Consider the following 54,867-nt stretch of genomic DNA (forward strand, 5'->3'; position numbering starts at 1 on the left):
AATCGGGAAAACAGACCGGAAACAAACGCAAAAGAACCTGATAGAATATTACTTTATTGGAAAATTTAAACAGGCTCGTAGCCAATCCGACTGAGGTGAAAAACGCAGTAGTACTGCGTCAGCCGATGAAGTATATATCCGTAAGTGGATGCAGATATATTCAATCGCGAATGCAGTATATATTCAATCGCGGTTGCAGTATATATTCATTTTTCAGGGGTATTGGCTGTTTGCGGAGCTCATTTTATTTTTATCCGTTTATCATATTCAGAAACTCATCTTCACTTAGGATAGGTATGCTTAGTGCACGGGCTTTTTCCAGCTTGCTGGGACCCATGTTTTCGCCGGCAAGGATGAAACTGGTCTTTTTCGAGATACTGCCCACGTTCTTCCCTCCGTGCTTCTCTATCATCTCCTTATATTCATCGCGCGAATGACGGGCGAATACGCCGCTGATGACAATCGACTTTCCCTGTAGCTTATCGGTATGCCCTGCAAGGTCTTCTTCATCGGCTTCCAGCTTCAGCCCAGCCGTACGCAGGCGTTCGATAAGGTTGCGGTTTTTCTCGTCGGCAAAATAACGCAGTATGCTGCCAGCTATCTTCTCGCCGATTTCGTCTACGTGAATCAGGTCGTCAAGCGTAGCTGTAGCCAATGCCTCGATGGAACGGAAAGCACGTGCCACTTTCTTTGCAACTGTTTCACCTACAAAACGGATGCCTAATGCAAAAAGCACCCTTTCGTAAGTCACTTCGCGCGAACGGGCAATACCTTGAATGATGTTCTCTGCCGACTTTTCGCCCATGCGTTCTAGCCGTACGAGGTCTTCTGCCTTCAGCGTGTAGAGGTCTGCTACATCGTGTATCAGTCCTTCCTGGTAGAATTGGTCGACGGTTTCAGGTCCCAAACCTTCGATGTTCATCGCACGGCGGCTGATAAAATGCTCGATCTTCCCTTTTATCTGCGGCGGACAGGAACTTTCGTTGGTGCAGTAATAGGCTGCCTCGTCTTCGTAACGCACCAACGGGCTTCCACATTCGGGACAATGGGTGATGAAGGTTACTTTCTCGCTTCCTTCGGGACGGGATGCCACGTCTACACCTGTTATTTTCGGAATGATTTCGCCTCCCTTTTCTACATAGACGTTATCGCCAATATGCAAATCAAGTGAGGCAATGATGTCGGCGTTGTGCAACGAAGCGCGTTTGACTACCGTTCCTGCCAATTGCACGGGTTCCAAATTAGCGACAGGCGTTACGGCTCCCGTGCGCCCTACCTGATAAGTGACTTTCAGCAATCGGGTCAAAGCACGTTCTGCCTGAAACTTGTAGGCGATAGCCCAACGCGGCGATTTGGCTGTATAGCCCAAATTGCGTTGCTGGCGCAAAGAATTTACCTTTAACACAATGCCGTCGGTAGCCACGGGCAGATTCTTCCGTTCTACATCCCAATAATTGATGAAGTCGAATATCTCCTGCAGGGTCTTCACCTTGCGTGTCACGTGCGAAACCTTGAAGCCCCATCGGGCAGCCTCTTGCAGGTTTTCATAGTGTCCGTCGTGAGGCAGGTTTTCGCCCAACATATAATAAAGGTAAGAGTCAAGCTTGCGGGCTGCTACTTCGGCAGAGTTCTGCAACTTCAGCGTGCCCGAAGCCGCATTTCTCGGATTGGCAAACAAAGGCTCTTCACGTAGTTCGCGTTCGTGGTTCAGTTCCTCGAACACCTTCCAGGGCATCAGCACTTCGCCGCGCATTTCGAATTGGCGGGGATAGCCGTCGCCGTGCAGCACCAGCGGAATAGCCCGAATGGTCTTCACATTATCGGTCACGTCATCGCCTCGCACACCGTCTCCACGTGTCACGGCACGTACCAGCTTGCCGTCTTCATAAGTCAACGAAATGGAAGTGCCGTCGTATTTCAGTTCGCAGCAGATCTCAAAATCTTCGTTCAGTGCTTTGGCAATACGCTCGTAAAACTCCGTCACTTCGGCTTGCGAATAGGTGTTTCCTAACGAAAGCATCGGATAACGGTGCTCTACCTGGACAAAGTTCTTATTGATGTCGCTACCTACCCGTACCGAAGGGGAATTAGGGTCGTAATGCTCCGGATGACGGGCTTCGAGGTCTTGCAGTTCGCGCATCAGGTGGTCGAACTCCTGGTCGGAGATGACGGGCGCATTCTCTACATAATATTTATAGTTGTGAAGGTGCAATTCTTCACGCAACTGGTCGATTCTTTCTGTTTCTGTCATGTTCATTTCGGATGTTTCTTGCAAAAATAGCAAAAATGTGCCAGTGTGCGGTACGGGAACAACGGAAACTTCGTACTTTTGCAAAAAAAATAACAAGGAAACATGCGAATAGACATTATTACCGTTTTGCCCGAAATGATTGAGGGCTTTTTCAACTGCTCCATCATGAGCCGGGCACAAAAGAAAGGCATCGCTGAATTTCATATCCATAATTTACGTGACTACACCTTCGACCGCTACCGAAAAGTAGACGATTATCCTTTCGGCGGATGTGCAGGAATGGTGATGAAGATAGAGCCGATAGACCGTTGCATTTCGGCCCTGAAAGCCGAGCGCAACTATGACGAAGTGATTTTCACAAGCCCTGACGGCGAGCAGTTCGACCAGAAAATGGCGAACACCTTGTCGATGACTCAAAACCTGATTATCTTGTGCGGGCATTTCAAAGGCATCGATTACCGCATCCGCGAACATTTTATTACGAAGGAAATCAGTATCGGCGATTACGTACTAACTGGAGGCGAACTGGCGGCAGCCGTCATATCTGATGCCATCGTACGGGTTATCCCTGGTGTGATATCCGACGAGCAATCGGCACTGTCCGATTCATTTCAAGATAATTTACTGGCTCCACCAGTCTATACCCGTCCCGCAGAATACAAAGGATGGAAGGTACCCGATGTTCTGCTTTCGGGGCACGAAGCAAAGATACGTGAATGGGAGTTTCAACAATCTTTAGAGCGTACCAAACGGTTGCGTCCGGACTTGCTGAAGTAAGATATTTCTTTACATTTATTTCAAATCTACATATTCACGAAAAAAGGCCACAGATTTATTTTTTCCTCTCTCTTGACAAAAAAGTAAAAAAATCTGTGGCCAATTATTTTATTTGCATTTTCAGTATGCCATTCGCATATGTAAATTATTTTTAATATTCCAACGCGCCGATGATGTCACGAACTGAAGCAAATCCATGGCGGTCGAGATAGTCGTTGATACCTTCCGCTACTTTTACGGTTATAGCCGGATCAATGAAGTTGGCCGTACCTATCTGTACGGCGGTTGCTCCAGCAAGCAGGAACTCCACGGCATCGCGGGCATTCATAATTCCACCTAACCCAATGACAGGTATCTTCACGGCTTTTGCTACTTGCCATACCATGCGCAAGGCGATAGGCTTCACTGCTGCTCCACTCATCCCTCCAGTGATAGTGGATAAGACCGGTTTACGCTTTTCGGCATCTATTGCCATTCCCAGCAGCGTGTTGATGAGTGATACACTGTCTGCTCCGGCAGTTTCCACTGCACGCGCTATTTCTGTGATGTCGGTCACATTGGGCGACAGTTTCACGATCAATGTCTTGTGATAAGCTTTTCGCACTGCAGATACAACCTCGGCGGCTCCATGAGCTGTTACTCCGAAAGCCATCCCACCTTGCTTGACATTCGGGCATGAGATGTTCAGCTCAATAGCCGGGATGCAGTCCAGGCCGTCGATAATGCTTGCTGTTTCCACATAATCCTCTATTTGCGATCCAGACACGTTCACAATCATATTGGTACGGATGTCTTTGATTTGTGGGTAGATATGTTCTGCAAAATAATGCACCCCTTTGTTTTGTAGTCCCACAGCATTCAGCATGCCCATCGGTGTTTCCGCCATACGCGGATAAGGATTTCCTTCACGGTGATGAAGTGTCGTCCCCTTCACGATAATTCCTCCAATTTTCCCCAAATCCACAAAGTCTTGGAATTCAAGTCCGTAACCGAATGTTCCCGATGCAGTCATCACCGGATTCGATAAAGCCAGTTTTCCTATGTTTACACTTAAATCTGCCATAATAGTTTCTTTATATTAAATACAGGACCTTCTTTACATACACACACATGACCATCCCGGGTGTTTTCCACACAGCAAAGGCAAGCCCCCACACCGCATGCCATCGTGTTCTCTAGCGACACTTCACACGCTATGCCCTGCTGATTGGCGTATTTGGCCACGGCCATCATCATTGGTTTAGGACCACATGTGCAGATTAGATCGAACGTATTGTCTCTCAGTACACTGTGCATCGTAACATACCCTTTCTCTCCCATACTTCCGTCTTCGGTAGTAGTATGGACATCGCCCAATGCCTCGAACAAGTCCAGTTGCAACAAGTCATTCTTCGAGCGTGCTCCCAACAAGAATGTAGGTTTCAAGCCTTTCTTCAACAAAGTCTCGCCTAAATAAAGCAAAGGAGCCGTGCCTACACCTCCACCTATCAGCAACACCTTAGTAGCAGTGTCTTCTGGGACTGTAAAACCGTTTCCTAACGGCATGACCACATTAACTGTGTCCCCAGGATTCACGGTAGCCAATTTACGTGTACCATCACCAACCAGCTGAATCAAGAACCAGACCTCATTTTTCTGGCGGTCTACGTAATTAATAGAAATAGGACGACGCAGGAATGTCGTGTTCGAACCGTCTACCCGTATTTCGGCGAACTGCCCCGGAAGCATTTCAGGCAACGGCTCAGCCTGGGTCAACTTGAGTAATACATAGTTTGCATGCAAACGTATGTTTTCTGTAACAGTCAAATCAAGAATGTATTTCTTCATAAAATAAATTGAGGTAAATTCGTTTCACAGTACAAAGATAACGAATTTACCTCAATCTATAGAGAAAACTCCATCGCTTTTGCCCATCCACTTCCACAGATAATCAAGATTTCTCTGGCCTGAATACCTGATATGTTCCATTATCAAAGAAAATACGTATTTCAACTATTTTCGGATGAGGTTTTTCTATATATTTAATTTCTTCTTTTACAGTGTTTTGCATACCATTTCCTGGAGTGGAAGACGCGTTTTCCTTGCGAAAATCAAAACGAACCGGATATCCGCTTGCATTTTCTGGATTCTCATTGCTGTACAGACGGCTATTTCCATCTGTGGTACCTTCTTCAACGACTTTCATTTCACCTTCACCATAAAGCAACCAATTCAAGTTAATAGAAGGATAAGCCTTGTGAATGCGCATGACCACTTCCAGGCTAGGTTTATTCCGCTCTGTCAATATGTGCGACAGAGAAGATGTCGATATGCCTATTTTTTCAGCAAATTCGGCATTGGTTAACAACTCCTCTTGTATGATTTGTAAAATACGGTCTTTCATTATAATTATTTGTGTATATAATCTTAATGATTACAAATGTAATGCTTTTTATTTTCATTTGCAAATTTACATATGGAAAAACAAATAACAAAATTACATAACCATGAATTACATTTGTAATCACATCTAATGTTTACATCTGTAAACCATCAATTTCAAGTTCTTTTTAACTTTAACAAATTCATATAAACTACTAGGATACAGATTATTATACTATAATTTTGATTGTTTACACTTCGATAGTATAGAAATGTAAACAGTTATTTAATGCCATATAAAATATTATTTCATTAATTCTTCATAGATTGTTGGGTTTTAGCCTATTATTCTGTGTATAAACACATTGTATAAATTATCATGTACATTTATAAAAGTACACAATATAACCATAAGACTATGTATTTACATTTGTACTACAGTCTAAACAAATATACATATCGATTCATGGCATTTACAAATACAAATGTATTTTAGGTTTATCGGAGCAAAAATGTAGAAATGTATATGTCTGAATGTAAAAAAGCCCGAATCTATTCTTTAAGATTCATCAGAATAATGATGTGCAAAATAAAGATATATTCATAGCCATTTCAGTTATCTTCATAGCTTGTAAAAGCTATCTGGAGTGGCTTATGAATATATCTTCGTCTGGTAGGCAATATTGGTTGAGAAAAGAATGGCAAAATCACACAAGCCACGGAAGCAAATCAACTTTTCATCTTTCCGGAAATGTGTTTCTTTAGAAATTGGATGCAGGGATTAATTTTGCACAAATACCCCGATGTTGAAGATATTCTCTTCTCAAGATCGGATAACCCTCTCCGTTACCGAGGATACATCTGCATAATTTTACAGATACGTTTGCCCTTGGACCGTGGGTATTGTGACTTTGCCTTGATTGACTTCAGCCGGACTGCAATCAATGAAGAATTTGATAAATCAGTTCACGCAACAATTCCCCGTCGGAAACCGAAGCGTTGTTCACACCTTTCGAACGAACATCGCATTGACGGATGCATTCGATAATCTTCATTACTTTTACTCCCGAATAGTGTTTCATGGCAGCCAGGTAATCGCGTGCTTGCCACGGGGATCGCAGGCTAAGTTGAGCGGCCACTCCCTCTTCATTTTTTTGGGGAGCATAGTATGCCAACATCAGGTTGGCAAAGAAATTAAACAATACAGCCAGCGTAACCTGCAACGGATTGTGTTTTGGATTTTCTTCAAAATATTTTACTATTCGATTCGCTTTGAATACGTCTTTTACGATTAATGCATTCCGCAATTCGAAATTATTAAAGTCCTTACTGATGCCGATATTCTGTTCTATCTGTTCGGGTGTAATCCGCCGTTGTCCCTTGGGAAGCGTGATAATTAATTTTTCCAACTCGCCTGCCATTCGGTTCAAATCCGTCCCTACAAATTCTGCCATCATTTCTGAGGCTTTTGGCTCAATTTCCACTTGACGGCGTTTTAAATAAGATGCGATAAACCCTGGAAGTTGAGTGTCTTTCAGCTTCCGGGATTCGAACAGCACACCTACCTTTTCCAGTTCTGCTGTCAGCTTTTTTCTACGATCTAATGCGCCGTGTTTATAGCAAAATACCAGAATGGTAGAAAGCATCGGCTTTTGCAGATAATACGTCAACTCGTCCAAGTTCTTTAAGTTTTGTGCTTCGCGAACTACAACCACCTGGTATTTCGACATCATCGGATACCTTCTTGCCGCGTTAATAACAGAAGCTATATCTGTGTCTGTTCCATATACTACGGTCTGGTTAAACTCTTTCTCCGACTCTGTTAAAACGTATTGCATGATGTATTCGGATATGCGGTCGATATAGTAATCCTCTTCTCCCATCAGGAAATACACGGGAGCATAGTTTTTATTTTTCAGGTTGCGGGCTATTTCTTCGTAAGTTATTTCTTTTGCCATACTTTTTTGTAACTTTGTATGATAAATTATTCACGCTATTCATACAAAGATATAAAATGTTGGAATTAAACTTACCTCCTTATCCGTTTAAAATTGCTAACAAAGACGGGAAAAAATTCATATTCGATGTGTTACGCAAGAAATATGTTACCCTTACACCCGAAGAATGGGTGCGGCAGCATTTCACTCACTATTTGCTGGAGCACAAAGGTTATCCTTGGGGATTGCTGGCTAATGAAATCCAATTGAATCTGAACGGAATGAAAAGGCGGTGCGATACGGTGCTTTATAACCGCAATCTGACCGCCCGGATGATTATAGAATATAAAGCCCCAAATGTGGAAATCACGCAAGCTGTATTCGACCAAATTACGCGTTATAATATGGTGCTGAAAGTAGAATATCTGATTGTGAGCAATGGAATCCACCATTATTGTTGCCACATTGATTATGCAACGCACTCTTATACATTCTTGCCCACCGTACCGGCGTATGAGGAACTATGAATGAAAAGAATCGCCCCAACGGACAAAGCTCAAGATGTCTTTGCTCGCTGGGGCGACCCATATATTTTGCAGGTAAAAATCATTTCACTTTTGTTTCCAAGTGTCTTTCAGGCATTACTCCTGCCAGTTCCGGGTCAATCATGATGCGTCCACAATATTCACACACAATGATTTTCTTTCGCATACGGATGTCCAATTGTTTTTGAGGCGGAATCTTATTAAAGCATCCCCCACATGCATCACGCTGCACATAAGTAATTCCCAATCCGTTTCGAGAGTTTTTACGAATGCGCTTGAATGCCTGAAGCAAACGCGGTTCGATAGTTGCTTCCAACGCTTTTGCCTTGTCGCGGAGTTTTTCCTCTTCCTGTTTAGTCTCAGAAATGATTTCATCCAATTCATTTTTCTTCATCTCCAAGTCTTTCTTTCTTTCTTCCAGGGTATGTGTGTTCTTTTCTATTTCCTCTTGTTTTGATTCGATAGAAGAGGTATACTCTCTGATGCGTTTTTCACACAATTCCACTTCCAAGGTTTGGAATTCGATTTCCTTTGTCAGCACATCATATTCACGATTATTACGCACATTGTCTTGTTGTGCTTTGTATTTATCGATTGAAGCCTTGGCTGTTTCAATTTCAATACGCTTGGTAGCAACGTTCGATTTCAATTCTTCTATTTCACCTTTAATCTTTTCGATGCGGGTGCTTAAGCCTGTCACTTCATCTTCCAAGTCTTGTACTTCCAACGGAAGTTCACCTCTTAAAGTCTTGATTTTGTCAATTTCAGACAACATGGTCTGCAATTGGTACAAAGCTTTCAGTTTTTCCTCCACACTCAGTTCACTAGGATCTTTTTTTACTTCTTTCGCCATAATGCTTTATAAATATTTAATCGGATTTGTATTGATTCGGGTCATACGAAGTTCCAATGATGGGAATTTTTTCTCTAATAAAGAACAAATCAATTCTTTAGTGTATTGTTCGCTTTCGTAATGGCCTATTTCTGCAATCAAAATACTATTCTCATAATAAAAATAATCGTGATACTTCACTTCGCCTGTTATAAACACATCAGCCTGACTGGCTATAGCACGTGGCAGCAGAAATGCTCCCGCTCCTCCACACAAAGCTACATTTCGGATTAACCTTCCTGTCAGCCGCGAATGTTTCACGCAGCCTGCTTCAAAAATCTGCTTGACGCGACGCAGGAAGTCACCTTCTGTTTCCGGTTCTTCCAAGACACCTATGATGCCTGCCCCTGCCTGGTTCCATTTGTTTTGCACCGGATAAAAATCAAATGCCGGTTCTTCATAAGGATGGGCTGCCAATAAAGCTTTGGTTACTACATCCCGCTTATACACCGGAAGAATGGTTTCTATCCGCATCTCTTCTTCGTGATGTAATTCACCTATTTTACCACAATAAGGATGTGTACCGTTTCCAGCCCGGAATGTCCCGATTCCTTCTATATTATAACTACAAGCATCATAGTTGCCTATACAACCGCAACCAGCTCCAAACAGAGCATCACGTACTTGGTTGACGTGTTTCATCGGTACGAATGTCACCAGCTTCAATAATGCGTTTTCTCTAGGCTCTAATACACGCACTTGCCTCAATCCTATTTTTTCTGCAATCTTATAATTTACTCCCAACAAAGCATTGTCCAAATTGGTATGCATCGAATAAATTACAATATCGTTCTTAATAGCCTTAATAACGCATCGCTCCACATAGTCTTTACCCGTAACCGACTTGAATCCTTTAAAGATAAGCGGATGGTGTGATACTATCAAATTATATCCCAAAGCTATTGCTTCGTCCACCACAGCTTCAGTCACGTCCAAACACAACAAAGCCCCTGTAACCTCCGCGTCTGTCAATCCGATTTGCAAACCGGCATTATCAAAACCGTCTTGCAAAGGCAGAGGCGCGAACATCTCAAGGGCATTCAAAACTTCCTTAATCTTCATGTCTCAAAAAAAATCGTACAAAAATAATAAAAAACTGTGATATATTAAAAAGTAAACCGCTTAGATTTACATAACATTAACGCATAAGCGAAATTGGAATATAAAAGACGGGTGTGTGGAAGCTGTACATGCTTTCTCAACAGATGAAACTGACGGACTGTTTGCCTGCCGATTATTTGCCTGGATTATCGGGAAGGATTAAATATGTCCGCCAACAGCCAATATATACCCCTGAAAAATGAATATATACTGCATCCGCGGTTGAATATATACTGCATCTGCGATTGAATATATACTGCATCTGCGATTGAATATATACTGCATCTGCGGTTGCATATATACTGCATCTGCGGTTGAATATATACTGCATTCGCCTATGGATATAACTTCATCGGCAAACGCAGTATTACTGCGTTTTCAACTCGGTCAGATTCGCTAAAGGACATTCATAAAAATATCAAGGAGAATCAGAAACTTACGTTGATTCTCCTTGATATTCAAAGCACCTGTTTAGAACTGTTTTTGATTAAAGCTCTTTATCTTATCCGAAATTGTCGTACATAATAGAAGATGAATCCACTCCCAAGCTATCCAACATGTTGACGACAGCTTTCGACATCGGACCCGGACCGCACATATAGTACTCAATGTCTTCGGGTGCCTCGTGATTCTTCAAGTAAGTTTCATACATCACCTGATGCACGAAGCCCGGAGTATATTTCACGCCTGCGGCATCGGCTGCAGGGTCAGGACGGTCAAGCGCCAAATGGAAATGGAAGTTCGAGAAATCTTTTTCCAATTGCAGGAAATCTTGCAAATAGAACACTTCATTCAATGCACGGGCGCCATAGAAATAATGCATTTCACGGTCGCGCGTATTCAATGTACGGGTCATGTGCATAATTTGTGCACGCAACGGAGCCATACCGGCACCACCTCCTACCCAAATCATTTCTTTCTTCGAATCGAATATCGGGTGGAAATCACCGTAAGGACCGCTCATCAGCACCTTGTCACCCGGCTTCAGCGTAAAGATATAAGAAGATGCGATACCCGGATTCACGTCCATAAAACCACTGCGGTCGGGCTTGAACGGAGGCGTGGCAATACGGACCGTCAACATGAATACATCACCCTCTGCCGGATAGTTCGCCATTGAATAAGCACGAATGGTAGGCTCCGTATTTACACACTTCAACGAGAACATATTGAACTTCTTCCATGCAGGCAAATATTCATCACCGATCAATGACTTGTCAATATCCTTGTCGTAATCCATCGTAAATGCCGGAATCTTAATCTGTGCATACGAACCGGGGATAAAGTCCATGTGCGCGCCGGCAGGCAATTGCACCTTGAATTCCTTGATGAACGTTGCCACATTCTTGTTCGAAATAACGGTACATTCGTATTCCTTCACACCCAAGACCGATTCAGGCACTTTGATAGCCATATCGCCTTTCACTTTCACCTGACATCCCAAACGCCAATGGTCTTTCTGCTGCTTACGGCTGAAATGCCCTACTTCCGAAGGAAGGATTTCTCCCCCGCCTTCCAAAACCTGGCACTTGCATTGTCCGCAAGACCCTTTCCCGCCACAAGCCGATGACAAGAATATATTGTTTACAGCCAAGGTGTTCAGCAATGTCGAACCAGACTCCACTTCCAACTGGTTTTCTCCGTTAATGGTCAGTTTTACCTTACCCGAAGTTACCAAGAACTTTTTCGCCACCAACAAAATGATGACCAACACCAGAATAGTCACCAGGAATACTCCAATGCTTGCTAATATAAAATTCATGTCCATTGTCTTATTCCTTTCCTTATTAGATGTTCAAACCTGAGAAACACATAAATGCCATAGCCATCAAGCCTACTGTAATGAAAGTTATGCCCAAGCCCTTCAACGGAGCAGGCACATTGGAGTAAGCCATCTTCTCACGAATGGCAGCCAGGCCCACAATAGCCAGCAGCCAGCCTATACCCGACCCCAAGGCGTATGAAACAGAATCCCATACATTGCCGATAAATTTCGGGTCAGACTCTCCCAAGCCAATGCGTTGCTGCATAAACAAAGACGCACCCATAATCGCACAATTCACGGCAATCAAAGGCAAGAAGATACCCAATGAAGCATACAATGAAGGGCTGAAACGCTCTACAACCATTTCTACCAACTGGGTGATGGCAGCAATAACGGCAATAAAGAGGATGAAGCTCAAAAAACTTAAATCAATGCCCAAGATACCGTCTGCCGCAAGCACTTTGGTCTGAAGCAGATAGTTGACCGGTAAAGTCACAACCAATACGAACGTAACGGCAATACCTAACCCGAGGGCAGTTTTTACATTCTTCGACACAGCCAGATACGAACACATACCCAGAAAGAATGCAAAAATCATATTGTCCACAAAGATTGAACGGACCAATAAACTTATAAAATGTTCCATAATCATTACCTTTCCTTATTATTCCTTTTCTTGTAATTCGGGATGTTTCGCACGCTGATACCATATCAGGCAAGCCACAATAATCAATGCCATAGGCGGCATCAACATCAAGCCGTTGTTCACATATCCCGCCTCCTTAATGGCATCGTAATTCAATATATTGTAGCCTAACAACGTACCTGAGCCTAAAAGTTCACGGATAAACGCCACGATAATCAAAATCTTGGCATAGCCTAAGCCATTGCCCAGACCGTCCAGACAAGATTCCCACGGGCCGTTTGCCATCGCAAACGCTTCAAGACGTCCCATCAAGATACAATTCGTAATAATCAGACCTACGTAAACGGATAATTGCACACTGACATCGTATGCAAATGCCTTCAACACTTCGCTCACGATTGTCACCAAAGCGGCAACCACTACCAGCTGGACAATGATACGGATACGGTTCGGAATCGTTTTGCGAATCAATGAAATGACAACGTTGGAAAATGCCGTAATAATCGTTACGGAAAGCCCCATTACGATAGCCGGTTCCAACTTAGAGGTTACGGCGAGTGCAGAACAGATACCCAATACCTGAACCGTTACCGGGTTGTTCATGCTTATCGGAGTAGAAAACACCTCTTTATTCTTAGCTGAAAATAAACTTCCCATGATATTCGTCCTCCTTATTTAGTAGTTAAAAAATTGGTATAATGGCCCATGCAGCTCTTTAACATCTGGCCTACCGCTACCGAAGTGATTGTACCGCCTGAGATTCCATCCACCTGGAATTCCGGCTTCTCAACCTTCCCGTTCTTCACGACATCCAGACCAACCACAGAACCATCCATGACTTTCTTGTCTTTAAACTCGTTTTGGAAATGCTCGGTAGCGATTTCCGCACCCAAGCCCGGAGTCTCCGAAGCATGAGAGAAATAAGTGCCATACACGGTATTCTTGTCTTCGTTCAGCGCCACATATCCCCAGATGGCACCCCAAAGACCGGCACCGTAAACAGGAATAACATACTTTGTTTCCCCGTCCACTTCACAGACAAAGAGATGAGCTTCTCCTTTTTCTTTATATGCTTTCTCATATCCGGTGACAAAAGCGCCTTCATACGGTTTCAGCGAACCGTCTTCAGCCACCAGCATATCTTCCTTCACCACCTCGGCAAACTTGGCTTCGGGATTCTGCACATCGCGAATGCCCAGTGAAGAAAGAATCTGTTTCTTCGTATCCAACTCAACGTTCTTTCCTTGCAGTTCGCGCAAAGAAGAGTTGACGAAAGCCAGCAAAAACGCTACGATAATAACCAATACCGAAGCATAAATGATAGTATATGAATTACTATTGGTATTCATTGTTCTTCCGTTTTTTTAATTGTTAGACATTGCACGTTTGGCACGGCGTGAGATATTGTTCTGCACGACAACATAGTCAATCAGCGGTGCAAAAATATTCATCAACAGGATAGCCAGCATCATACCTTCGGGATAACCCGGATTAAGCACACGGATAATGATAGCCATCGCACCTATCAGGAAACCGTAAACGAACTTGCCGTTTTCGGTACGCGAAGAGGTAACCGGATCGGTAGCCATAAACACAGCACCAAAACAGAAGCCTCCCAAACACAAATGTTCGTACCAAGGCATGTGGGCAATGGCGGTATCCGGTCCCCACGTATTGAATACCCAACCCATAAGTGCACCACCTACGAATACGGACAGCATCGTTTTCCAGCTTGCCACTCCCGACCATAGCAGGATAACGGCACCAATGGCGATGGCAATCACGCTAGTCTCGCCGATAGAGCCAGGAATCAGACCGGTCACCATATCCCACGAGAAAGCAGGGCACTCGGCAACCTTAGCCACGCCTAACGGAGTAGCCGCCGTCAACCCATCCACAGTCTTACCCAGACCGAAGATGCTATCACCCGAAACCCATACGGTGTCGCCCGACATCTTGGTAGGATATGCAAAGAAAAGAAAGGCACGGGTTATCAAAGCCGGATTGAAAACATTCATGCCTGTCCCTCCAAACACTTCTTTACAGAATATGACCGAGAATGCTGTAGCGATAGCAAGCATCCACAACGGACAATCTACCGGAACAATCATGGGAATCAGCATACCTGTCACTAGAAATCCTTCCTGGATTTCTTCTTTTTTCCATTGGGCAACAATGAATTCAATGCCTAGTCCCACTACATAGGAAACAATAATCTTGGGCAACACGGCCAGAAAACCATAACCGAACATTTCGATGAAACTTCCTTCAGCACCGGTAGCATGAAAATGCTGATACCCTACATTGTACATACCGAACAACAATGCCGGCATCAGAGCAATGACCACGAACGACATGATACGTTTGCTATCTATCGCATCGTGAATGTGCGTTCCCGTCTTCGATGTGGCATTCGGGACAAACAAAAATGTCTCGAAACCTTCGAATACAGAACGAAAAGCATGGTATTTGCCTCCCTCTTCAAAGTTTGGCTTTATCTTATCCAGATAATTTCTTAATGCGTTCATATTAAAGTTTATTAGTTTATTAGTTTTTGAGTTTGTTAGTTTGTTTGTTTGTAAGTTTGTTGGTTTGTCCATCGCTGCCTGCAAATCAGCTACAACTTAAAAAACTTAAGAACTTAAAAACTCAAAAAGCCATATCAATTAACACATTTCCTTACGAAGCATATCCAATCCTTCGCGGACAATACGCTGAAGCTCCATCTTTGATGAGCAGACAAATTCACAAAGAGCAAAGTCTTCGGGGGCGACCTCGTATATGCCCAGTTCTTCCATGCGATCGATATCGCCCGCGATAATTGCCTTTATCAAGTATTCGGGCAGAATATCCATCGGAAGGACTTTGTCATACTCGTTAGACATGATCATGTGACGTTCTCCACCTTTCACACGGGCATCCAGAACATACTCTTTCTTTTTGCCCATCAGCCAGTTGAAATACGAATGGCTGGTACTATAATCATTCAGACGAGGCATTATCCAGCCCAACATTTCGTGCACGTCATTACCTTCCGGTATCACGGTGAGCTGCGAATGAAAGGCTCCTAAAAATCCGTTTACAGGAATTTTCTTCCCGGTCAAGACGTTGCCACTGATACAACGCACTTCCCTCTCCTTATTAATATTACCGGCAAGCACATCGGTCAGCATCGCTCCTACCTTCAATTTGCAATATGCCGGCTTCTTCACTTCCGAACCCGTGATAGCAACGGTACGGGTCAAATCCACCCTGCCCGTATTCATCAGGCGGCCGATAAAGATAACCGCTTGCGGATCAACCGTCCATACGGTCTCGCCCTTATTTACCGGAGCGATGTGATTGATTTGCACACCGACATTACCTGCCGGATGCGGGCCTTCGAATACGGTCAATGTAACGCCTTTCGCTTGAGTCAATGCCTTAGCCTGCTGGCTTGCGCTGATGCTGAGATACACGCCGGCTATCTTAGCCAAAGCATCCAGCCCGGTTTGGAAATTCGCCTCCTCTCCTTTCAACGCGAACTCAAAGTCTGGTGCCAACGGATTCGAATCGAAAGCCGATACGAAAATCGCCCGTGGTGCAATTGTCGGGTCGGCAATTACATCATACGGGCGTTGGCGGATGAATGCAAACAAACCTGCATTCAGCAACAGTTCTTTTACGGCAGTTCCATCCATACGGGTTACATCTTGTTTCCCGAATTCTTCATAGTCTTGTTCTGCGGCTGCTTCTACTGTGATACTCATCACTTTACGGCGTGCGCCGCGTTCCACACTCGTTACTACGCCACTTACGGGCGAAACAAATTTCATCTCTGGGTGATTCTTGTCAATAAACAAGGGCCCTCCAGCCATTACATACTCCTGTTCTTTCACCACCACTTTCGGGATGACTCCCGTAAAATCATCAGGACACAATGCATAAAATCCCGGTTCTTTCACGCTCATCAGTTCCGTAGCAGCTTTTCCTTTCAGGTTTATGTTTAAGCCTTTACGTAATTTGATTAGATTAGCCATATATCAGGTATAAAATGAATATTCTAAGTTCGCGACAAATTTACACAATAATAGGGCAACGAAGAAAGTTTGCTTGCCCGATTACAGAAATATTTCCTTATTCAAGCAAGCAAACAACGTCTTATCACGAATAAACCGCTATTTTGTAATGTAAAGAATACAAAATCAGTATTCTTCGGCAAACATCGGGTCCCATGCCGGAAGAAGGACAGGCTTTTGTTTCAAGATGTCCAGTACACTTTCCGGCACGTATTTCTTTTCTACTACCAGCCGGAACATATATTCGTCAAACCATTCATCAGTCATGATAAGATGTCCGTGATAACCGGCTTCTGCGCCCCAACTGTTTTCGACCATCCATTTCTTCGGTTTGCCGTTGGCATCGAGGTCTACCGCCATCAGGGTCATGGCATGGCTTGAACCACTTGCAAAAGTCTGGATACGCTGTTTTTTATTCATTCCGAATGAGGTGCCCATCAAAGAAGCATAATCGTAATTGTTCAAGTCGAGTGTACCGCGCTTGCTGTCAAGAAATTTTGCCACATCACACGAGAAATACATCATCGTACTATCCTTAATCGAACGGACAGCCATTTCCTTGATGTCTTCTATCGGCAGATTCACATACGTCCAGTTACGCCCATCGTAAGTATGACGGTCGTAATCGATTTCATAACACTTGTAAAACTCGCGGCTCGGGTCATTCATCAACATTACATAATTACCCGTCAAGTCATTACCTAAAAAAGTTTGATAGAAAGAGAGTGGTGTATATTCCTTGGTTTCACCATTTATTGTCCAGGTGAAACGTTCTACTGGTTCCCCGAAAGCCAAAGCCAACATCCGGTAAATGGTGCCCAACATTTCCTTTTTCTGCTTTTCCAGTGTGGTTTCTTTCGCTCCTTCCCCGGCAGCTTGACGCAACTGCAATCCGAACTCTTTCAGTTTAAGTCCCAGCAAGTCGGCTATCTGTCCGGTATGCTCGCTGCTATAAGTTTCCGGCATAACCGAAGCAGGTACTACACCATATTTCCCAATAATATCCGAAATGCCTGTAAACTGTCCTCCGTCGCTGATAGGATGCTTAAAAAGCCATTCTACCATTTTGTCTTCCATCGGTTTTTCACGGGTATCAATGATGCCTTGCAGGAAAAGGTTCGCTTTTTCCAGTTGGTCGTAGAAAAAACAATAATTTTGAGAAAATTCCATTTCGTCCAACCCATACTTCGCCATCATCTGTGCCCGAAGTACATTCAGTCCCGTAAACAGCCAACAACGCCCTGATTGTTGCTGGTCGGTAATGCCGTGCGAAACAACACGGTTGGAAAAATGCGTATCAAAATTTGCCAGATTCTCATGGTTCTTTGCCAATACTGAAATGCTGGTCCCTGCCATCGCATTGTAAATAGCCTTATCAGATGGCGTAGGCTTGTAGCTGTCTTTGATGTCTTTCAACAATTCAGGAGTAATCCCCCCTTGCTGTGCCTGTGCCGCAGCCAGCGCCATTGTCATAAGACAGAATGCAATACTTCTCTTCATGTTCGCTATATCTGTTAATTAGATGTAATATTTTTATAAAATCATCGATATATGGATGCAAATATAACAATTTTCTCATATTTCCCCATGCCTTTTCAACGCTTTTTCATTTCAGAGGCTTCAGGAAAAAACAGTCGGCTAAAAGCTTCCTCAAACGAACATAAGTGACACGACTGACTTACTTATGTGAAAAGCCCAAGTTACTTATGTGAACCAACCCACCCACTTATGTTCATCAAAAAGCATGCTTGAGCCGTGTCTTTATTGCCCGAATGTGGCATTCATTTTTTAAAAATCTTGAAATAACAGAAGAAAATAAAGCTTACCTCAGCTGATATTTGTACTTTTGGTTAATTTTCTGAAAGCATATATATGAGAAAGGTAATCCACATAAAACATTTTGTCCGTTCTGTTATCATACTGATTTTGGTATGTTACTTCGGATTGATTGCCATATTCAACCTTTCTTTCGTCCAAAAACAAATATCAGACCTTGCTGCCGAAGAGCTAAGTAAGCTCATGAAGACCGAAGTGAGCATTGGCAATATCGATTTAGGGTTACTGAACCGAGTTATCATCCAAAATGTGACGTTAAAAGATCGGGAAAACGAGGAGCTGCTTAAAGTCTCACGTTTTTCGGCCAAAGTGGAAATATCATCTTTGTTGCATGGGAAAATCCGTATCAGCAGTGTGCAACTTTTCGGACTGAATGCACGATTGAACCGCAAAACACCTGACAGCCCTGCCAATTTCCAATTCGTACTTGATGCCTTTGCCTCGAAAGACACGGTAAAGAAAGAGAAAAACATTGACTTGCGCATCAACTCAATATTAATCCGGCGCGGACAAGTGTATTATGATGTGCTTTCCGAACCTGCCACTCCCAACCGTTTCAATGACAAACATATCGGTATCCAGAATTTTTCGGCCACTCTTGCATTGAAAGCTTTGACCAATGATTCGGTCAATGCACAAGTCCGGCGAATGAGTTTCAATGAAATCAGTGGGTTCAGGCTAAAGAAACTTGCCTTGAAATGTATTGCTACTCCACGCTACTTTACCATAAATGATTTGGAATTGCAATTGCCTGAAACCATTCTTTCCATTGACAGCCTGACCGCAGCGTACGACAGTGTACCCCACTTCCCTCATCTGACCAAGAATACCACCTATCAGATGCGGCTGAATGCCCGTATTACACCAGCCGACATATCCATGTTCGTACCGGCGTTCAGCCACTTTCACAGTCCTGTAGAGCTTCGTCTGGCACTGGATGGAGAGGGAAACCATACCCGTTGTACCGATATCTTTGTAAGCGGAAATAACCAGACCTTATTGCTGAAAGCCCAAGGTATGATCAATCATTGGAACCGGAAGGAAGACCTTTATCTTTTCGGGCAAGTGTCTCATTTAGATGCCGATGCCCAAGGGATGGCATGGCTTTTCCACAACCTCTCGGACAAAGATTCCATACCCGGTATTGTAAAACATCTGGGAGACGTACATTTCAATGGAGATGTATCAGGCTACCTTCACCAACTGACAACACATGGCACTGTCCTATCCGAAGCCGGCTCTGTGCGGGCTAACGTAACGATGCATAAACCGAAAGGTGCGTTGTATCATTCTTATTCAGGCAAAATAATCAGTGAGCAGTTAAATTTAGGTGCGTTACTCGGACAGGAAAAAACATTTGGCAATGCAACCTTCGACATCGAACTGCAAGGATTCCGTTATCAGGACGGGAAACCGGAATCATACATCAAAGGCATTGTTTCGTCTTTGTCTTACAAACAATATGAATACCACAATATCTTACTCGACGGGCAATACACGCCCGGAGGATTTGATGGGAAAATATCAGTAAATGACCCGAACGGAAGTATCGAAATCGAAGGTCATGTCGCTACCCAGCAGGCTATTCCCGATTACAACCTGAAAGCCACCATCCGTCATTTCAACCCTAACAGGCTGAATCTTACAGATAAATATCAAAACACAGATTTCTCACTGAATCTGATGGCAGACTTTACAGGACATTCTGTCGATGATATGAAAGGAAGAATCAGCATTGACAGCCTGATAATGAAGGCACCCGAACCGGAAAAGTGTTATACATTCGACCATTTCAGCATTCTGGCAGGAGCAGTTCCCAACAGTGGTGAGAAGCAAATTAAAATCCAGTCCTCTTTTTTAAAAGGAGAAATACAAGGGTATTATTCGTATCGCACGTTGCCTGTAAGTATCCTGAAGACAGTACAACATTACTTGCCTTCTTTACTGGCTGCCGACAAGCATCTTTCTGATACCAACAACAACTTTCGTTTCCATATACAGATAGACAATACAGAGCTTTTATCAAAAGTGTTTGATGTCCCTTTGCTACTATCCATGCCGGCTTCCCTGCAAGGATATTTTGACGACAGCCATACCCGCATCCAGGTACGGGCTTATGCACCCGAATTTACATACAAAGGTGCCTATTACGAATCTGGGACTTTTTTGTGCGACAATACGGAAGAAGGATTGCAATGTCAGCTCCGTACCAATAAACGGATGAAAAAAGGAGGAATGATAAACCTTGCTGTCAATGCGCTGGCCAAAGAAGACCAGTTAAAAGCAACCATTAACTGGGGGAATAATACAGTTAACACTTTTAGTGGACTGATAGATGCCGAGGCATATTTCGAGAAACCGGAATCAGGAGAAAAGCTAAGCACACGTATCAACATACAGCCCAGCCAAATCGTTTTGAATGATACCATTTGGAAAATACATCCTTCGGAAGTTGTCATCGACCAAGGAATCGTAGATGTACGTAATTTTTTGTTCGAACATCAAGACCAATACGTACGCGCCAACGGACGTATCGGTAAATCGGGAACAGACAGTTGCCTGGTCGACTTAAGTAACATCAATCTGCAATACATCATGGATATCATCCAGTTTCATGCAGTCAAATTCAACGGACTGATTACCGGTCGTGTACATCTTCATCACGTGCTGGACAATCCTGTCATGTACACACGACTGGATGTGAAAGGTTTTTCACTGAATGATGCTTTATTAGGCAGAGGCGACATCAAAGGCGAATGGGACAACGAATTAGGAGGCATACGCCTGTTGGCAGACATCCGTGAGAACGAACATTATTCAACTTTTGTTAATGGTTACATTTCGCCTAAAGAAAAAGGATTGGATTTACACATCAAGGCAGGAGGTACTAATCTGGCTTTTCTTCAGCCATTCATTGATGGCATTTTTACCAATATGCAAGGACGTGTATTCGGCAATGTCCGTCTGTTCGGTCCGTTCTCGGGACTGGATTTGGAAGGAAGTGCCCAGGCTGATGCCAGCATGAAAGTAGACATATTGAATACATCTTTCAAGTTACACGCCGACTCTGTGCGTATCCGTTCCGGACATTTCGGATTCGAAAACGTACAAATAGCGGATATGGAAGGCCATACAGGTCTGGTAAACGGAGCCCTCAACCATCAGAAGCTGAAACACTTGACTTATAATTTCCGATTCAATACCAACAACATGCTGGTATATCACACAGAAAAAGAAACCCCTGAATTTCCATTCTATGGAACTATCTACACCACGGGCGAGGTATTGTTACGAGGCGGAAACAATGCACTGAATGTAGACGGCACTTTACGTACTGACCCACGTACATCATTTACGTATGTTACTGCTACGGCGGCCGAGGCCACAAGCAAACAGTTTATCAAATTTGTAGACCGAACGCCACGACGCCAGCAGGAAAACATCCATACAGAAGTATACCATCCCCTTAACATACAGAAAGAAGAGGAAGAAGACGATACTCCTCTTGATATGCATTTAAATTTCCAAATAGAAGCCACTCCTGACGCTACGATGCGCATCATCATGGATCCTGTGGCGGGAGACAACATTTCCGCTAACGGCACGGGAAACCTGCGCATTAATTTTTATAACAAAGGCGATTTTCTGATATTCGGCAACTATAATATCGGAGAAGGTATATATAAAATGAGTATGCAGAATGTCATCCGCAAAGACTTTGTTTTACAGTCGGGAGGTACAGTCTCATTTAACGGTAACCCACGTCAAGCAAATCTGAATGTACAAGCTGTTTATACGGTCAATTCGGCTTCATTGAACGATCTTGTAGCAGACGCATCCTCCACCAAAGGAACTGTACGTGTAAACTGCCTTTTGAATTTAAGCGGTAACCTGACCAGCCCGACACTGAAGTTCGACCTTGATTTGCCCACCGTTAGCGATGAAGACCGCGAACTGGTACGTAGCCTGACCAGTACCGAAGAACAGATGAACACCCAGATTATCTATCTGTTGGGGGTCGGCAAATTTTACACATACGACTACAATAGTAATGCCAACCAATCGGATGCAACCAGTTCACTGGCATTCAGCACCTTGTCCGGTCAATTAAACAATATGCTCTCGCAAGTCATCGACAACCAGAACTGGAACGTAGGCACGAATCTAAGTACAGGAGAAAACGGCTGGAGTGACGTAGAAGCAGAAGCTATTCTTTCGGGAAGGCTACTGAACAACAGACTCATTATCAATGGCAATTTCGGATACCGCGACAACGCCATGCAGAATACCAATTTTGTAGGTGACTTTGAGGCTATGTGGATATTGACCAGGAACGGCGAATTCCGCTTAAAGGGTTATAATGAGACCAATGACCGATACTTTACCAAATCTACACTGACAACGCAAGGCATCGGCCTAATGTATAAAAAAGACTTTGACAATTGGCGCGAACTGTTCGATTGGATATTGCTTCGCAGAAGAAAAGACAAGAAGTCTACAGACGAACAACCTGTCGCCCAACAAAAACGAAACAAAAAACAAACTAAATAATTCAGTTATGGGAAAGAATTTTTATCTACCAGCCGAATGGCATGCCCAAAGCTATATCCAGCTGACTTGGCCACATGCCGGAACAGACTGGAACTATATGCTTGAAGAAGTAGAATCGTGCTTCCTCCATTTGGCTCAGGAAATAGCAGCCCGGCAACCGTTGTTGCTCGTGGCTCCCGAATATCCGAAAATACTTGAGAATGTTGACTTCAGGCATAACATTCACTTTATCGCCTGCCCTACCAATGATACATGGGCACGCGACCACGGCTTCATCACAGTACTTCAACAAAATGCCTCCCCACTGTTACTTGACTTTTGTTTTAATGGTTGGGGAATGAAATTTGCCGCCTGTAAAGACAACCTGATCAATATGCATCTGCATGAAAGTGGTGTATTGAACGGGCATTACGTCAATTGCCGCAATTTCGTATTGGAAGGCGGTTCGATAGAAAGTGACGGAGAAGGTACATTGCTTACTACTTCCACTTGTCTGCTGGCTCCAAACCGGAATGATACTTTATGCCGCAATGAAATCGAACAATATTTGAAAGAACGATTCAACCTGTTCCAGGTATTGTGGTTAGATTATGGCTTCCTGGCTGGTGATGATACAGACAGCCATATCGATACGTTGGCACGTCTTTGTCCTGCTCATACCATTGTATATGTACAATGTACCGATGAAAAAGACGAACATTACGGTGCTCTGCACGCAATGGAAGAACAACTGAAGTCTTTCCGCACACTCAACGGAGACCCCTATCGCCTACTCCCAGTACCTCTGCCCGATGCCATTTACGATGCTGAAGGTGAAAGACTGCCTGCCACATATGCCAATTTTCTGATTATGAACGATGCTGTATTATATCCGACATACGCTCAGCCAGAAAAAGACAAAGAAGCTGCCAAAGTATTGAAATCGGCTTTTCCCGACCGGGAAATCATAGGAATAGACTGCCGGGCACTGATACAGCAACATGGTTCATTGCACTGTGTCACCATGCAATATCCCGAAAGCGTATGCCCTTCCTTGTAAAACAAGATTAAATTACTTCACCTTTTATATAATTAAGACAATTATGACAAGAATCATTCGCGTAGGTATCGTACAACAGGCTTGTTCGAACGATATCAAAGCCAATTTAGAAAAACTGCACGGCAACATTGCTTCCGTAGCACAAGCTGGAGCCAATCTGGTCGTATTGCAAGAATTACACAATACTCCCTACTTTTGCCAGACAGAAGATACAAGTTTGTTTGATTTAGCTGAACCTATACCCGGTCCTTCAACAGGCTTTTACAGTGAAATAGCTGCCGCTTACGGCATCGTCTTGGTTACGTCACTGTTCGAACGCCGTGCTCCCGGACTATATCATAACACTGCAGTCGTATTCGAAAAAGATGGGAATATTGCTGGAATCTACCGCAAGATGCACATACCCGATGACCCTGCCTATTATGAAAAGTTTTATTTCACTCCTGGTGATATCGGTTTTGAACCGATTGAAACATCTGTCGGGAAATTAGGTGTACAGGTTTGCTGGGATCAATGGTATCCGGAAGGTGCCCGGTTAATGGCACTGAAAGGAGCAGAACTGTTGATTTATCCCACAGCCATTGGTTGGGAAAGTACGGACACACATGAAGAACAATTACGTCAAATCGGTGCTTGGGTAACTGTTCAGCGGGGACATGCTGTTGCCAACGGGCTACCGGTCATTGCCGTAAACCGTGTAGGACTGGAACCCGATCCTTCAGGGCAAACCAATGGTATTCTGTTTTGGGGCAACAGTTTTGTTGCCGGCCCACAAGGCGAACTGCTGGCACAAGCAAGCAATACAAAAGAAGAAAATCTGGTTGTGGACATAGACATGAACCGGAGTGAAAACGTCCGTCGCTGGTGGCCGTTTTTAAGAGACCGGCGCATTGAAGAATTTGGTGATTTAACCCGTCGATTTATTGATTAGTTTCTTAGAAGCTGTTTTGAATTTATCGTGCGATGATTTGGGATGAGTTTTTGAGGCATTTCCGCTTCTGTGATGAGGAAGATAGCGGGCTATCTGACGAAGAACAGGAGCGAAAAGGACCAAAAAATCGCCCAAAGCACACACGAAAACGGATACATCAAGCCAAGAAAAACTTTTTGGAGAAATTCAAAACAGCTTCTTATATAGGAGAACAAAATTGGTTTGCGAAAATTCCTCAATGCATTGATTCAACATGACCAATGATGTTTCGCATTTCATTTTTGATTGACTATACATATTGTATCCAATTAGTTGGTTCTTAGGAACCAACTAATTGGCCATATTTTATAGAGGCATATTCCCGTGTTTTTTCGGTGGATTACTCTGACTCTTGTTTTGAGTCATCTCCAATGCTTGGATTAATTTAAAGCGCGTATCCTTAGGCAAAATGATTTCATCAATATACCCCTGCTCGGCAGCCCGGTACGGGTTCGAGAATTTCTCCTTGTATTCCTCGATGGCCTGCGCTTTTTCCTCGGGCGTAGCCTTGCGATAAAGAATATTTACGGCTCCATCAGCTCCCATCACAGCAATTTCGGCTGTAGGATACGAGAAGTTTACATCGGCACCGATAGGCTTGCTATTCATTACAATGTAGGCACCGCCATATGCCTTGCGGGTGATGACTGTGATTTTAGGAACAGTAGCCTCGGCGTATGCATACACGATTTTAGCTCCGTGGCGGATGATACCGTTATGCTCCTGCGTACAACCCGGCAAGAAACCCGGTACATCTTCGAACGTCACGATAGGAATGTTGAAACAGTCGCAGAAACGGATAAAACGTGCAGCCTTGTCGGAAGCATCGATATCAAGCACGCCAGCTAAGTAGGCAGGCTGATTTGCTACGATACCCACCGAGCGTCCGCCCAGACGGGCGAAACCGATTACAATGTTCTTGGCAAAGTGGGGCATCACTTCAAAGAAATAATGGTCGTCTACTACCGGCTCAATAATATTTTTGATATCATAAGGCATGTTAGGATCATCCGGTATGACACTCATCAGTGACTCATCAGCACGACGGATGTCATCGGTGCAGGGCATACTCGGCGCATCTTCCATGTTATTGGAAGGTAAGAAACTCAGCAGTTCGCGGATACTCATCAAAGTTTCCTCTTCAGTATCGCAAAGAAAATGAGTCACACCACTCTTGCTACTATGAGTGTAAGCTCCGCCTAACTCTTCCTTATCCACTTCCTCGTGGGTAACCGCTTTTACCACATCAGGACCAGTGATGAACATATGGCTTTTTTCCTTCACCATAAAGATAAAGTCGGTGAGTGCCGGTGAGTAACAAGCTCCTCCTGCGCAAGGACCTAAAATAGCTGAAATCTGTGGGATGACACCCGATGCAATCGTGTTCTGATAAAAGATAGAAGCGTAGCCTGAAATACTACCCACGCCTTCCTGGATGCGTGCACCACCCGAGTCATTTAACGCGATAACCGGTGCACCGTTTTTCAACGCCAGTTCTTGAACCTTAACGATTTTCTTAGCTCCAGTGGTGCTCAGTGTCCCACCATATACAGTAAAATCGTAGGCATACACGTACACTAACCGTCCGTCTATTTTGCCATACCCACATACGATGCCATCACCGGGAATATGCTTCTTGTCCATCCCGAAATCAGTACAATGATGAACCACCAATTTGTCCAATTCATTAAACGTTCCTTTGTCGAGCAACATGTCGATACGTTCACGGGCAGTCATATGACCGTTGGCGTGCTGCTTTTCCACGCGTTCCACGCCTCCACCTTGGGAAGCCAGTTTGTCAAGCTCCTCAAATTTTTTATATTGTTCTGCTGTAGTCATTTGTCTTATTGTTTGGTTATTCTTCGTTTATCACGTCCAGCGTCATGATTATCTGGTTGCTGTTAACTGAGTCACCTTCGTTCACCAGAATTTCCTTCACCACGCACGGACTATTCACTTTATAGTTGCTTTGCATCTTCATGGCCTCAATCACCGCCACGATGTCACCAGCCTCCAAACGGTCACCTACCTGGACAGGTATCTTCACCACTTTACCCGGCATAGGTGAGACAATCTTATCTTGCTGTTTCTCGTCGGCTCCTTTGCGCATACGCAGGTACTTGGCCTGAGAGTCGATGATGTCAACATTGTATGACTGGTAATGCGCGTTTACCGTATAACTCTTGCCTCCTTCTTTACGGATGAGCTCGGCATTATACGATTTGCCATTATGCAATATGGAACAACTACCGTTTTCTGCCATCACAATGTCCACGTCGTAAGGCACACCATCAATCGTAAGCTGCACCTTGTTTCCTTCCTTGCTGACTAACGAAACGTCAGCAACTCTTTCTCCGATATGTATTTCCATGTGTATTGAATCCTTAAATCCGTAATACTCCTTTCTTCAAACCAAATTCACGCCAGCGGCTAATAGGACGGTTATCAGTGGCTCCCGATTTGTTTTCTTCCAAGTTCATCAGGTAATCGATGTAAGCGGCAATCATGGCAATATTCTCCGTCTCTTCTTCTTTCTGTCCTGCCCACTCGCGCAACATTTCCTGATGCTTGGGAATAAAGAGGGTGTCGTAATGACCTTCTACAAAGTCGGGTACATGCATGATGTGGCGCAAGTAAGAGATGTTGGTTTTCAGTCCTGTAATCTTATACTCGTAAAGCACACGACGCATACGTTCGATGGCAAACTGGCGGGTAGTGGCCCACACGATAAGTTTACCAATCATCGGGTCATAATAAATAGGAATTTCATAGCCATCGTATACGTAACTATCAATACGCACCCCAATGCCATTGGGTTCTGTCAATTGACGGATGATGCCCGGCGAAGGCATAAAATTATTTTCTGTATCTTCAGCACAGATTCGGCACTCAATAGCATGACCCCGCTGTTTTAAGTCTTCCTGCTTATAGTGAAGCGGTTCGCCATTGGCCACACGGATCTGGTCTTTTACCAAATCAACGCCCACTACTTCTTCAGTAATAGGATGTTCTACCTGCAAACGGGTATTCATTTCCAGGAAATAGAAATTGCGATGTTTGTCAACGAGAAATTCGATGGTACCGGCACCTTTATAATGAACTGCTTTTGCAGCTGCGACAGCCGCTTCACCCATCTTCTGACGAAGTTCAGGTGTGACGAAAGGAGATGGAGTCTCTTCCACAATTTTTTGATTACGCCGCTGGATAGAACACTCACGTTCGAAGAGATGAACGGCATTGCCATAGTTGTCTCCTAAAATTTGAAATTCGATGTGATGTGGTTCTTCCACGAATTTCTCAAGATACACGGTGTCATCACCAAAAGAGGACATCGATTCTGAACGGGCGGTGTTGTAGGCCTCTTCCACTTCATCTTCGCTATGTATGAGTCGCATACCTTTGCCTCCACCACCCATCGACGCCTTCAGCATCACAGGATAACCGATACGGTTACAGATTTCCTTAGCTTCCTCTACGCTCTGCAACGGTTGCTCCGTACCTGGAACTACAGGTACTCCTGCCGCAATCATGTGCTTACGTGCAGAAATCTTATCGCCCATAGCATCCATCGTTTCCGGATCGGGACCAATGAAGATGATGCCTTCTTCGCGGCAGCGGCGTGCAAACTCCGAATTTTCGGACAAGAAGCCATACCCTGGATGAATAGCATCTACGCCATGGTGTTTGGCTGCCCAAATAATCTTATCGATGTTTAAATAACTTTCGCGTGAAGCGGCTGGTCCTATCAGGCAGGCTTCATCTGCATAAAATACGTGGCGTGCAGTCCTGTCGGCCTCCGAAAAAACAGCCACAGTACGAATGCCCATCTCCCGACAGGAGCGCATCACCCGCACGGCTATTTCGCCACGGTTAGCGATCAATACTTTGTGTATCATGCCTTATTCTTTTATTGTTACATTTTTCAATAAGTTAAGCCATTTTAGTATATGACTTAAGCAAAAGGCTTCTCTTTTCGCACAAGAAACCCAAAACTGTGCAAAAGTAACAAAAAAAACGAATACATTCTTATTTCTGTGTTTTTTTTTAGGCTGTATGCCCTATTTATATTCAATACTCCGGTATAATTCTAAAATCAAAACATTATAACCGGCTAAAGCAGGTTCAACAATACCAGATTAAAAGAATCATTGAAATATTGTCAAGGGTGAGAAACTGTTTTGAATTTATCGTGTGCTGACTGGGGATGATTTCTTGCAGAGGCGCAAAATCTTGCATCTCTACTATGAGGAAGATAGCGGGCTATCTGACGAAGAGCAGCGGAAAGAACCCAAAAATCGCCCCAAGCACACACGAAAACGAATGCATCAAGCCAAGAAAAACTTTCTGAGGAAATTCAAAACAGTTTCTGCGATCTGTAAAAGAGCCTAACCATCTGAGAGATAAAAGCTATTCTTTCAATTTAAAGGATATATTGTTTTGCCTGTCGATCAAAATAGTCACATAATAACACGACAATTCATCGGGCATACTGACTGTAGCCTGATAATGATATCCGTCAGAATCAACCCCCATAAAACTCATGTCGGAAAGAATGGCCATTTTTAAGAAATCGGCAGGTATGATATTTTCAAACATCTCTTTATTAATATCTTTGGCATACAACCTTTGTTTGCTCTGAAACACACAAATATGAATAATGTTATCAAAAAACACATTATCAACAATCATCCCTTCTTCCGTTACTACCGGATGATATACTTTTTTACTGGAAGGATTGATATAGGCATATCCCCTATAGCGGTTCCCTTGATAAAAGAATACTGAATCTTTTTCGATAACTTCCTTTTGTACCGGTTCAATAACCGTCTGATAACCAAATGGTATTGTATCAGTATCTGATTTATGAAGAGTAATCAAATCACCCTGCGACGTATAGAATTGAAATACATGTGGCTCAAGCTTGGTAATACGATAAGTCACCCTTTCAGAACTATGCGCAATAAGCGTATCTCCTGAAATACTGAAACGAAACGGAGTATTAACCTGGCTAGCAAGATAGATACTGTCACCAGCTATTTTCAACATCGGCAACTCTGTGTTCTCGTCTACCCAGATACCTTGTAATTGCTGTTTAGCAAGTTGGTTGCGTTCGTTTTGGGCCTGTCCATCCTGTTTGTTTCTGTTCTCTGCACAGGCTGTAACTAAAAACGCGAAAAGTGCTGCCAATAATACTTTTCTCATTTTCTTATGCTGTGTTTTCTTGGTTTTTATTTCATTTCTTGCCACAAATGTATAACAAATTACTCAAGTCACATAAAATAACAGAAAAAAATCTTATATTTGCAGTATGATTGAATTAGCTAAACATATTGAAGTATTGCTGTTAGAGAACGATTGTGTCATCGTTCCAGGCTTGGGAGGCTTTATAGCTCATTACCGTTCTTCTATATATAATAAGGAGATGCGGAAATTTTATCCACCGGTACGTACCATTGGGTTTAACCCGAAGTTAGTGATGAATGATGGGTTACTGGTGCAATCTTATATGCAGACCTATAATACTGATTTCCCGGATGCCAGCCGGAAAATCGAGAATGTGGTAAATGCATTGAAAGAAAAACTGTATCAAGAAGGCAGTGTATCCTTGGGACAGGTGGGAAGTTTGTATTACAACATGAATGGTGTTTATGAATTCGAGCCGGCAGAAAATGGATTTTTCACTCCTTCCCTTTATGGATTGGAAACTTTTACATTTCAAAAACTGGCTTTCAGCACTTCATTAAATGTAAAAAAGGAAAGAGAAGAACGGTTGCCCCGACTATCTGCCAACAAGACAAATCCCACATCTTGGCATTGGACACGTAGCATAGCGGTCGTCGCAGCTACGATCTTGTTGTTTTTCTTGTGTTCTGTTCCTGTAAAGAATACCTACATTGACGAGGCGAATTATGCATCATTGGGCTCGGAAGGTCTGTTTGCTGCAATCCGGAATCAATCTGCAGCATCAAGTGTCATCTCTCCTATTCGGCAAAAAACTTCTGAACAAAATTCAAATCAACAGAAAAACGAAAAGAAACAATTAAAAAATAATGTCAATACCTTAAAGCCGGTTACCATAAAGACCGAAAAGGTAGAAGCACGTATTGAGAAAAAAGTTTCAGCGAAAAAAAATGACCGGACCGTAAAAGAGAAAGCTCAGCAGACTACCCCAAAAACAATTTCCACCCAAAAACATGGGGGCAACAACCACATTATCGTGGCAAGCCTTACCAATGCGGCTGATGCAGAGAAAGTGGTTAACGGTTTGAAACAAAAAGGATATGCAGATGCCCAGGTGATTGTGTCGCAAAACCATTATCGTGTTTCATTAGTTAACTATGCAAATAAGGCCGATGCCTATCAGAAAATAAAAGAGTTGAAGAAACAACCAGACTTTGCTTCGGCATGGATATTCATTTCCAAATAAAGCCCTAAAGAATATGAAAAGAGTAAGATGTCCTAAGTGTGACAATTATATACAATTTGATGAGACCAAATACAGCGAAGGGCAGTCGTTGGTATTTGTGTGCGATCAATGCAAGAAACAGTTTGCCATCCGTATCGGAAAAACCAAGTTAAATGCAGGAACACGCCGGGAAGAAGTCATTGACGAAAGAGAAGGGTTGAAAGATTGGGGAAACGTTGTAGCAATTGAAAATGTATTTGGCTACAAACAAGTAATCCCGTTACACGAAGGTGACAATCTCATCGGACGCCGGTCGAAAGGTACAGAAGTAGATATTCCCATTGAAACCAATGACCCAAGCATGGACCGTCGGCATTGTATTCTAAATGTGAAGCGAGACAAGCAAGGACAAATAGTGTATACCTTACGCGACAATAACAGCATTACCGGCACTTTTGTCATGAATGACTTGTTAGGTCCCAAGGATCGTGTCCGGTTGGAAGACGGAGCCATTTTTACCTTAGGAGCTACTTCCTTGATTTTACGAGCAGCAGAGAACAAAGAATGATATGAATGTCCGCCATTCCCCCTTGAAAACGAAGATAGACTTCATTTCGCACATCATTATTCCGGATATTTGCGGACATTCCCCACACTTTTTACCTTAACCAGATAATATCTCCCACGTTCGGAGCAGGAGCATCTTCTTTCATCCCGTTCAATTGGTAAAGATTCTTCAATTTGATGCCGAACATCTGTGAGATTGTGTACATCGAGTCTCCTTGCTTCACGGCATAAGAGATGTGATCCTGGGTGGCTTTCTTACGTTTTTCTTCCAGATAGACAATTTCGCCTCCACGGAACGTGTAGTCCTTGGGCAACTCGTTGTACTTGCGTACATTCTTCTTTTTCAGATCAAATTCTTTGGCTATGCTCTTGAACGTATCGCCTGGACGGGCTATCACGTAAAGCAATTCATTCGCCAGATAAGGCTGGTGCGGGTTAGGGAACTCTTCTGCCCATTTCAATCCCCCTTTGCGGTCGTACTTGTCAAGGTCGTAGGTCTCGATGATGTTTATCAGGCGATTGGCATAATTGGGGTCAGTAGCATAACCCGCTTTTTTCAACCCCTTTGCCCACCCTTTGTAATCGGTTATCTTGAGTCGGAAAAGAAAAGCATAACGGGCACCCGAACGCAAAAACTTGGAATGGTCACGATATGAATCCTTTACGTGTTTGTAAGCACGGAAACATTCATTAGGTGCATCGTCGGTATAACGCACCGAACGTCCGTCCCATGAGCCACCGCACTTGATACCGAAATGGTTATTCGACTTCCGGGCAAGCTGACTCCTGCCCGCCCCCGACTCCAGCAGACCCTGCGCCAGCGTAATGCTTGCCGGGATACGATAATGCTTCATTTCGTCCACCGCTATGCTTCGGTATTTCTTGATATATTCCTCGTATGCCTTGTTCCGTTGTGCCGAAGCCGTGCTTGCAGCAAGCAACAAGACCACCATAACCAACCAATACGTTAAGTTTTTCATTTCCTTTTTATGTTTATCCAAAGGCAAAGATAAGTGTTCGCACGAATAAAAGCAACACAAGATAGGAAATCTCCTTTTTTTTCTGTTTATTTGTACAAAAATACAAAGCTTATGAGAAATTTCCGTATCGAAATCCCCGTATGCGCCTGCTCGTACGATGAGCTAAGCGAAGCAGACCGCCAACTGATAGATGCTGCCAAAGAAGCTACCTCCCAAAGCTATGCTCCCTATTCGCATTTTGCCGTAGGGGCCGCAGCATTACTCGAAGACGGCACAGTCGTCACTGGTTCCAACCAAGAAAATGCTGCTTATCCCTCGGGTACTTGTGCCGAACGCACTACCCTGTTCTATGCCAACTCGCACTATCCCGATCAAGGGGTAAAGGCACTTGCCATAGCTGCCCGAAATACTCAAGGATTCCTCGACTCGCCCATTCCTCCCTGTGGGGCATGCCGACAGGTATTGCTCGAAACCGAACGACGCTACAGCCTCCCGATACGCATTTTGCTGTATGGTGTACGCGAGACTTATTGCCTGCAAGGCGTCAAAAGCCTGCTCCCTCTCTCTTTTGGCGCAGAATTTCTGTAAGCCCGGTCATATTTCCTTTTTAATGAATAATGCGAATCAGGAGTTAGACGTAGTTATGTTTCACAGGAGTTATCACTTCGTTCAGAAGTTATACTTCACGCGGTATTTATTTTGTGCATTTTGTATATGCCACGTAGTAGAGACGATGTGCACATCGTCTCTACTACGTGGCGCAAAAAGGTATTGGCATCTAACTTCCAGCCCGCCCTGTGGGCGATAACTACCTATAACTCCCTTTTAACTCCTGATTGGCATGAATATCCGCATTTTGTCCCTACACAGGATGTTTGCGGATATTCAATCCCCTGATTTCTTCGTTCATGATAAGTCCACCATAGTATTATATATCATGCGAATTACATACAAGCAGACACAAGCGTAATCCGGGTTGCAAAATCCGTAATATGTATAAAAAAGATACATTTTTCTGTTTTATCTTTGCACATCGAAAACAACAACCATTCAAACGAAACAAAGATGAAACAGAAACTGATTTTACCCATCTTGGCTTACAGCCTGCTTCCGACGGCTCTTAATGCCACAGAACTTACAGACTCATTGAAGATGCGGCACAACTATATACTGGAAGAAACGGTAGTGACCGGCACACGAAACGCGACGGATATCCGCCACCTTCCCATGACCATTTCGATAGTAAACCGCACCCAACTGGAAAACCGTTACCAGCCTTCCGTGCTTCCGGCACTGACCGAGCAAGTTCCGGGGCTTTTCGTTACCAGCCGGGGCGTAATGGGATATGGCGTATCTACCGGTGCAGCCGGAGGCATCAGCCTGCGCGGCATGTCGGGAAGCGCACAGATGCTGGTGCTCATCGACGGGCATCCGCAATACATGGGACTTTTCGGGCATCCTATTTCCGATGCCTACCAGACCATGCTTGCCGAGCGGGTGGAAGTGTTGCGCGGACCGGCATCGGTGCTTTACGGTTCCAATGCCATGGGGGGAGTCATCAACATCGTCACACGGAAAATGCAGGAAGACGGCGTGAAGACGAACATCAATTTAGGAGGCGGCTCGTATGGGACAGCACAGGCAGAAGCGACCAACCGCGTGAAGAAAGGACGGTTCAGCAGCACCGTATCGGCATCGTATATCCGCACCGACGGACACCGCCCCGACATGGCGTTCGAGCAATATGGAGGCTATGCCAAATTAGCATACGACTTTAACCCGAACTGGAAGCTATGGGGAGATGTCAACGTGACCCACTTCAACGCTTCCAATCCCGGAGAGGTTTCCGACCGGCTTTTCGACAACGACTCACGGATTACAAGAGGAATGGCTTCGGCTATGCTGGAGAACCGGTACGAACGGACTTCGGGCGCACTGAGCTTCTTCTACAACTGGGGAAGGCACAAGATAAACGACGGATACCATGCCGGCGAAGAGCCGCAAACCTCCCTCTTCCACTCGAAAGACCTGATGATGGGCGTGTCGTGGTATCAGAGCGCCGAGCTTTATACGGGCAACCGCCTGACCTTGGGCTTCGACTACCAACACTTCGGCGGAGAATCGTGGAACGAAGCCATAGCCGACGGAGCACGCACACCGGGCGTAGACAAGAAGCAAGACGAGTTTGCCGGTTACGTCGATTTCCGTCAGGACATCGGAACATGGCTCTCGCTCAACGTAGGATTACGTGTCGACCACCACTCACACGTAGGCACCGAACTGGTTCCACAAGGCGGGCTTGCCTTCCACCTGCCCAAGAACACCGAACTGAAAGCCATGGTGAGCAAAGGTTTCCGCAACCCTACCATCCGCGAAATGTATATGTTCCCGCCACAGAATCCCGACCTGAAGCCGGAACGGATGATGAACTACGAGCTTTCGTACACCCAGCACCTTTTAGACGGTGCCCTGAGCTACGGCGTAAACCTCTATTATATCAACGGAGACAACCTGATTATGACGACTCCTGTAGACGGACGCCCCCACAACGTCAACTCGGGCGAAATTGAGAACTGTGGAGCGGAAGGGAACATTACCTACCGCATCAACCGTCAATGGAACGTAAACGCCAACTACAGCTGGGTGCACATGGAACATCCGGTCATCTCGGCTCCGGAGCACAAGCTGTATGCCGGCGCCGACTTCCGGCAAGGAAGCTGGGGCGTGTCGACCGGCATCCAGTACATCAAAGGGCTATATACCTCCGTCAGCCCTGCCAGTACCGAGGACTTCGTGCTTTGGAACTTGCGTGCCAGCTACCGCCTGTGCCCGTATGCCTCGCTCTTTGTGCGCGGCGAGAACCTCTTGGCACAACGCTACGAAATCATGGCTGGCTATCCCATGCCGAAAGCCACATTCTTGGGAGGAATCCATATCCATTTCTAATCCCATATAAATGTCCGGATTATGCCAGATATATCACTTTCCAAACGAATATATACTTCGAAAGCAGTTTCAGTATATATGAAACTGCCTTCGAAGATAACTGCATCGGCAAAGGCAGTATATATTCGTTTTCGAATACCATTACATGGGTCAATTACAGGCATTATATAACGAAAGAATTCTATTTACCCTAAAATAAAACAAAACATGAAAAAGACATTTCAAACTTTAATCTGCGCGGCATTCACACTGGCAAGCACCATCGGATGCGGACATGCGCAATCCTCGGAAAACAAGGCTGCCGAGAGCAGCGAGAACCTTCCGAAAGTGTATTTCTACAAAGAAATCAATTCAGAGAACTTGGTCAAAATCTACGAAGCCTTAGGGCGTGAAGCCAAGGGGAAAGTGGCGGTAAAGCTCAGCACCGGCGAACCGGGCGGACACAACTTCCTTCAGCCCGCATTGATAAAAGACCTGGTGCAGAAAGTGAACGGCACTATCGTAGAATGTAATACCGCCTACGGAGGGAAGCGCGGAGATACCCAGAGCCACCTGCAAGCGGCTAAAGACCACGGCTTCACCGCCATCGCCCCGGTGGACATCATGGATGCCGAAGGAGAAACGGAATTGCCGGTTACAGGCGGCAAGCACCTGAAATCGGATATCGTAGGGAAGAATTACCTGAACTATGACTTTACCGTTGTACTCTCCCACTTCAAAGGACATGCCATGGGAGGATTCGGGGGTGCCATCAAGAACATCTCCATCGGCATCGCCTCGTCGAACGGGAAACGGAACATCCACTCCGCAGGTGCCAGCACGACCAGCTGGGGCAATCCGGAACAAGATGACTTTCTGGAATCCATGGCAGAAGCCGCCAAGGCGGTTATCGACCATTGCGGAGAAAACATTCTCTACATCAGCGTGGCCAACAACCTCTCGGTGGATTGCGATTGCGACTCCTCTCCTGCCGATCCTCAAATGGGCGACATCGGCATCCTTGCCTCGCTCGACCCCGTCGCATTGGACAAAGCTTGTACCGACCTGGTCCGCTCTTCGAAAGACCACGGGAAAATTCACCTGATAGAGCGCATCGACTCGCGCCACGGCATGCACACCCTCGACTATGCCGAACAATTAGGCATCGGAAGCCAGAAATATGAATTGGTAGAGCTGGACTAATCCGATACTTTCCAGAATAGCATAAACTCATTGGCCGGTGAAGATAGCTGTATAAGAACGCATCTCATCGGCTCAAACTACACTTCTCCTCAAAGCCTGGAAAACATTCCACAAAAGGATGTTTTACGTTATATGAATTCCGCATTTATTTTACGTTAATCTCCGTTAATCTCCGTTTCTGTCTTTCTCCTACTGGCAGATTATCTGTATCTTTGAACTGGTAAATAAAAAAGGAGTGATTATGATGAAGCGAAGTTGGTTTGTTTTTATAACGGTTATCTGCTTGTCTGCCACGGTAAAAGCGCAAACCGAACAACAACCTGACATACAGGCTAAGCAGGACGTACGTGCCCTACCCGACTCATTGCAAGCCGACACGTTAAGCGTAGCTTTGCAATCGCCCGTGAGCTTTTCTTCGCCGTTCCGCCCTTTCAGCATGTATGGCATCACGCCTTTCGACTACAACTATGCCACATGGGAGCTGCATAAAGGATTCAATGCTTCCATCGGACTGAATGTCACATTCAGCCCCAGCCGCTATGCGCCTTCGGGTGTGGGGTTCGGCCAAGATGCCGCTTTCATGTATGCCGTGCCTATCAACAGCCGGCTGAGCATAGCGGGAGGATTATATGCCACCAACATGGACTGGGGATTCTTGCGCTACCGCAATGTGGGCATTGCCGCCGTGGCTGCTTACCAGCTGACCGACAAAATCAGCATCTATGCATACGGCAACAAATCGTTCATGCCCAACCGTATGCCTTACTGGTATCCCCTACCCAACTATACGCCCGACCGCATTGGTGGAATGATTAACTTCAAACTGGGCGAAAGCAGTTCGTTCAGTATCGGCATCGAAGGCCGGAAAAATGATTACCCGTGGTGGTATTAAACCAGGAACTAATTTGCTATATAAAGATGAATTACCAAGAAACTCTTACCTATTTATATAATAGTGCCCCTTTGTTTCAGCAAGTAGGCAAAGACGCATACAAGGAAGGACTTGAAAACACATACGCATTAGACGAATATTTCGGCCATCCGCACCAGCAATTCCGCACCATCCATGTAGCGGGAACAAACGGAAAAGGGTCTTGTTCGCACACATTGGCAGCCATCCTGCAATCGGCAGGTTACCGGGTAGGGCTTTACACTTCGCCCCACTTAACGGATTTCCGCGAACGAATCCGGATAAACGGCGTGCCCGTACCAGAAGAATTCGTCATCGGTTTCGTGGAAAAACACCGTCATTTCTTCGAACCTCTGCATCCGTCGTTTTTCGAGTTGACCACCGCCATGGCTTTTCATTATTTCGCCCGGCAAGCGGTAGACGTAGCGGTCATCGAAGTCGGGTTAGGCGGACGGCTGGATTGCACCAACATCATCCATCCGGATGTATGCGTCATCACCAACATCAGCTTCGACCATATACAGTTCTTAGGCAATACATTGGCCAAGATAGCAGGAGAAAAAGCAGGCATCATCAAACCTGGCACTCCCGTAGTCATCGGCGAAACGACTTCGGAAACCAAACCTGTATTTGCCGAGAAAGCCGCATCGGTAAACGCTCCCATCGTATTTGCCGAAGAAGAACACCTATTGATAAATGCCACCCATACCGACGACGGGCATTATTTATATCAAACTCAGGACTATGCCAACTTGAAAGGAGAGCTGGGCGGCTTGTGCCAGGAAAAGAATACCAACACACTTCTTTCCGCTATCCGCCAACTGAGGAAAGCCGGTTACCGCTTCACGGATGCGGACGTGCGCAACGGTTTTGCAAATGTGTGCGAACTGACCGGACTGCAAGGACGCTGGCAACGGTTATCAAGCCATCCTGCCGTCATATGCGACACAGGACATAACGTAGGCGGTATCCAATACATCGTCCGCCAACTGGCATGCCAGCATTACCGCAAGCTTCACATCGTTATCGGAATGGTAAACGACAAGGATATACACGGCGTGCTCGCCCTCTTGCCTACCGATGCGACATACTATTTCACACAAGCCAGCGTGAAACGCGCGTTGCCTGCCGAAGAAATGCAAAAGCAAGCCTCGGCATTCGGATTGCGCGGCAAAAGCTACCCGAATGTAAAGATTGCTTTAGAAACCGCCTTAACAAAAGCCAGCCCCGAAGATTTGATTTTCGTAGGAGGAAGCAGCTTTATTGTTGCCGATTTATTATCTACTTGCCAAACATCACGAAATAATTAACAAAATTGCTTGTATATCTTGAATAAAATCTTTTTATTTGCATACATTTTATAGAAGTAACATCATATAAAGAAAGGATATTCAAGATCATGATTAACACATTTTATTATGAAAATAACCTTTGCGGAGTAAAGCGAAGCGATTTTCAACGTACAATCGATGGTAAAGAAGTTGATTTATTCATTCTGAAGAATGACAAAGGTGCCGAAATGGCAGTAACCAACTACGGAGGAGCTTTAGTGGCTATTATGGTTCCGGACAAGAACGGCAAGCTTGCCAACGTGATTCAAGGACACGACACACTGGACGGAGTTATCCATAGCCCCGAATCGTTCTTAAGTACACTTATCGGACGGTATGGCAACCGAATCGCCAAAGGTAAATTCCAATTGAACGGAAAAGAATACCAACTGGCAATAAACAATGGTCCCAACTCGCTTCACGGAGGTCCCACAGGTTTTCATTCACGCGTATGGGATGCCGAGCAGACCAGCAAACAAAGCCTTACTTTAAGTTATCTGTCAAAAGACGGTGAAGAAGGCTTCCCCGGCAACTTGAAAGTTCAAGTCATCTACACGTTTACCAACGAAAACGAATTTATCCTTACCTACACAGCTACGACCGACCGTACGACATTAGTCAATCTTACCCATCATGCATTTTTCAGTTTGTCGGGTCTGGAGAAACCAACCCCCAGTGTAGAAAACAATATTCTTACCCTTAATGCCGATTTCTACGTACCCATAGATGAATATTCTATCCCTACGGGAGAAATTTTAAAGGTTGCTGATACTCCGATGGATTTCCGTATGCCTCATAGTGTAGGCAGCCGTATCAATGAACCGTTCCAACAATTGATATACGGCAAGGGATACGACCATACGTATATTGTCAATAAAAAGGAAGTGGGTGAATTGGCATTTGCAGCCAAATGCGTAGAACCTCAAAGCGGACGTTCGCTTGAAGTATATACGACAGAACCGGGCGTGCAAGTATATACGGCAAACTGGCAAGGCGGCTTTGCAGGCTGGCATGGCGCAACCTTCCCCGAACGCAGTGCCATCTGTTTCGAAGCACAACACTTCCCCGACACACCTAATAAGCCACATTTCCCGTCAGCAGTATTGAATCCGGGTGAAACCTATCATCAGGTTACGGTGTATAAATTCGGAGTAGAAGCTTGATAAGCCATCAATTAAGAAAATTCTTAGATTTATCTTGAAAACTAATGTATTACTAACCTTTTTTAATATTAAACCATGAATCAACAAAAACAGAACGGCAATCTCATCGCAATTATTACCATGTTTTTTCTTTTTGCGATGATCTCTTTCGTTACCAATCTTGCCGCCCCGTTCGGCACGATTTGGAAAAATCAATATGCGGGAGCTAATACATTAGGCATGATGGGGAACATGATGAACTTCCTCGCCTATCTTTTCATGGGTATTCCAGCGGGAAACATGCTGGTGAAAATCGGCTATAAGAAAACAGCCCTGATAGCAATGGCAGTAGGTTTCTTAGGCTTGTTCACCCAATATCTTTCCAGCCTGGTGGGTGCCGATGTAGATGTATTCAACATGGGTGCATACGCCATCAAGCTGAACTTTATCATCTACCTGCTGGGCGCGTTTATCTGCGGTTTTTGCGTATGTATGCTCAATACCGTCGTCAACCCGATGCTGAATCTGTTGGGCGGAGGCGGAAACAAAGGAAACCAGCTCATTCAAGCCGGTGGTGCTCTAAACTCTCTGTCGGGAACCTTGACTCCGCTATTTGTAGGTGTACTCATTGGAACCGTTACTCCAGAAACGGCAATGTCGGACGTAACTCCCTTGCTTTTCATTGCAATGGGCGTATTTGTACTTTCTTTCATCGCCATTTCATTTGTAGCGATTCCTGAACCCCATCTACACAAAGGGAATGTAAAAGAAGAAAAATTCAGCCACAGCCCTTGGAATTTCCGTCATACCGTATTAGGCGTATTCGGCATTTTCGTATATGTAGGCATCGAAATCGGTATTCCGGGCACCCTGAACTTCTACCTTGCCGATTCTTCTGACAAAGGTGCAGGCATCCTCTTCAATGGTGCAGCCATCGGTGGAGCCATTGCAGCCATTTACTGGTTACTGATGTTGGTAGGTCGTCTTACGAGTACAATCATCAGCGGCAAGGTATCTACCCGTACCCAATTGATTACGGTATCCAGTGTAGCTATCCTGTTTATTCTGTGTGCCATATTCATCCCGAAGACTGTAGGTATCAACGTACCGAAAGTCGTTTACGACCCTATTGCCAAAACTTCTGAAATCTTGACCGAAGCAGGCGTATCAGAAAACGAAATCAGCCTGATTCTTGCCGACACATCTTCAGAAAACCTTCAAAAGTATGAATCAACGCTGTCGGCCGCTAATTTGACACAAGCTGACATCGAAGGTTCACTGGCTACTCCGAAAGTCCCGATAAGTGCCTTATTCCTCGTACTTTGTGGATTATGCACTTCCATCATGTGGGGAGGAATCTTCAACCTTGCCGTAGAAGGGTTGGGCAAATACACTGCGCAAGCATCGGGTATCTTCATGATGATGGTTGTAGGTGGAGGTATCTTCCCACTCCTTCAGCAGGTTATTTCAGATTCAGTCGGCTATATGGCAAGCTACTGGTTGATTATCGCCATGCTGGCATACCTGTTATTCTACGGACTGATAGGCTGCAAGAACGTAAACAAAGACATACCCGTTGACTGATTTTAATTACAGCATATTTTATTAACCCTTTAATTTTTATATTACCATGGATATAGATTTTGTAAGAAGTCGTTTCATCAAACATTTCGATGGAACAACAGGAGCTATTTATACTTCTCCGGGACGTATCAATCTGATAGGCGAACATACAGACTACAATGGCGGATATGTATTCCCCGGCGCAGTAGACAAAGGCATCACAGCCGAAATAAAGCCTAATGGTACGGATAAAGTACACGCTTATTCCATCGACCTGAAAGATTATGTAGAATTCGGATTGAATGAAGAAGATGCCCCGAAAGCCAGCTGGGCACGTTATATTTTCGGAGTATGTCGCGAAATGATCAAACGCGGAGTAGATGTAAAAGGTTTCAATACCGCTTTTGCAGGCGATGTACCTTTAGGTGCCGGCATGTCTTCTTCGGCTGCACTCGAATCAACTTTTGCCTTTGCCTTGAACGAAATATTTGGCGACAATAAGATAGACAAGTTCGAATTGGCAAAAGTAGGACAGGCTACCGAACATAACTATTGCGGTGTAAACTGCGGTATCATGGACCAGTTTGCTTCTGTATTCGGAAAAGAAGGTCATCTGATGCGTCTAGACTGCCGCTCATTGGAATATAAATATTATCCGTTCCGTCCGGAAGGCTATCGCCTGGTATTGGTAGACTCAGTTGTAAAACACGAACTGGCATCATCTGCATATAACAAACGCCGTCAAAGTTGCGAGAATGTTGTAGCTGCCATCAAGAAGAACCATCCTGAAATAGAGTTCCTACGTGACTGCAACATGGATATGCTGAACGAAGTGAAAGAAACAGTCAGCCAGGAAGACTATATGCGTGCTGAATATGTTATTGAAGAAATCCAACGTGTACTTGACGTATGTGATGCGTTGGAACGCAACGACTACGAAACAGTAGGCCAAAAAATGTATGAAACCCATCACGGCATGAGCAAATTATATGAAGTAAGCTGTGAAGAACTGGATTTCCTCAACGACATTGCTTTCGATTGCGGTGTAACCGGTTCGCGTGTCATGGGTGGAGGCTTCGGAGGCTGCACCATCAATCTTGTAAAGAACGAGTTATACGAAACATTCATCACAACAGCGAAAGAACGCTTCAAAAAGAAATTCGGACGTTCGCCCAAAGTATATGATGTAGTGATTAGTGACGGTTCGCACAGAGTTTGCTAATCTTTATTATGCAGAGGGTGCGTCAAAACGAAATGACTAATCAAATATATTGATACCTAAAAAGGTCGTATCAAATCTTCATTTAGAAAGAATGATACGACCTTTTTTATCCTTTAGAATGCTCACAATCTTAGAAACCGAATTTCACAAAAAATATTTTTAACTTGATGTTTCGTGTGGATTAGGGCGATTTTTTAATTCCTTTTTGCTTCTGTTCTTTGCCAAATGACCTGCAATCTCCCTCATCCCAGCCAGCACATGATAAGAAGCTGTTTTGAATTTCTCCAAAAAGTTTTTCTTGGCTTGATGTATCCGTTTCCGTGTGTGCTTTGGGCGATTTTTTGGTCCTTTTCGCTCCTGTTCTTCGTCAGATAGCCCGCTATCTTCCTCATCACAGAAGCGAAAATGCCTCAAAAACTCATCCCAAATCATCGCACGATAAATTCAAAACAGCTTCTAAATTCAAAAACAGTTTTTAAAATTGAAAGTTCATATTTCAAAAATTGAATTTTGCCCCCTATTCTTTACTTCTCTTATAAGGCGCAAGTACCACTTCCTGCATAATCCGCGCTGATTTCGCCTTGATATTCAGGATGCCTTTGCAACCATCGTACAGCATAAGAACATGTAGCAACGGGCTTTAAACCCTTATTCCGAGCATAATCGTATGCAGTTTTCACCAACATTGAGGCAATGCCTCTTCCACCAATCGCTTCCGGTACAAGTGTATGGCGAATATCCAAATGATCTTTACCCAATACATAAGCCATATCTGCCTTATAGCCATCAACTTCTACCCAAAACTTTCTCTGCGCTTCATCATGATGTACTTCCATAATCTTATATTTTTTAAAAGGTTACGTTTGCAAGATATAAAAAAAATTGGATATTTCCGTGCACGCTCACAAAAAAATAAGAATAATCAGCCCCTGCTTTACAACATACTTTTACCTACCAGCTAAAAATGTAAAAAATAGAATATAAAAACACGAAAAACACCGAGAGAAAACGTCAATTATCCATTGAAAAAACGGTGTTTTTCGTGTCTTTGTACTCCAAACATACTTTCTTACTGCATGGCTTTTGCCAAGTTTTCCACTAACTGCGGGTCGGACAAATCAGCTTTACCAAACAATACATAAGAAAAATTGTCTGCCAATACTTCTTCCGGATCAATGGCATACGCTGTATTCTTACCTATCCGTTCTTGAAAGTCAGAAACTTGCTCAGGAGCATAAATCGTAGTTATTCCGTTTTGCTGGTAAGGTATAAATTGTTCATTCAAAGGTACAAGCCCTATTTGTATATATTGATTTAAAGAACCCTCTGTATAAGCCCTATCGGTATAAATCACCATGGCACAATTCATTGACTTACCATCTATTGTAAATGGTGCATAACTGTCATGACAACTTACATCCGGATTGGAAATAAGTTTTTGCATCAAATCGGCAGGGAAAACAATCGGACGGTCAAGTACATTAAATCCAATTACAGAATAAACCTTTTTCTTGAATGCAACATCTGCCCTTGTCAAAAGATGGAAAAGTTCATGTGCTATAAGACGTGCCAAATCATCATCTGACGCTTTTTCCAAAACCTGTTCACCGATAGCTATCCAATTCTCACGAGTATAAGCAGCCGCTCCTCCTTCTTCTGCCATAGAAGTTTTCAACAAAATCACTTCGGAAGGAAAAGGAAGTTTCAACTTCTGTTTTTTGATAGCCGCCTCTACTGCCATAAATGCTTTATTCAATTTTGACCGGTCTGCATCGCCCCATTCGCGAGTTGACTCCATAGCCAATGTCAATAATTGTGACTTCCTTCCGTTTAGGGACTGAAGGCGCGCATTGATATCGAACTGGTTCCAGCTGTTAGTATATTGGTCTATGTCGGTAATAAGCATCTGTGCTTCTGCCCGCGTAGCAAAACGATAAGGTATATCGGCCGAAACTTTCTGAGCCTTGCCGGCAACAGCCAACAGCAAAGCACCGACAGTAAAAAGCAGATGTGTCAATTTCATATTCATAATTAGATAGATTAAAAAAGGGAAACCGTCCTCCCTGCCCGAAGATGACGGTCCACCTTCTATATTGGTATTACATTTTATTCTATTGAATATCCGCAATCAATCTTCATCTAACTTTTATCTCTCAAAATAAGACTGGCGGACATTTTCATATTATTCTTTATCCTTCAAAGCTGAAAAGATAAGCTCTTCCAATTCATCAGCCAGTTCGGGATTATCCTGAATACACTGCTTGGCAGCATCACGTCCTTGCCCCAACTTAGTATCGTTATAGCTATACCATGAACCACTTTTCTTGATAATGCCCAATTCTGACCCCAAATCGATAATCTCTCCACTGTGCGAGATACCTTCACCGAACATGATGTCAAACTCTGCCTTGCGGAAAGGAGGAGCGACCTTGTTCTTCACCACTTTCACACGCACCTGGTTTCCGATTACATCTTCCCCGTCTTTCAATTGGGAGATACGGCGGATATCCAAACGTACGGAAGCATAAAACTTCAAGGCATTTCCTCCGGTAGTAGTTTCGGGATTGCCAAACATTACGCCTATCTTCTCGCGCAACTGGTTGATGAAAATACACGTGGTATTGGTCTTGCTGATAGCCGAAGTCAGCTTGCGCAAAGCCTGCGACATCAAGCGTGCCTGCAGTCCGACTTTATTGTCGCCCATATCACCTTCAATCTCTGCCTTCGGAGTAAGGGCAGCCACCGAGTCGATAACAATAATATCGATAGCCGATGAGCGAATCAACTGTTCGGCGATTTCCAATGCCTGTTCGCCGTTATCCGGTTGGGAAATCCACAGATTGTCAATGTCTACTCCCAACTTTGCCGCATAGAAACGGTCGAACGCATGTTCAGCATCAATAAATGCCGCAATACCTCCATTCTTTTGTGCTTCCGCAATGGCATGGATGGCAAGTGTCGTTTTTCCCGAAGATTCTGGTCCGTAGATTTCAATAATACGTCCTTTGGGATAACCTCCTACCCCCAATGCCGCATTCAAGGCGATAGAGCCGGTAGGAATGACTTCCACTTCTTCCACATGGTCATCACCCATTTTCATTATCGACCCTTTACCAAAATTTTTTTCTATCTTATCCATTGCAGCCTGCAATGCCTTTAACTTCTCGCTGTTATTCGGTTTCGAAGAAGCACTTTCTACCCCTCCTTCAAATGCCAATTCATCTTTCTTTGCCATACCTTATTCTTTTAGTTGACTAGGTATCAGGTACTAGTTGACCAGGCTCTAAATACATAAGTAAAACTATTTAAAACCTAGTACCTAGTCAACTGGTACCTCGTACCTTCATGATTATTTTAATATCTGCGCCGCATGGTCTTTTGTCTTCACCTCTTTCGGAGAGATGACACGCTCTACGACACCTTCTTCGTTGATAATAAATGTCGTACGGAACGTGCCCATATACTTGCGGCCGCACATGCTCTTCTCACCCCATGCGCCAAATTTCTCGGTCAGTTTATGTTCCGTATCAGCAATCAGCGTAAAGGGAAGCTGGTTTTTCTCAATAAACTTCTGGTGCGACTTTTGGTCGTTGATGCTTACACCTACCACTTCATAACCTGCCTTGCGCAGTTCATCGTAATTGTCACGCAGGTTGCATGCCTGAGCGGTGCAGCCCGAGGTCATGTCTTTCGGATAGAAATAAAGCACCACTTTACGCCCTTTGTAATCGCTCAAATGTATTTCTTTCCCGTTTTGGTCCACGCCCAATAAATCGGGAGCCTTGTCGCCTACAATCATTTCTTTAATTAATAATGAATAGTTAATAATGAATAGTGACATCCCCAATGAATAACTAACAACGAAGCAAATCCCGTTAATTAATTATTCATTGTTAATTATTCACTGAATTACAGTTCCAAATCGCCGTCGAATACCTCATGCCACGGCAAGCCGTTCTTGTTCAGTTCGTCCATAAACGGATCTGGGTCGAATTCTTCCACGTTCCATACACCCGGACGCTTCCACAAGCCTTTCACGAACATCATCGCGCCAATCATCGCCGGAACACCCGTCGTATAGCTTACGCCTTGCATGCCGGTTTCCTTGTAGGCTTCCTGATGCGAGCAGTTGTTATATACATAATAGGTGCGCTCCTTACCGTCCTTAATACCCCGGATGCGGCATCCGATAGACGTTTCGCCTTCGTAATTCTCGCCCAGGTCTTGCGGATTAGGCAGCACTGCCTTCAAGAACTGGAGCGGCACGATTTCCATTCCGTTATAATTAATCGGCTCGATGCTTGCCATGCCGATATCCTGAATCACACGCAGGTGGGTCAGGTATTCCTGGCCGAAGGTCATCCAGAAGCGGGCACGCTTGATGGTCGGGAAATTCTTCACCAACGACTCCAGTTCCTCGTGATAAAGCAAATACGAGTCACGCGGACCGATATTGGGATAAGTCAAATCCTTATGGATTTCCAGCGGCTTGGTGGTAATCCACTTCCCGTCCTCGTAATAACGTCCGTTCTGGGTAATCTCGCGGATGTTGATTTCGGGATTGAAGTTGGTGGCGAAAGCCTTATGATGGTTGCCCGCATTGCAGTCTACGATATCCAAGTACTGGATTTCGTCGAAATGATGCTTTGCTGCGTATGCCGTGTATATACCGCTTACCCCCGGATCGAAGCCGCAACCTAAGATAGCGGTCAACCCGGCATCCTCGAAACGTTTCTTATATGCCCATTGCCAGCTATATTCGAAGTGAGCCACGTCTTTCGGCTCATAATTTGCCGTGTCCAGATAATTCACGCCCGCTTTCAGGCAAGCTTCCATAATCGTCAGGTCCTGATATGGAAGAGCCACATTAATAACGATTTCGGGGTTAAACCCATTGAATAAAGCCACCAGTTCGTCTACATTGTCTGCATCTACCTTAGCGGTCTTGATGTTGGGATTGCCGATTGCTTTTACAATTGCATCGCACTTCGACTGGGTACGGCTGGCAATCATCACTTCCGTAAACACCTCGGGATGTTGAGCCACTTTGTGTGCAACCACGGTACCTACACCGCCTGCACCGATAATCAATACTTTACTCATTTCTTATTTTTCAGATTTAATGCCCGGTAAACGTTACCGTTCACCCTGCAAAGATATAAATTTTTCCGAAACTTCATGCAGTATTCCGAGTATATCCGTATTTTTGTAATAGCAAACTATCTAAAACAAGGACAAAATTTATGAAGAAAGTAGTTTTAAAAGCAGCTGTCCTGCTTTGTGCAGGCATAGGAATGAGTGCATGTAAAAGTAGCAAACAAGCCGTACAGCCTATTGACCTGACGGGAGAATGGAACATCGTAACGGTAAACGGCGATAAAATCAATGCTGCCAACACACCATTTATCGGACTGGACATGAAAGAAAAACGAGTATACGGGAATGCCGGATGCAACCGGATGACAGGAAGTTTCGAGATAGACTCATTACATCCGGGGAAGATACAGTTCGGACAAATAGGAACGACCCGTATGATGTGTCCGGATATAGAAACAGAAAGCAAAGTATTGCAAGCATTGGACAACGTAACGGGATACACCGAAACAGACCAGGGCTTAAGCCTGACCGATGCAGAAGGCAAAGCACTTATGACACTGGAGAAACGCCAGCTTCCCGCTTTTTCCATCAATGACCTAAACGGTGAATGGATTGTCAGTGCCATCGGCAATACACAACTTGGCAAAACCGAAAACACGCCGTTCCTAGCTTTCGATATCGAACAGAAACGGGTACACGGCAATGCCGGTTGTAATGTTATCAATGGAAGTTTCTCGCAAGAAGAAGGCAAAGATAACTCGTTGAAATTCTCACAAATGATTTCCACGATGATGGCTTGCCCTGATATGGAAACTGAACGTCAGATTCTGGAAGCACTGAGCAAAGTGAACAGCTTCTCTTCCAGCCAAGACCAAACCCTCGCCCTGCTGGACGAAAATGGTACCGAAATTCTGACGCTGACACGCAACACAGGTGAAAAGCTTTCGGGCAACTAATCACTTGACTGCAACACGGCTTGATGTTGATTGCATGGTGGATTGCACCTATATTCATCTAAAAAACTCAAATCGTAACCGCATCCACCTCAATCCGCATCAAGCTGCGTTTCTTTCACTTCATACGCTCGAAACGATAAATGAAAGAAACCATGGCATACCCTCTCAATTGTTCTTCATACCGTTCGCTGAAAGCCGTAGCACTGGCATAACGCGTAAAGCTTTTCCGCTGGCTCAGGATATCTGCCCAGTAAACTGACAATTCTCCTCGCCTCTCTTTCAAGAACTTCCACGAAATTTTCAAGTTCCACAAAAGTTCATTATCGCTTTTTCCATCCATACCGGTTCCACTACGGAATACATAACCGGCATCTGTACTTACCATGAAATGAAACGGCAAATTAACCGAACTTTCTATGCCGCACGTATAGTTCCGGGTATACGTATTACGGTTCTGTAACGAGTTCTTCGATTGGTAAAATGTCCATGTACCAGTCAAATCAATATTGCCCCACGACGGCAAGTAAGCCAACCGCACATTACTGCTCAATGTAGTAGCCCCCGTCACACTCCGGCTATTCCGAGTCCCGTCTTCATTGATTAAACTCACGTTGCGGTCGTATCCTCCCGAAGCATTTATGTTCACATGAAATTGCTTGATGCGCTTGTCGTAATACCCGTTTCCCATAATCCCCCAATTACCGTTAATATTAACCGGAAGAGTCTCGCGTCCTCCTGTCTCTCTATCATAATAGGTAGCACGCGTCACCGCGTTGAAAGTCTGATTCCACATAAGCGAAGCCATAAAACCTTTTTGGAAATTGTTGAATATCGCATGCATCGAATGCCGGTACGAAGGACGCAAGTGCGGATTGCTCCGGCGAATATACAAGGGCGAACTGTAATCGGTAGGTGCCATCATATCTTCCAACCGAGGCTGCGAAGTATTCCCGTTATAACTTAACACAAAAAAACGTCCGTCTTTCTGGTACGAAAAACTCAGTTGCGAACGCCATTCTACCGAACGTACCACTGTATCAGCATAATGTTCGCCCGTAGCCTGTTCAATAGAACGGCGTTGGGGAGTCATGTCCACACTTGCCACCATTCCCCAAACTTCATCCGTATAGTTGTAACGAAATGAAAGATTATGTCCAAGGGTACGACTATGACTTCTTGTACGCAGACTATCCACCTCATCCACTTCATATCCTTCCGGCAAAGCACCTAAGACAAAATGCCCGGTTTCCCGACGAGACAAATCATAAGTCATACCGTCTAAACGTTCATAATCATTCTCTAATCCGTACGAAAACTGTATATGTGATTTCTTGGTAAAAGCATGTGTATAGCCCAAACGCACTTCATCATTCATCGAGCTTTGAGGCGTATGGCGGTACTGGTTCTGATAATAAAGCGAATCACCTCCCGACACATTCTGCAATTGGTAATAGTCTATAGAAGAAAGTGTATAAGCATGCTGGCGGTTCTTTTGATAAGTATGGTTGACATCAAGGCTTAAAAAATCTCCCTTCGTGCCGATTTTCTGCACCAGTTCCAGGCGCAAATCATAATTGAAACGTTTGCCTCGCCCCAAAGTTTGCTGACGGTTGTCGTTTATCCACATCTCCCTGCCTATCTCGTCAATATGGGCAAAAGGTGCTTTCGTATCAGCATCCAGAGGAGCATTGAAAGTAGCGGTACGGCTTTCGTTCCGGCTTTCATCATCGCCATAACCTCCCATAGCAGAAAAGATAAGAGTGGTCTGCTTGCTGATATCCCAGTTCATATCGAAACGTCCATTCGTATTCTGGTTCTTCCCCAACTGATCATTTTCCGACAAAAGATACTGATTACCACTACTCAAGTATTGTTCACTATATGTCCCTGATTGCCCTCCGTCACGGTTATACATGTAATTGACATTTCCCGACAGACTTAATCCTTCTTTCACATTCTTCGAAACATTCAGGTTGACCGAATTGGAAATGTTGTCTTCATCAGCGGTGGTAGAATTGCGGTTAGTCGAACGTGCGCTTACCATAAAATTATCCCCATTCTCTTTAAAACGCATCATCCTGCCATTCAGATCACGACGTTTGTGCGTGCCATAACCAGCTTCAATATTTGCCAGCAGGGTTCCATTAAACTCCCGTTTGGTTTGCAAGTCGAGCACATAATTTTTCTCATTCGATTTCATGCCGGTAATCTTTTCCTGTTCTGTCGGTTTGTCATACACTTTCAGCTGGCTGACAAATCTAACAGGCAGGTTTTCCAGAACCACATCTTTGTTTCCACGGAAAAAGTCTTTCCCGTTTACCGTAATCTGCCGAATAGGATAGCCGTTAAATTTCATTTCTCCGCTCTTCGAATCATACGACAACCCAGGGATGCGCCGTACCAAGGCTTCCAAATATGAACCTTCGGGAGTAGGAAATGCCGCTACATTGTAAATGGTAGTATCTCCCTTCTGTTCCATCGGTTTAAGTGGAGCTGTCACTACCACTTCCGAGAGACGTAAAGCTTCATCATGCATCCGCAACGTTCCCAACCGGATAGTATCTCCCACTTCATCAAGTACTTTCAGCAAAGGAACACATCCGGTAAATGAAGCCCTCAATAAATAGCCGATTTTACTTTTTCTCTTGAAGTCTAGACAAAAATGTCCACTGGTATCCGTAACCACACCTTTCACCAAGAGCGTATCCGGTAAACGAAAAACCGCCACGTTGGCATATGAAAGAGGTTCTTCATGATTCCCGTTTTCCAATACCAACCGTCCGGTCACTATCTGATGTTGAGCTTGTGCGGCTGTTATTCCCAAGAACCATCCGATTGTTATATATATAATAAGGTATAGATATTTCATGACTCTTTTGCTAACGAAAGGGCAAAAATAACGAAAAACCCGACACATCCGCATTAATAAAGTCTAAATCGAACAGTAACAACCTGCCAATACTGCATTGGCCAATACTGCATTGATATCCGGTTCGAAAAAGCCACAATCTGCACTTCTATCCGACACACTGTCTAAGCATATCTACTTAGCTTGTCAGTTTCGACCGACATTTTGTCAGTCCACACAAAACAAAACAAAGGACTTTTACGCTTGGCACAGCATTTGCTTACTAATAAGCGTAACGCTTCGGTGTTACAAAATCAACTTAATTAGCAAACAAATAAAAAAAATACAATTATGGGAAAGATTATTGGTATTGACTTAGGAACTACAAACTCATGTGTAGCAGTATTCGAAGGTAACGAACCGGTTGTGATTGCCAACAGCGAAGGCAAACGCACCACTCCTTCAGTCGTAGCATTCGTAGACGGCGGCGAACGTAAAGTGGGTGACCCCGCTAAGCGTCAGGCTATCACGAACCCGAAACGTACAGTATATTCTATCAAACGTTTCATGGGTGAAACATACGACCAAGTTCAGAAAGAAATCTCTCGTGTTCCTTATCAAGTAGCAAGAGGAGAAAACAATACACCGCGTGTAGACATTGACGGACGTCTGTACACTCCGCAGGAAATTTCAGCCATGATTCTTCAGAAGATGAAGAAAACCGCTGAAGATTATCTGGGTCAGGAAGTAACCGAAGCCGTTATTACCGTTCCGGCATACTTCTCAGACTCACAGCGTCAGGCTACGAAAGAAGCCGGACAGATTGCAGGACTGGACGTGAAACGTATCGTTAACGAACCGACCGCAGCCGCTTTGGCATACGGTGTCGACAAAGCCAACAAGGACATGAAAGTAGCTGTGTTCGACCTCGGTGGCGGTACATTCGATATTTCAATATTGGAATTCGGTGGCGGCGTATTCGAAGTATTGGCAACCAATGGTGATACACACCTGGGTGGTGATGACTTCGACCAAGCTATCATCAATTGGCTGGTTCAAGAGTTCAAGAACGATGAAGGTGCCGACCTGACTACTGACCCGATGGCTATGCAACGTCTGAAAGAGGCAGCTGAAAAAGCAAAGATTGAATTGTCTTCTTCTTCATCTACCGAAATCAACTTGCCGTACATCATGCCGGTAGCCGGTGTGCCCAAGCACTTGGTTAAGACATTGACTCGTGCTAAATTCGAACAATTGACCCACGATTTAATCCAGGCTTGTCTGGAGCCGTGCAAGAAAGCCATGAGCGATGCAGGCTTGAGCAACTCGGATATCGACGAAGTCATCCTTGTAGGTGGTTCTTCACGTATCCCGGCAGTTCAGCAACTGGTTCAAGACTTCTTCGGTAAAGTTCCTTCAAAAGGTGTAAACCCGGATGAAGTAGTAGCCGTAGGTGCAGCTATTCAGGGTGCCGTATTGAACAAAGAAGCTGGTGTAGGCAACATCGTATTGCTGGATGTCACTCCGTTGACCTTGGGTATCGAAACCATGGGCGGTGTCATGACCAAACTGATTGACGCCAACACGACTATCCCGTGCAAGAAGAGCGAAGTATTCTCTACGGCAGCCGATAACCAGACCGAAGTGACCATCCACGTATTGCAAGGCGAACGTCCGATGGCAGCACAGAACAAGTCAATCGGTCAGTTCAACTTGACAGGTATCGCTCCGGCACGCCGTGGTGTTCCCCAGATTGAGGTTACATTCGATATCGATGCCAACGGTATTCTGAAAGTATCTGCCAAAGATAAGGCTACCGGCAAGGAACAGGCCATCCGTATCGAAGCTTCCTCTGGCTTGAGCAAAGAAGAAATCGAACGTATGAAAGCCGAAGCATCTGCCAATGCAGAAGCCGATAAGAAGGAACGTGAGAAAGTAGATAAGCTGAATCAGGCAGACAGCTTGATTTTCACCACCGAAAATCAGTTGAAAGACCTTGGCGACAAGATTCCTGCCGACAAGAAAGCTCCTATCGAAGCCGCTCTTCAGAAATTGAAAGATGCCCACAAGGCTCAGGATTTGGCAGGCATAGACGCCGCAAGCGCAGAACTGCAGGCTGCCTTCCAAGCCGCAAGTGCTGAAATGTACGCACAGACCGGTGCTCAAGGCGGTGCACAAGCAGGTCCTAACGCTGGTCAGGCAAACAACAGCCAAAGCACAAACAACAAAGACAATGTGCAGGATGCGGATTTTGAAGAGGTGAAGTAAGTATCAGTAAACAACGATAACCAATCATAGGGGAATAGGGTGTAGCTCAATGAGTTATGCCCTATTTTATTTTGTCAACGTACCCATTTCCATAATTACGCCCCGACTTTAGAGCAGTATCCCTAAAGGCAAAACTGCTACAGCGCGGTAAGCATTCGATAAACTAACAAGTTTTAAACCTTTATAATCGAGTAGGAGGTAAACACTAATCATAGGTGTTTATCTCCTATTTTCATGTTTACCGACCTCTCACACCACCGTACGTGCCGTTCGGCATACGGCGGTTCCTATTTTGGGTACCATTCGAGATACGAGCCCATTAAGGTAGGATATCCTGCCTTTCGTAGGCTCTCCTTATTTATCGCCACCTTCAATATAGGACTATCAGCAATACGCCAATAACCTTTGCGAGTGTTACCCCATTCACATGCCTTGTATTTTCCAATACCACATTTAATGAGGTTTGCCACCTTGGTCTTGGGGGTCTTCCAAGCTTTCCATATACACATGCGTATTCTCCGTCTTAACCACTCATCAGTATCAAGAAGAAAACGTTTCATATCGGCAAGGTGATAGTATCCAATCCACCCACGTATGTAATCTTTCAGCTTCTGTTTCCTCTTAACATATCCCCATCCGTTGCTACGATTCGTCAGTTCTTTGAGTCTTGATTTCATCTTGGATTTGGACTTCGGATGTACTGTGAGGCGGCATTTGCCT

Annotated in this window: 45 protein-coding genes and 2 pseudogenes; 20 read left to right on the plus strand and 27 right to left on the minus strand. The window is 44.5% G+C overall.

Going from position 1 to position 54,867, the window contains the following annotated elements; all coding sequences use genetic code 11:
- Nucleotides 1–250 precede the first annotated feature (250 nt).
- Nucleotides 251–2,251, minus strand: coding sequence for an NAD-dependent DNA ligase LigA (gene ligA / locus H9625_RS08370; protein ID WP_022039192.1), 2,001 nt, complete (start codon nucleotides 2,249–2,251; stop codon nucleotides 251–253).
- 102 nt (nucleotides 2,252–2,353) lie between these two features.
- Here ligA and trmD point away from each other — a divergent pair, with 102 nt between their 5' ends.
- On the plus strand, nucleotides 2,354–3,028 hold the full coding sequence (gene trmD / locus H9625_RS08375) for a tRNA (guanosine(37)-N1)-methyltransferase TrmD (protein ID WP_191763887.1): 675 nt from the start codon (nucleotides 2,354–2,356) through the stop codon (nucleotides 3,026–3,028).
- Between the two features lie 151 nt (nucleotides 3,029–3,179).
- Here the strand turns inward: trmD and H9625_RS08380 are convergent, their stop codons facing one another.
- The 4 genes from H9625_RS08380 to holA all read right to left on the minus strand — a co-directional run bounded on the left by H9625_RS08380 (nucleotide 3,180) and on the right by holA (nucleotide 7,347).
- Nucleotides 3,180–4,091 carry a dihydroorotate dehydrogenase gene (locus H9625_RS08380; RefSeq protein ID WP_022039190.1) on the minus strand — a complete coding sequence of 304 codons (912 nt, stop codon included), beginning with the start codon at nucleotides 4,089–4,091 and terminating at the stop codon, nucleotides 3,180–3,182.
- Nucleotides 4,079–4,855 carry a dihydroorotate dehydrogenase electron transfer subunit gene (locus H9625_RS08385; protein ID WP_087211903.1) on the minus strand — a complete coding sequence of 259 codons (777 nt, stop codon included), beginning with the start codon at nucleotides 4,853–4,855 and terminating at the stop codon, nucleotides 4,079–4,081. The genes H9625_RS08380 and H9625_RS08385 overlap by 13 nt, the downstream gene beginning before the upstream one ends.
- A gap of 103 nt (nucleotides 4,856–4,958) precedes the next feature.
- Complete coding sequence (locus H9625_RS08390) at nucleotides 4,959–5,411, minus strand: helix-turn-helix domain-containing protein (RefSeq protein WP_022039188.1); 453 nt, start codon at nucleotides 5,409–5,411, stop codon at nucleotides 4,959–4,961.
- Nucleotides 5,412–6,330: 919 nt separating this feature from the next.
- A complete protein-coding gene (gene holA / locus H9625_RS08395; RefSeq protein WP_022039186.1) occupies nucleotides 6,331–7,347 on the minus strand; it encodes a DNA polymerase III subunit delta in 1,017 nt (338 codons plus the stop codon).
- Between the two features lie 56 nt (nucleotides 7,348–7,403).
- Between holA and H9625_RS08400 the strand changes: the two genes are divergently transcribed.
- Nucleotides 7,404–7,853, plus strand: coding sequence for a type I restriction enzyme HsdR N-terminal domain-containing protein (locus H9625_RS08400; protein WP_022039185.1), 450 nt, complete (start codon nucleotides 7,404–7,406; stop codon nucleotides 7,851–7,853).
- A 79-nt stretch (nucleotides 7,854–7,932) separates the two neighbouring features.
- Here H9625_RS08400 and H9625_RS08405 read toward each other — a convergent pair whose 3' ends face one another.
- From H9625_RS08405 to H9625_RS08445, 9 genes are all read right to left on the minus strand, one after another.
- On the minus strand, nucleotides 7,933–8,724 hold the full coding sequence (locus tag H9625_RS08405) for a zinc ribbon domain-containing protein (protein ID WP_022039184.1): 792 nt from the start codon (nucleotides 8,722–8,724) through the stop codon (nucleotides 7,933–7,935).
- A 6-nt stretch (nucleotides 8,725–8,730) separates the two neighbouring features.
- Nucleotides 8,731–9,825: a Nif3-like dinuclear metal center hexameric protein gene (locus tag H9625_RS08410; protein WP_087211891.1), complete on the minus strand. Its 1,095-nt coding sequence runs from the start codon at nucleotides 9,823–9,825 to the stop codon at nucleotides 8,731–8,733.
- 541 nt (nucleotides 9,826–10,366) lie between these two features.
- Complete coding sequence (nqrF, locus tag H9625_RS08415) at nucleotides 10,367–11,632, minus strand: NADH:ubiquinone reductase (Na(+)-transporting) subunit F (RefSeq protein ID WP_087406534.1); 1,266 nt, start codon at nucleotides 11,630–11,632, stop codon at nucleotides 10,367–10,369.
- Between the two features lie 19 nt (nucleotides 11,633–11,651).
- Nucleotides 11,652–12,275, minus strand: coding sequence for an NADH:ubiquinone reductase (Na(+)-transporting) subunit E (gene nqrE, locus H9625_RS08420; protein WP_041584217.1), 624 nt, complete (start codon nucleotides 12,273–12,275; stop codon nucleotides 11,652–11,654).
- Nucleotides 12,276–12,293: 18 nt separating this feature from the next.
- Nucleotides 12,294–12,932, minus strand: a complete 639-nt coding sequence (locus H9625_RS08425) for an NADH:ubiquinone reductase (Na(+)-transporting) subunit D (RefSeq protein WP_013616829.1) — start codon at nucleotides 12,930–12,932, stop codon at nucleotides 12,294–12,296.
- Nucleotides 12,933–12,946: 14 nt separating this feature from the next.
- Nucleotides 12,947–13,624: an NADH:ubiquinone reductase (Na(+)-transporting) subunit C gene (nqrC, locus tag H9625_RS08430; protein ID WP_013616830.1), complete on the minus strand. Its 678-nt coding sequence runs from the start codon at nucleotides 13,622–13,624 to the stop codon at nucleotides 12,947–12,949.
- A gap of 15 nt (nucleotides 13,625–13,639) precedes the next feature.
- Nucleotides 13,640–14,803 carry an NADH:ubiquinone reductase (Na(+)-transporting) subunit B gene (locus H9625_RS08435; RefSeq protein WP_022039179.1) on the minus strand — a complete coding sequence of 388 codons (1,164 nt, stop codon included), beginning with the start codon at nucleotides 14,801–14,803 and terminating at the stop codon, nucleotides 13,640–13,642.
- Between the two features lie 138 nt (nucleotides 14,804–14,941).
- Nucleotides 14,942–16,294, minus strand: a complete 1,353-nt coding sequence (locus H9625_RS08440; RefSeq protein WP_022039178.1) for a Na(+)-translocating NADH-quinone reductase subunit A — start codon at nucleotides 16,292–16,294, stop codon at nucleotides 14,942–14,944.
- A gap of 165 nt (nucleotides 16,295–16,459) precedes the next feature.
- Nucleotides 16,460–17,833: a C1 family peptidase gene (locus H9625_RS08445; protein ID WP_191763889.1), complete on the minus strand. Its 1,374-nt coding sequence runs from the start codon at nucleotides 17,831–17,833 to the stop codon at nucleotides 16,460–16,462.
- Between the two features lie 372 nt (nucleotides 17,834–18,205).
- On the opposite strand from H9625_RS08445, the gene H9625_RS08450 reads away from it, so the two are divergent.
- From H9625_RS08450 to H9625_RS08465, 4 genes are read left to right on the plus strand one after another with little or no spacing between them, the layout of a single operon-like run.
- Nucleotides 18,206–22,720 (plus strand): translocation/assembly module TamB domain-containing protein, encoded by a 4,515-nt coding sequence (locus H9625_RS08450; protein WP_191763891.1) that lies wholly within the window; start codon nucleotides 18,206–18,208, stop codon nucleotides 22,718–22,720.
- Between the two features lie 7 nt (nucleotides 22,721–22,727).
- Nucleotides 22,728–23,759, plus strand: coding sequence for an agmatine deiminase family protein (locus H9625_RS08455; RefSeq protein WP_022039175.1), 1,032 nt, complete (start codon nucleotides 22,728–22,730; stop codon nucleotides 23,757–23,759).
- A 43-nt stretch (nucleotides 23,760–23,802) separates the two neighbouring features.
- Entirely contained in the window at nucleotides 23,803–24,690 is an 888-nt protein-coding gene (locus H9625_RS08460; RefSeq protein WP_022039174.1) for a carbon-nitrogen hydrolase, read from the plus strand.
- A gap of 32 nt (nucleotides 24,691–24,722) precedes the next feature.
- Nucleotides 24,723–24,947, plus strand: coding sequence for a hypothetical protein (locus H9625_RS08465; RefSeq protein WP_191763894.1), 225 nt, complete (start codon nucleotides 24,723–24,725; stop codon nucleotides 24,945–24,947).
- 88 nt (nucleotides 24,948–25,035) lie between these two features.
- Here H9625_RS08465 and H9625_RS08470 read toward each other — a convergent pair whose 3' ends face one another.
- The 4 genes from H9625_RS08470 to H9625_RS08485 form a co-directional block, all read right to left on the minus strand.
- The gene (locus H9625_RS08470) at nucleotides 25,036–26,568 is read right to left on the minus strand and encodes an acyl-CoA carboxylase subunit beta (protein WP_022039172.1); all 1,533 of its coding nucleotides are present in this window, start codon (nucleotides 26,566–26,568) and stop codon (nucleotides 25,036–25,038) included.
- A 16-nt stretch (nucleotides 26,569–26,584) separates the two neighbouring features.
- Nucleotides 26,585–27,100 carry a biotin/lipoyl-containing protein gene (locus tag H9625_RS08475; RefSeq protein ID WP_022039171.1) on the minus strand — a complete coding sequence of 172 codons (516 nt, stop codon included), beginning with the start codon at nucleotides 27,098–27,100 and terminating at the stop codon, nucleotides 26,585–26,587.
- 13 nt (nucleotides 27,101–27,113) lie between these two features.
- Nucleotides 27,114–28,625: an acetyl-CoA carboxylase biotin carboxylase subunit gene (accC, locus tag H9625_RS08480; protein ID WP_022039170.1), complete on the minus strand. Its 1,512-nt coding sequence runs from the start codon at nucleotides 28,623–28,625 to the stop codon at nucleotides 27,114–27,116.
- Between the two features lie 511 nt (nucleotides 28,626–29,136).
- Nucleotides 29,137–29,976 (minus strand): DUF4738 domain-containing protein, encoded by an 840-nt coding sequence (locus H9625_RS08485; RefSeq protein WP_317173094.1) that lies wholly within the window; start codon nucleotides 29,974–29,976, stop codon nucleotides 29,137–29,139.
- A gap of 61 nt (nucleotides 29,977–30,037) precedes the next feature.
- Between H9625_RS08485 and H9625_RS08490 the strand changes: the two genes are divergently transcribed.
- Nucleotides 30,038–31,156, plus strand: coding sequence for an HU domain-containing protein (locus tag H9625_RS08490; RefSeq protein WP_191763895.1), 1,119 nt, complete (start codon nucleotides 30,038–30,040; stop codon nucleotides 31,154–31,156).
- 13 nt (nucleotides 31,157–31,169) lie between these two features.
- Nucleotides 31,170–31,703 carry an FHA domain-containing protein gene (locus tag H9625_RS08495; protein WP_022039167.1) on the plus strand — a complete coding sequence of 178 codons (534 nt, stop codon included), beginning with the start codon at nucleotides 31,170–31,172 and terminating at the stop codon, nucleotides 31,701–31,703.
- 91 nt (nucleotides 31,704–31,794) lie between these two features.
- On the opposite strand, the gene H9625_RS08500 is transcribed toward H9625_RS08495, so the two are convergent.
- A complete protein-coding gene (locus tag H9625_RS08500; protein ID WP_087211712.1) occupies nucleotides 31,795–32,682 on the minus strand; it encodes a glycoside hydrolase family 73 protein in 888 nt (295 codons plus the stop codon).
- Nucleotides 32,683–32,793: 111 nt separating this feature from the next.
- Between H9625_RS08500 and H9625_RS08505 the strand changes: the two genes are divergently transcribed.
- The 10 genes and pseudogenes from H9625_RS08505 (at nucleotide 32,794) to galK (ending at nucleotide 42,978) form a co-directional block, all read left to right on the plus strand.
- Nucleotides 32,794–33,270, plus strand: a complete 477-nt coding sequence (locus H9625_RS08505; protein ID WP_087211715.1) for a cytidine deaminase — start codon at nucleotides 32,794–32,796, stop codon at nucleotides 33,268–33,270.
- Between the two features lie 126 nt (nucleotides 33,271–33,396).
- Entirely contained in the window at nucleotides 33,397–33,579 is a 183-nt protein-coding gene (locus H9625_RS08510) for a hypothetical protein (protein WP_191763897.1), read from the plus strand.
- Nucleotides 33,580–33,834: 255 nt separating this feature from the next.
- Nucleotides 33,835–35,628, plus strand: a complete 1,794-nt coding sequence (locus tag H9625_RS08515; RefSeq protein ID WP_394354927.1) for a TonB-dependent receptor plug domain-containing protein — start codon at nucleotides 33,835–33,837, stop codon at nucleotides 35,626–35,628.
- 207 nt (nucleotides 35,629–35,835) lie between these two features.
- Nucleotides 35,836–36,810, plus strand: coding sequence for a DUF362 domain-containing protein (locus tag H9625_RS08520; RefSeq protein WP_191763901.1), 975 nt, complete (start codon nucleotides 35,836–35,838; stop codon nucleotides 36,808–36,810).
- A gap of 241 nt (nucleotides 36,811–37,051) precedes the next feature.
- Nucleotides 37,052–37,702 (plus strand): hypothetical protein, encoded by a 651-nt coding sequence (locus tag H9625_RS08525; protein WP_225226374.1) that lies wholly within the window; start codon nucleotides 37,052–37,054, stop codon nucleotides 37,700–37,702.
- 26 nt (nucleotides 37,703–37,728) lie between these two features.
- A complete protein-coding gene (locus tag H9625_RS08530) occupies nucleotides 37,729–39,030 on the plus strand; it encodes a bifunctional folylpolyglutamate synthase/dihydrofolate synthase (RefSeq protein ID WP_191763903.1) in 1,302 nt (433 codons plus the stop codon).
- 89 nt (nucleotides 39,031–39,119) lie between these two features.
- Nucleotides 39,120–40,214 carry an aldose epimerase family protein gene (locus tag H9625_RS08535; RefSeq protein ID WP_087211720.1) on the plus strand — a complete coding sequence of 365 codons (1,095 nt, stop codon included), beginning with the start codon at nucleotides 39,120–39,122 and terminating at the stop codon, nucleotides 40,212–40,214.
- Nucleotides 40,215–40,289: 75 nt separating this feature from the next.
- Nucleotides 40,290–41,289, plus strand: a pseudogene (locus tag H9625_RS08540) (MFS transporter); the annotation flags it as partial.
- A gap of 197 nt (nucleotides 41,290–41,486) precedes the next feature.
- Nucleotides 41,487–41,777, plus strand: a pseudogene (locus tag H9625_RS18000) (MFS transporter); the annotation flags it as partial.
- A gap of 46 nt (nucleotides 41,778–41,823) precedes the next feature.
- Nucleotides 41,824–42,978: a galactokinase gene (galK, locus tag H9625_RS08545; protein ID WP_022039158.1), complete on the plus strand. Its 1,155-nt coding sequence runs from the start codon at nucleotides 41,824–41,826 to the stop codon at nucleotides 42,976–42,978.
- A gap of 159 nt (nucleotides 42,979–43,137) precedes the next feature.
- On the opposite strand, the gene H9625_RS08550 is transcribed toward galK, so the two are convergent.
- From H9625_RS08550 to H9625_RS08575, 6 genes are all read right to left on the minus strand, one after another.
- Nucleotides 43,138–43,410, minus strand: a complete 273-nt coding sequence (locus H9625_RS08550; protein WP_191763907.1) for a hypothetical protein — start codon at nucleotides 43,408–43,410, stop codon at nucleotides 43,138–43,140.
- A 101-nt stretch (nucleotides 43,411–43,511) separates the two neighbouring features.
- Nucleotides 43,512–43,814, minus strand: a complete 303-nt coding sequence (locus H9625_RS08555; protein WP_022039157.1) for a GNAT family N-acetyltransferase — start codon at nucleotides 43,812–43,814, stop codon at nucleotides 43,512–43,514.
- Between the two features lie 233 nt (nucleotides 43,815–44,047).
- Nucleotides 44,048–45,007 (minus strand): hypothetical protein, encoded by a 960-nt coding sequence (locus tag H9625_RS08560; RefSeq protein WP_022038607.1) that lies wholly within the window; start codon nucleotides 45,005–45,007, stop codon nucleotides 44,048–44,050.
- Nucleotides 45,008–45,160: 153 nt separating this feature from the next.
- On the minus strand, nucleotides 45,161–46,213 hold the full coding sequence (recA, locus tag H9625_RS08565) for a recombinase RecA (RefSeq protein ID WP_022038606.1): 1,053 nt from the start codon (nucleotides 46,211–46,213) through the stop codon (nucleotides 45,161–45,163).
- Nucleotides 46,214–46,327: 114 nt separating this feature from the next.
- On the minus strand, nucleotides 46,328–46,777 hold the full coding sequence (gene bcp, locus H9625_RS08570; RefSeq protein ID WP_191763908.1) for a thioredoxin-dependent thiol peroxidase: 450 nt from the start codon (nucleotides 46,775–46,777) through the stop codon (nucleotides 46,328–46,330).
- 110 nt (nucleotides 46,778–46,887) lie between these two features.
- A complete protein-coding gene (locus H9625_RS08575) occupies nucleotides 46,888–48,081 on the minus strand; it encodes a saccharopine dehydrogenase family protein (RefSeq protein ID WP_191763910.1) in 1,194 nt (397 codons plus the stop codon).
- A 140-nt stretch (nucleotides 48,082–48,221) separates the two neighbouring features.
- On the opposite strand from H9625_RS08575, the gene H9625_RS08580 reads away from it, so the two are divergent.
- Entirely contained in the window at nucleotides 48,222–49,031 is an 810-nt protein-coding gene (locus H9625_RS08580) for an META domain-containing protein (RefSeq protein ID WP_191763912.1), read from the plus strand.
- 115 nt (nucleotides 49,032–49,146) lie between these two features.
- On the opposite strand, the gene H9625_RS08585 is transcribed toward H9625_RS08580, so the two are convergent.
- Nucleotides 49,147–51,900, minus strand: coding sequence for an outer membrane beta-barrel protein (locus H9625_RS08585; RefSeq protein ID WP_191763914.1), 2,754 nt, complete (start codon nucleotides 51,898–51,900; stop codon nucleotides 49,147–49,149).
- A gap of 330 nt (nucleotides 51,901–52,230) precedes the next feature.
- Here H9625_RS08585 and dnaK point away from each other — a divergent pair, with 330 nt between their 5' ends.
- Nucleotides 52,231–54,147: a molecular chaperone DnaK gene (gene dnaK, locus H9625_RS08590; protein WP_013617574.1), complete on the plus strand. Its 1,917-nt coding sequence runs from the start codon at nucleotides 52,231–52,233 to the stop codon at nucleotides 54,145–54,147.
- Between the two features lie 287 nt (nucleotides 54,148–54,434).
- Here the strand turns inward: dnaK and H9625_RS08595 are convergent.
- Nucleotides 54,435–54,867 (minus strand): group II intron maturase-specific domain-containing protein (locus H9625_RS08595; RefSeq protein WP_317173095.1); only part of this gene is annotated, 433 nt, incomplete at its 5' end.

Source organism: Phocaeicola intestinalis, from assembly GCF_014837065.1.
In the GTDB taxonomy this organism is placed as follows: Bacteria; Bacteroidota; Bacteroidia; order Bacteroidales; family Bacteroidaceae; genus Phocaeicola; species Phocaeicola intestinalis.

Excerpts from the sequence above, each read along its gene's own strand:
- H9625_RS08560 (WP_022038607.1), bottom strand. The coding sequence starts at position 45,007 with ATGAATATGAAATTGACACATCTGCTTTTTACTGTCGGTGCTTTGCTG.
- H9625_RS08460 (WP_022039174.1), top strand. The coding sequence starts at position 23,803 with ATGACAAGAATCATTCGCGTAGGTATCGTACAACAGGCTTGTTCGAAC.
- holA (WP_022039186.1), bottom strand. The coding sequence starts at position 7,347 with ATGGCAAAAGAAATAACTTACGAAGAAATAGCCCGCAACCTGAAAAAT.
- H9625_RS08465 (WP_191763894.1), top strand. The coding sequence starts at position 24,723 with ATGATTTGGGATGAGTTTTTGAGGCATTTCCGCTTCTGTGATGAGGAA.
- H9625_RS08555 (WP_022039157.1), bottom strand. The coding sequence starts at position 43,814 with ATGGAAGTACATCATGATGAAGCGCAGAGAAAGTTTTGGGTAGAAGTT.
- H9625_RS08380 (WP_022039190.1), bottom strand. The coding sequence starts at position 4,091 with ATGGCAGATTTAAGTGTAAACATAGGAAAACTGGCTTTATCGAATCCG.
- H9625_RS08385 (WP_087211903.1), bottom strand. The coding sequence starts at position 4,855 with ATGAAGAAATACATTCTTGATTTGACTGTTACAGAAAACATACGTTTG.
- H9625_RS08475 (WP_022039171.1), bottom strand. The coding sequence starts at position 27,100 with ATGGAAATACATATCGGAGAAAGAGTTGCTGACGTTTCGTTAGTCAGC.
- H9625_RS08390 (WP_022039188.1), bottom strand. The coding sequence starts at position 5,411 with ATGAAAGACCGTATTTTACAAATCATACAAGAGGAGTTGTTAACCAAT.
- H9625_RS08495 (WP_022039167.1), top strand. The coding sequence starts at position 31,170 with ATGAAAAGAGTAAGATGTCCTAAGTGTGACAATTATATACAATTTGAT.
- H9625_RS08530 (WP_191763903.1), top strand. The coding sequence starts at position 37,729 with ATGAATTACCAAGAAACTCTTACCTATTTATATAATAGTGCCCCTTTG.
- H9625_RS08410 (WP_087211891.1), bottom strand. The coding sequence starts at position 9,825 with ATGAAGATTAAGGAAGTTTTGAATGCCCTTGAGATGTTCGCGCCTCTG.
- H9625_RS08435 (WP_022039179.1), bottom strand. The coding sequence starts at position 14,803 with ATGAACGCATTAAGAAATTATCTGGATAAGATAAAGCCAAACTTTGAA.
- trmD (WP_191763887.1), top strand. The coding sequence starts at position 2,354 with ATGCGAATAGACATTATTACCGTTTTGCCCGAAATGATTGAGGGCTTT.
- ligA (WP_022039192.1), bottom strand. The coding sequence starts at position 2,251 with ATGACAGAAACAGAAAGAATCGACCAGTTGCGTGAAGAATTGCACCTT.
- H9625_RS08535 (WP_087211720.1), top strand. The coding sequence starts at position 39,120 with ATGATTAACACATTTTATTATGAAAATAACCTTTGCGGAGTAAAGCGA.
- H9625_RS08445 (WP_191763889.1), bottom strand. The coding sequence starts at position 17,833 with ATGAAGAGAAGTATTGCATTCTGTCTTATGACAATGGCGCTGGCTGCG.
- H9625_RS08405 (WP_022039184.1), bottom strand. The coding sequence starts at position 8,724 with ATGGCGAAAGAAGTAAAAAAAGATCCTAGTGAACTGAGTGTGGAGGAA.
- recA (WP_022038606.1), bottom strand. The coding sequence starts at position 46,213 with ATGGCAAAGAAAGATGAATTGGCATTTGAAGGAGGGGTAGAAAGTGCT.
- H9625_RS08575 (WP_191763910.1), bottom strand. The coding sequence starts at position 48,081 with ATGAGTAAAGTATTGATTATCGGTGCAGGCGGTGTAGGTACCGTGGTT.
- H9625_RS08470 (WP_022039172.1), bottom strand. The coding sequence starts at position 26,568 with ATGACTACAGCAGAACAATATAAAAAATTTGAGGAGCTTGACAAACTG.
- H9625_RS08400 (WP_022039185.1), top strand. The coding sequence starts at position 7,404 with ATGTTGGAATTAAACTTACCTCCTTATCCGTTTAAAATTGCTAACAAA.
- bcp (WP_191763908.1), bottom strand. The coding sequence starts at position 46,777 with ATGATTGTAGGCGACAAGGCTCCCGATTTATTGGGCGTGGACCAAAAC.
- H9625_RS08450 (WP_191763891.1), top strand. The coding sequence starts at position 18,206 with ATGAGAAAGGTAATCCACATAAAACATTTTGTCCGTTCTGTTATCATA.
- H9625_RS08440 (WP_022039178.1), bottom strand. The coding sequence starts at position 16,294 with ATGGCTAATCTAATCAAATTACGTAAAGGCTTAAACATAAACCTGAAA.
- H9625_RS08505 (WP_087211715.1), top strand. The coding sequence starts at position 32,794 with ATGAGAAATTTCCGTATCGAAATCCCCGTATGCGCCTGCTCGTACGAT.
- H9625_RS08580 (WP_191763912.1), top strand. The coding sequence starts at position 48,222 with ATGAAGAAAGTAGTTTTAAAAGCAGCTGTCCTGCTTTGTGCAGGCATA.
- H9625_RS08520 (WP_191763901.1), top strand. The coding sequence starts at position 35,836 with ATGAAAAAGACATTTCAAACTTTAATCTGCGCGGCATTCACACTGGCA.
- H9625_RS08490 (WP_191763895.1), top strand. The coding sequence starts at position 30,038 with ATGATTGAATTAGCTAAACATATTGAAGTATTGCTGTTAGAGAACGAT.
- dnaK (WP_013617574.1), top strand. The coding sequence starts at position 52,231 with ATGGGAAAGATTATTGGTATTGACTTAGGAACTACAAACTCATGTGTA.
- galK (WP_022039158.1), top strand. The coding sequence starts at position 41,824 with ATGGATATAGATTTTGTAAGAAGTCGTTTCATCAAACATTTCGATGGA.
- H9625_RS08510 (WP_191763897.1), top strand. The coding sequence starts at position 33,397 with ATGCCACGTAGTAGAGACGATGTGCACATCGTCTCTACTACGTGGCGC.
- nqrC (WP_013616830.1), bottom strand. The coding sequence starts at position 13,624 with ATGAATACCAATAGTAATTCATATACTATCATTTATGCTTCGGTATTG.
- H9625_RS08515 (WP_394354927.1), top strand. The coding sequence starts at position 33,835 with ATGCGGCACAACTATATACTGGAAGAAACGGTAGTGACCGGCACACGA.
- H9625_RS08550 (WP_191763907.1), bottom strand. The coding sequence starts at position 43,410 with ATGATTTGGGATGAGTTTTTGAGGCATTTTCGCTTCTGTGATGAGGAA.
- H9625_RS08500 (WP_087211712.1), bottom strand. The coding sequence starts at position 32,682 with ATGAAAAACTTAACGTATTGGTTGGTTATGGTGGTCTTGTTGCTTGCT.
- accC (WP_022039170.1), bottom strand. The coding sequence starts at position 28,625 with ATGATACACAAAGTATTGATCGCTAACCGTGGCGAAATAGCCGTGCGG.
- H9625_RS08525 (WP_225226374.1), top strand. The coding sequence starts at position 37,052 with ATGATGAAGCGAAGTTGGTTTGTTTTTATAACGGTTATCTGCTTGTCT.
- H9625_RS08455 (WP_022039175.1), top strand. The coding sequence starts at position 22,728 with ATGGGAAAGAATTTTTATCTACCAGCCGAATGGCATGCCCAAAGCTAT.
- nqrF (WP_087406534.1), bottom strand. The coding sequence starts at position 11,632 with ATGGACATGAATTTTATATTAGCAAGCATTGGAGTATTCCTGGTGACT.
- H9625_RS08425 (WP_013616829.1), bottom strand. The coding sequence starts at position 12,932 with ATGGGAAGTTTATTTTCAGCTAAGAATAAAGAGGTGTTTTCTACTCCG.
- H9625_RS08585 (WP_191763914.1), bottom strand. The coding sequence starts at position 51,900 with ATGAAATATCTATACCTTATTATATATATAACAATCGGATGGTTCTTG.
- nqrE (WP_041584217.1), bottom strand. The coding sequence starts at position 12,275 with ATGGAACATTTTATAAGTTTATTGGTCCGTTCAATCTTTGTGGACAAT.